The organism is Methylobacterium sp. J-078, assembly GCF_022829285.1.
Taxonomy (GTDB): domain Bacteria; phylum Pseudomonadota; class Alphaproteobacteria; order Rhizobiales; family Beijerinckiaceae; genus Methylobacterium.
On sequence record NZ_JAKSYI010000096.1, the window covers coordinates 110413 to 154290 of the forward strand.

Here is a 43878-nt window from a genome sequence, read left to right on the forward strand (position 1 = left end):
GTGACGAACCGGCACGGCAACAGCCTGTCGGAGCGGTCCATCGGCAACAACACCTCCGTGCAGGAGATCTTCGGCGGCGGGCAGACGACTCGCCTGACCCTGCTCAGCTACGAGCAGATGCTGTTCGACGACCGGCTGATCGTCGAGTTCGGCCGGCTGGTGGCCAACATCGCCTTCCTCAACTCGCCGATCTACTGCAACTTCCAATCCAACTCCGCCTGCGGCAACCCGACCTTCGTGTTCAAGACCTCGAACTTCACGTTCTGGCCGGTCTCGAGCTGGGGCGCGCACGCCAAGGCCTGGCTCACCGACCGGGTGTTCTTCCACGCGGGCGTCTACGAGGTGAACCCGCGCCACCAGCAACCCGGCGACAACGGCCTCGACTTCTCGACGCGGGGCGCCACCGGCGCGATCCTGCCGTTCGAACTCGGCTACTCCACCACCTTCGCCAACGATCCCCTGCCCCGGAATTACGGCATCGGCGGCTGGTACGACGCCTCCGACTATGCCGATCCGGTCCGCGACGTCACCGGGCAGCGCTCGGTGCTCACCGGCCTCGACCCCGCCACCCGGTTCGGGCGCTCCGGGATCTATGCCCGCTTCGACCAGATGGTTTGGCGGCCCGACCCCGCCGGCATCCAGGGCCTGACCCTGTTCGGCGTCGCCATGGCGGGCACCTCGGGGCGCTTGGTGGAGGATTACTTCCTGGAGATCGGCGCGCTCCAGACCGGCACCTTCGCGGGCCGGCCCTTCGACACGCTGGGCTTCGTCATCAACACCCAGAAGTTTTCGCCGCTCGCGCTCTCCAACATCGTGCTGGCGCAGAACAGCCTCGGCGTCGATCGCACGATTCCGCGCCAGCAGATCATGATGGAGCTGAACTACGGCATCCAGGTCGCGCCCTCGGTGCGGCTGACGCCGAACCTCCAGTACATCATCAACCCGGACCAGACCCGCTTCCCGTTCTACCGCAAGAACATTCCCGACGCCTTCGTGATCGGTGCCAAGCTCTCGGTGGACCTGTTCACCCTGGCGGGGCTCGCCCGGGGACCGGGGCAGTAGCGTCGGGCCCGCCGATCAGGTCGGCGAGGCCATCCGGGCAGGCGCCGTCGCGGGGAACGATGTGGGTCGCCACGGCGCCGTGGCGGGCGATGGCCCCGGCGACGAAATCGGGCGGCGTCGGGGCGTCGGGGCTCTCGCAGACGATCGCGGCGCGGAGCGGTACGCCGTGCGCCCGCAGGGTCTCGATCGCCGTCAGCGCGTGGCTGATGGCGCCGAGATAGGAGCCCGAGACGAGGAGGGCCGGGAGGTCGAGGGCCTTGAGCCAGTCGAGGCCGGTGGCCTCCGGGGTGACCGGGCTCATCAGGCCGCCGACGCCCTCGATCAGCAGGGTGCCACCGGGCGGCGTCGCCCGAATCGCGTCGCGGCACCAGCCGACGAGATCGGCCAAGGCCAGCGCCCGCCCCTCGCGGGCGGCGGCGAGATCGGGGCTGAGCGGCGCCGCGAAGCGCCAGGGCGAGCAGGCCGCGACCGTCGCGGGCGTGACGGCCAGGCCCTGGGCGGCCAGGAGCCGGGCCGTGTCGCTCGCCGCGAAGTCGGAATCGTCGAGGGCGGGCACGCCGCTCGCGAGCGGCTTGAGGGTGCGCACGGGACGACCCGCCGCCCGCAGCCGCCGCGTCAGCGCGGCGGTGACGTAGGTCTTGCCGATCTCGGTGCCGGCGCCGGCGATGAAGACGGCGCGGGGGTGGCTCACTTCTCGACGAACGCCTTCTCGATGACGTAGTGGCCGGCCTCGCCGTGGTTGCCCTCCTCGTAGCCGCCATCGGTGAGGAGCATGCGCGTGTCGCGGATCATGTCGGGCGAGCCGCAGAGCATGAAGCGGTCGTTCTCGATGGACATCGGCGGCAGACCGATATCCTCGAACAGCTTGCCGGAGGTCATCAGGTCGGTGATGCGGCCGCGGTTGCGGAAGGGCTCGCGCGTGACGGTGGGATAGTAGATCAGGCCGGCGCTGATGACCTCGCCGAGGAACTCGTGGTTCGGCAGGTCCTGCGTGATGGTCTCACCATAGGCGAGTTCCTGCACCTGCCGGCAGCCGTGGACGAGCACGACCTTCTCGAAGCGCTCGTAGGTCTCCGGGTCCTTGATGATCGACATGAAGGGGGCGAGCCCCGTGCCGGTGCCGAGGAGGTAGAGGTGCTTGCCCGGCATCAGGTTGTCGAGCACCAGGGTACCGGTGGGCTTCTTGCCGACGATGATCGGGTCGCCGACCTTGAGGTGCTGCAGCTTCGACGTGAGCGGGCCGTTCGGCACCTTGATCGAGAAGAACTCCAGCTCCTCCTCGTAATTGGCCGAGACGACGCTGTAGGCGCGCAGCAGCGGGCGGCCCTCGACTTCCAGGCCCATCATCACGAATTCGCCGTTGCGGAAGCGGAAGGCGGGGTCACGCGTGGTGCGGAAGGAGAACAACGTGTCCGTCCAGTGGTGGACGCTCAGCACACGCTCCTCGTTGAACTTGCTCATCGACGGTCCGTCTCGACTCTCGCTCGAATCTCGAAGCTTTGCCCGGGGTCTTCTCGCACCTGCGGTAGGCCCGTCAAGGCACATGACAACGCACCCGTCCTGCATCGCGCTCAAGCCTCGCACACGGGGCGCCGCCGTGTCGTGACGGGCACTCCGGTCTGTTCGTGCGAAGAGCCTCCCTCCACGGAGATCCGACGCCGGACGAGGACCCGATCGCCCGCGCGCGGGATCAGAGGGGCTTCAGCCCCGCCTCGATCTCGGCTCGACGGCCTTCCAGGAACGGCGGCAAGGCGAGGCGCTCGCCGAGGGTTTCCATCGGTTCGTCGGTGGCAAAGCCCGGCCCGTCCGTGGCGATCTCGAACAGGATGCCGTTGGGCTCGCGGAAGTAGAGGCTGCGGAAATAGTAGCGGTCCACCGGCCCGCTGGAGGGCACACGGCGCTGTTTCAGGCGGTCCGCCCAGGCGTCGTAATCGGCATCCGGAATCCGGAAGGCGACGTGGTGCACGGCGCCCGCGCCCTGGCGGGCCGGCGCCAGCTTCGGCTCGGCCACGAGATGGATTTCGGCCGCAGGACCGCCCGCCCCCATGCGGTAGACCCGGACCTCGCCCTCGGGCAGTTCGTAATCCCGGTCATGGCTCATGCCGAGCACCTCGGTGAGGACGGCCTCCGTGCGCGCGATCTGTGCCACGCTGAGTCGGATCGGGCCGAGGCCACGGATCTGGTGCTCGGCCGGCACGGGGCTCTGCGCCCAGGGATGGGCTTCGCCCGCCCCGCCATCGTCCACCAGCATCAGGCGCTGGCCCTCGCCGTCCTCGAAATCGAGGGTGAGACGGCCGTCCCGCTCCACCGGCACGGCGTGGGTGACCCCCTGCCGGGCCAGGTGCTCGCGCCACCAGTCGATCGCCGCCGGCCCGGCGACACGCAGGGCCGTGCGGCTGATGCTGTTGGTCCCGCGCCGCTCCTGCGGTGCGGGCCAGTCGAAGAAGGTGATGTCGGTGCCGGGCGAGGCGAGGCCGTCGGCGTAGAACAGGTGGTAGGCCGAGACGTCGTCCTGGTTCACCGTCTTCTTCACCAGCCGCAGGCCGAGGACGCGCGTGTAGAAGGCTAGGTTGTCGGCGGCCTGTGCGGTGATGGCGGTGAGGTGGTGGATTCCGGTGAGCTGCATCGTGCGTTCCTGGCTGGCCGCGCGCGGGTCCCCTCACATGGGTGGGAGGGGCCATGAAAGCAAAACGGCCCCCGTGCGGGGGCCGTTCGGTGGGTCGGGGTGGCACCCGCCGTCAGAGCGCGGCGGTGAGGAGTCCGAGGCCCGCCACGGCGAGACCGGCGCCGGCGACGCGCAGGGCGGGCAGGCTGCGCGCGAGGCGCCCGGCGGAGAGGCCGAGCCCGAGACCCACCGCGTGCAGGAGCGCTGTGGCGCCGACGAAGCCGGCCCCGTAGGCGAGGCCGGAGACCGTCTCCGGCATCTCGGCGCCGTGGGCGTGACCGTGGAAGACCGCGAAGGCGCCGACCAGGAGCATGGCGGCGGCCACCGGCAGGGCGGGGCGTAGGGCCAGGGCCGCGCCGAGCACCACCACTGAGAGGGCGATGCCGATCTCCACGAAGGGCAGATCGATGCCGGCGACACCGAGACCGCCGCCGAGGACCATCATGCCGACGAAAGCCAGCGGCACGAGGAGGCGGGCGCGGCCGCCGATGCGGGCCGCGATGAGGCCCACCGCCACCATCGCCAGCACATGATCGAGCCCGCTCAGGGGATGCAGGAAGCCTTCCGTGAAGCCCGACGCGGCCTCGTGGCCCGGATGCGCGAGGGCGGGCGTCGCGACGAGAACCGACGTCGCCGCGAGGGCGACGCGGGCCGGCAGGGAGGCGAGGCGTGGTGTCATCGACGGATCCCGGATCTGGAATGGGGGGCGACGGCCCCGCTCGCTGTAACTAGCAACCGCCATGCCCGTGTACAGCCCCCGGGGCCGCGGGGGACGCGGCTCCCGGAGATGCGGCGTCGGTGCCACCGGGCGCTCAGGCCCTGTTTCCCGTGAAATCTCTCCCGTGAAATCCCTTGCGCGCGATCCCCGGGGCAACGCTCAATCCTTCGTGCGTTCGAAGGTGACGATGCTGCGGGTCTCCCCCTGGTCGGCCCAGTTCGGCATCACCCGCCAGGGGGTGAGGACCCGCAGGCGGTCGCCCTCGATGGCGAAGGTGCGGGTCTGCTCGGTGCCGACCCATTTCGGGTCCCAGGCGGCGTCGAGCTTGGCGGTCCACTGATCGCCCTTCAGGGTGACCTTGCCGGTGTAGGAGACGAGGGTCTTCATCAGGGCCGCGCGCTCGGCGTCGGTCTCGGCGGGCTTGCGCCCCTCCCCCGTGAGCAGGAAGAACACGCGCTCGTCCGGCGTGAAATAGGCAAAACCCGTGGGGTGGTCGCCCATCACCGGCTGCTTCCTGCCGTCGGCGCGGACCTCGACCTCGTAGGAAACCAGCTTCCAGAGGCCCTTCAGGGCCGCCGGGGTCTCGGCCCGGGCCGGGCCGGCGAGCAGGCCGGCCGCGGCGAGGCCGGCAAGGATCATCGTCGTGCGTGTCCGCATGGATCGCGTCTCTCCCTGAAGGTGCGGACCCTGGGGATGCTTGGTGCACCGCCACCCGTCCGTCTCGGGACGGGTCCGCCCGCCGATGAAGCTCGGCCCTCCCGGCATAGAGCGTTTCGGGGGCCGGGGGAGCCGGACCGGCGTCCGGAAGCGGGCATTCGAACGACAGAGAGGCGGTTCCGTCTCACCGGAACCGCCTCTCCCGCGCCGACGCGACCGTGGTTTCGCCGCGCGGATCAGCGCGCGCGGATCAATGGACCAGGATCTTGGACAGGAAGTTCTGCGCGCGCTCGGAGCGGGCGTTGGCGAAGAAGTCCTCCTTGGTGGCGTCCTCGACGATCTCGCCCTTGTCCATGAAGATCACCCGGTTGGCGACCTTGCGGGCAAAGCCCATCTCGTGGGTCACGCACATCATGGTCATGCCCTCGCGGGCGAGCTGCACCATGACGTCGAGCACCTCGCCGACCATCTCGGGGTCGAGGGCCGAGGTCGGCTCGTCGAACAGCATCACGACGGGGTTCATGGCCAGCGCCCGGGCGATGGCCACGCGCTGCTGCTGTCCGCCGGAGAGCTGGCCCGGGAACTTCTTGGCGTGCGCCGAGAGGCCGACCCGGTCGAGGAGCGACAGGCCGGTCTTGAGGGCGCTGCCCTCGTCGCGCTTGAGCACCTTCCTCTGAGCCAGGGTCAGGTTCTCCGTGATGGAGAGGTGCGGGAACAGCTCGAAGTGCTGGAACACCATGCCGACCCGGGCGCGCAGCTTCGGCAGGTTGGTCTTCTTGTCGTGCACGGGCGTGCCGTCGACGACGATCTCGCCCTTCTGGAAGGGCTCGAGGGCGTTGACGGTCTTGATCAGGGTGGACTTGCCCGACCCCGACGGCCCGCACACCACCACCACCTCGCCCTTGTTCACGGTGGTGGTGCAGTCGGTGAGGACCTGGAAGTCGCCGTACCATTTGCTGACGGACTTCATCGTGATCATCGGACCCGTGGTCGCAAGGGCCGGCGCGGTGTTGAGAGACGTGCTCATGGGCGAATCCTGTGGCTCGGGGGGCGTCAGCGAATGATGGCGATCTTCTTCTGGAGGCGGCGCACCGCCATCGAGGCCACGAAGCAGACCGCGAAGTAGACCACGGCCGCGAACAGGTACATTTCGACAAGGCGACCGTCGCGCTGGGCGATCTTCGAGGCAGCGCCGAGGAAGTCGGTGATCGAGAGCACGTAGACCAGCGAGGTGTCCTGGAACAGCACGATGGTCTGGGTCAGCAGGATCGGCGTCATGTTGCGGAAGACCTGGGGCAGGATCACGCTGCGCATGGATGCGAAGTAGGTCAGACCCAGCGCCGAGGCCGCCGCCGCCTGGCCCTTGGGGATCGACTGGATGCCCGCGCGCATGATCTCGGAAAAGTAGGCCGCCTCGAACAGCGTGAAGGTCACCAGCGACGAGGTGAAGGCGCCCACCGTCATCGGCCGGTCGGCCCCGGTCACCCACTGCCCGAGATAGGGCACCAGGAAGTAGAACCAGAAGATCACCAGCACGAGGGGCAGCGAGCGCATCAGGTTGACGTAGCCCTTGGCCACCAGCGGGATCACCGGCAGGCTGGAGAGCCGCATCATCGCGATGAGCGTGCCGAGCACGATGCCGCCGATGGCCGCGAGCGCGGTCAGCGTCAGGGTGAAGCGCATGCCGTCCAGGAACAGGTACGGCAGCGCGGAGGTGATGACGGAGAAATCGAAATTCGAGAGCATCGTGGGCGATCCTTGATGGAGGAGGCGCGAGGGCTTCAGACCCTCAGCGGTGGCCCGGGACGGCGACGCGGCGCTCGATCCAGCCGGAGGTGAAGATCACCACGATGTTGATGAGGACGTAGAGGATGGTGGCGGCGGTGAAGGCCTCGAACACCTGGAACGAGAATTCCTGCATGGCGCGCGCGCGCGCGGTGAGTTCCAGCAGGCCGATGGTCAGCGCCACGGAGGTGTTCTTGAGGTTGTTCAGGAATTCCGAAGTCAGGGGCGGCAGGATCATCCGGTAGGCGTTGGGCAGGAGCACGTGGCGGTAGGTCTGGCCGACGGTCAGGCCCATGGCGGTGCCGGCCATCTTCTGCCCGCGCGGCAGGGCCTGGATGCCGGCGCGCACCTGCTCGGCGACGCGGGAGGCGGTGAAGAAGCCGAGACACACCACCGCCGTGTAGAACGGGGCGTTCGGCAGCTGCTTGATCCAGCCGCCCCAGGATTCCGGCAGCACCTCAGGCAGGACGAAGTACCAGAGGAACATCTGCACCAGGAGCGGGATGTTGCGGAACAGCTCGACATAGGCCGTGCCGACCGCGTTGGCGGTCTTCGAGGGCAGGGTGCGCATGACGCCGATCATCGAGCCGAGGAAGAAGGCGATCACCCAGGCGCACAGAGCCGTCACCACCGTCCACGTCAGGCCCGAGAGCAGCATGTCGGCGTAGGTGCCGGTGCCTTCGGGGGAGGGTTCGAAGAAGATGCCCCAGTTCCAGTTGTAGTTCATCGCGTCGTCGTCCCTTGTGAGCGGGCATCCGGGCGAGCGCCCGTGAATGTGGCGGTGCTGTGTCGGACAGTGCCGAGACCTTGGCCGCAAGGTCCAGGGCCCGGGGCGTCGCGTCCGGGTCGCACACTGACATTTCCAGAGATTTGCTGCTTTTTCGGGCAGATTCCGGCTTGCGGCGCGCAAAGGCCGTCGGCCCGCCCGGGATGGGCGGGCCGACGGCCTCCGGTCGATTCGAATGGGAACCTGGGCGGGACATCGGTGCCCGCCCCCAAGCATCATCCGGACCAAGCTTGAGGGCTCGGGCCGGAGCGCGGCTCAGGCGCGGGCCGGTGTGGCCGTGGGGACACCCTGCGGGGCCGGGCGGCCGAGGGTGAGGATCAGCCCGGCGGCGGCGAGGCAGAGCGCCCCGGCGGCGAAGAAGGCCGGCAGGTAGCTCGCCAGCTCCGTGCGCGAGAGGCCGGCCCCGTAGGCGATCGTCGCCGCGCCGAGCTGATGCCCGGCGAAGATCCAGCCGAAGACGAGGTTGGCCCGCTCGCGCCCGAACCGCGCCGCCGTCAGCCGCACGGTGGGCGGCACCGTGGCGATCCAGTCGAGGCCGTAGAACACCGCGAACAGCGACAGGCCCACGAAGGAGAAGTCCGAGAACGGCAGGAACATCAGCGAGAGGCCGCGCAGGCCGTAGTACCAGAACAGGAGCCAGCGGTTGTCGTAACGGTCGGAGAGCCAGCCCGACGCCACCGTGCCGACGAAGTCGAACACGCCCATGGCGGCGAGCACGCTGGCTCCCTGCACCGGCCCGATGCCGTAATCGGCGCAGAGGGGGATGAAATGGGTCTGGATCAAGCCGTTGGTGCTGGCCCCGCAGATGAAGAACGTGGCGAACAGCACCCAGAACACGCGGGTACCGGCGGCGTCGCGCAGGGCGGACAGGGCCCCGTTCGCGCTGGGTCCCGGCATCGCCGGGGCGGCGACGGGATGGGTCTCGCCGTAGGGCGCGAGCCCGAGATCCTCCGGCCGGTCGCGCATCAGGGCGACGACGCCGAGGCCCGCCGTGAGGAGCAGCGCGCAGATCACCAGGAGGGCGGCGCGCCAGCCCAGGGACTCGGTGAGGGCGGCGAGCAAGGGCAGGACGACGAGCTGCCCCGTGGCGGAACTCGCGGTGAGGAGCCCGACCACGAGGCCGCGCCGGTGCGAGAACCAGCGCGTCGCCACCGTGGCGCCGAGCACCAGGGCGGTGAGCCCCGTGCCGATGCCCACCACCACGCCCCAGAGCAGGACGAGCTGCCAGACTTGGCTCATGCCTAAGGAGGCCAGCAGGCCGCCGGCGATCAGCGCCAGGGCCAGGAGCACGATCCGGCGCGGGCCGTAGCGGTTCATCAGGGCGGCGGCGAAGGGGCCCATCAGACCGAACAGGACGAGCCGCACTGCGAGCGCCGAACCGATCGTCGCCGTGTCCCAGCCGAATTCCTTCTGGAGCGGTAGGATCAGGACGCCGGGGGCTCCGACGGCGCCCGCCGTCACCAGCATGGTCAGGAAGGTCACGCCGGCGACCGCCCAGCCGTAATGGATGCCGCGGCGTGCGAACCCCTTCGCGACGGCGTCGGACAGGCGCAGAGTTGGGTCGGTGGCCATGACACGTCTCCGAGGCGCTGAAATCTCGGCGCTGACGCTTGCATAAGCGCATATGCACGTTTTAGACAAGGGGCTGTCACGCATGGGCTGCCCGATGGTCGACACCCCACTCCACGTCGTGCTCTGCCACTGCAACGCGATCCGCCAGGGCGCCCGGCAGGTGACGCAGTTCTACGACCGGCACCTCGCGCCGGCGGGCCTGCGCACGTCGCAGTATTCGATGCTGGTGGGCTTGGCGCGTCTTGGGCCGATCTCGATCAACGGGTTCGCCGACGCCATGGCGATGGACCGCACCACCATGGGCCGGGCCCTGAAGCCCCTGGAGCGTGACGGGCTCCTGGCGATCAAGCCGGGTCCGAACGGGCGCACCCGCGCGCTGCACCTCACCGAGGCGGGCCACCGGCGCATCGCGGAGGCCGAGCCCCTCTGGCGCGTCGCGCAGGAGGGCTTCGAGTCCCGCTACGGCGCCGACGCGGCGGCGGACCTCCGCAGCGCCCTGGCGCGGGTGGTCCGGACGGTGTGAGGCGGGCCCCCTCTTCCTTGACGCCTATCCCTTGCGCGGGCGTGCGCCGAAGATCGCGGTGCCGACGCGGACATGGGTCGCGCCCATCTGGATCGCGGCGGGATAGTCCGCGCTCATGCCCATCGAGAGGATCGGGAGATTGTGGCGCTCCGCGATGCGGGCCAGCAGGGCGAAGTGGGGCGAGGGGGGCGCCTCGGCCGGCGGGATGCACATCAGGCCGTGGATCGCGAGGCCGTGGGTCTCGCGGCACTCGGAGAGCAGGGTGTCGACTTGGGCCGGCGAGACGCCGCCCTTCTGCGGCTCATCGCCGGTGTTGACCTGGATCAGGAGCTTCGGTGCCCGGCCCGTGCGCTCGATCTCCTTGGCCAGCGCCGCCGCCAGGGAGAGCCGGTCGAGGCCGTGGATGACGTCGAACAGTTCCACCGCCTCCCGGGCCTTGTTGGATTGCAGCGGGCCGACGAGGTGGAGTTCGACATCCGGATAGCGCTCGCGCAGGGCGGGCCACTTGGCCTTCGATTCCTGCACGTAGTTCTCGCCGAACAGGCGCTGCCCGGCCTCCAGGGCGGGGAGGATACCCTCCGCGGGAATCGTCTTCGACACCGCCACCAGGGCGACCGAGGCCGGATCGCGCTCGGCATCCGCCGCCGCCTGGGCGATCTGGTGGCGCACCGCTTCCAGCCCGGCCACGACGTCGGCGGCACTCGGGGGGGACGGGGCGTCGTCGGAAACTGTGTCGGCCATGCTGCCTCGGAGGGATGCGTTCGGTGAACCGGTCGGCCCGGGGACTATCACTTCGGACGTGGGCCGCAAGGAAATGCGGGCGTGGAGGAACGCCGGTCGCGCGACGAGGCTCCCACGCAGGCGAGGCCCGCTCGCGTCCGTGTTGACCCCTCCCCTCCCCGTGGTAGTCCGGCCCCCAGACTCTCAGGGCAGCTCCGCGCCGCGACGCGGGCCGCTCCTCATCTCACGAACCTCGGCGCCCGGCCCATGACGACCACTCCTGCCCACACACCCGCTCCCGAGCGCTACAACGCCAAGGAGACCGAGCCGCGCTGGCAGCAGGCGTGGGACGCGGCGGGCATCTACGCGACGAAGAACGACGACCCCCGTCCGAAATACTACGTGCTGGAGATGTTCCCCTACCCGTCGGGGCGCATCCACATGGGCCACGTGCGCAACTACGCCATGGGCGACGTGGTGGCGCGCTACAAGCGGGCGCGCGGCTTCAACGTGCTGCACCCGATGGGCTGGGACGCCTTCGGCCTGCCGGCCGAGAACGCCGCCATGGAGCGCAAGGTCAACCCGCGCGACTGGACCTACGCCAACATCGCGACGATGCGCGGCCAGCTGCAGAGCATGGGCCTGTCGCTCGACTGGAGCCGGGAGATCGCGACATGCGATCCCGACTATTACAAGCACCAGCAGCGCATGTTCCTCGACTTCCTGGGCAAGGGGCTGGTGACGCGCCGCACGGCGAAAGTGAACTGGGACCCGGTGGACCACACCGTGCTCGCCAACGAGCAGGTCATCGACGGGCGCGGCTGGCGCTCGGGCGCCCTGGTGGAGCAGCGCGAGCTGACCCAGTGGTTCTTCAAGATCACCGATTTCGCGCAGGACCTCTACGACGCCCTCGACGGTCTGGAGCGCTGGCCGGAAAAAGTCCGGGTGATGCAGAAGAACTGGATCGGCCGCTCGGAGGGGCTGGAGGTCCGCTTCGCCCTGGAGGCGCCCCCGTCCCATCTCGAGTCCGAGATCAAGGTCTACACCACGCGGCCCGACACCCTGTTCGGGGCGAAGTTCCTGGCCATCGCCGCCGACCACCCGATCGCGGCGGCGCTCGCCCCGGCCCACCCGGCCCTCCAGAGTTTCATCGAGGAATGCCGGCGCACCGGCACGGCCCAGGCCGCCATCGACACGGCGGAAAAACTCGGGTTCGACACCGGCCTGAAGGTCCGCCACCCCCTCGATCCGTCCTGGCTGCTGCCGGTCTATGTCGCGAACTTCGTGCTGATGGAGTACGGCACCGGCGCGGTGTTCGGGTGCCCGGCGCACGACCAGCGCGACCTCGACTTCGCCAACAAGTACGGACTCGGCAACACGCCAGTGGTCTGCCCGGAGGACCAGGACGCGGCGAGCTTCGTCGTCACCGACACCGCCTATGACGGCGACGGGCGCATGATCAATTCGCGCTTCCTCGACGACATGACCACCGACGAGGCCTTCCACGCGGTGGCCAATCGCCTGGAGGCGGAGATCCTCGACGGTGAGCCGGTGGCGCAGCGCAAGGTGCAGTTCCGCCTGCGGGACTGGGGCGTCTCGCGCCAGCGCTACTGGGGCTGCCCGATCCCGATCATCCATTGCGAGGCCTGCGGCCCCGTGCCCGTGCCGGTGGCCGACCTGCCGGTGAAGCTGCCCGAGGAGGTCTCCTTCGACGTGCCCGGCAACCCGCTGGAGCGGGATCACGCCTGGCGCAACGTCCCCTGCCCCACTTGCGGGCAGCCGGCGCGGCGCGAGACCGACACCATGGACACCTTCGTGGACTCGTCCTGGTACTATGCCCGCTTCACCGCGCCTTGGCTGCAGGATGCGCCCACCGATCGCCGGGCCGTCGACCAGTGGCTCGCCGTCGACCAGTATATCGGCGGCATCGAGCACGCGATCCTACACCTGCTCTACGCCCGCTTCTTCATGCGAGCGATGAAGGCTACCGACTGGTCCGGCGTTTCGGAGCCCTTCGACGGGTTGTTCACGCAAGGCATGGTCGTCCACGAGACCTACAAGGACCCCGCCGGAGCCTGGGTGCCGCCGGCCGATATTCGAATCTCGGCCGAAGCCGGAACACGCGAGGCGTTTCACGTGAAAACGGCGGAACCGATCACTATCGGTGCCATCGAGAAAATGTCGAAGTCGAAGAAGAACGTCGTCGATCCGGACGACATCATCGCCAGCTACGGCGCCGATACGGCGCGCTGGTTCATGCTCTCCGACTCGCCCCCCGAGCGCGACGTGATCTGGACGGAGGACGGCGTCCAGGGTGCCGCCCGCTTCGTGCAGCGCGTCTGGCGCCTGGTCTCCCTGGCAAGCGCCGTTGAGACGGCCGAGGGTGCGGGCGACGCCGCCCTGCGCAAGGCCGCGCACAAGGCCCTGGCCGCCGTGGAGGAGGATGTGGAACGCCTGCGCTTCAACCGCTGCGTGGCGCACGTCTACACCCTGGCCAACGCCCTCGACGAGGCCCTGCGCAGCGGCGTTTCGCGAAGCGTCGCCGGGGAGGCGGCCGGGATCCTGACCCAGCTGATCGCCCCGATGATGCCGCATCTGGCCGAGGAATGCTGGCGGGCGCTCGGCCGCGACGGTCTCGTCGCGCAGGCGGGCTGGCCGGAGGTGGAGCGCGCGCTCCTCGTGGAGGACAGCGTCACCCTTCCCGTCCAGCTCAACGGCAAGAAGCGGGCGGACGTCACGGTGCCGCGCAGTGCCGACATCGCCGCGGTCCAGGCCCTGGTGCTCGCCGACGAGGCGGTGCAGCGGGCCCTGGAGGGCCGGGCGCCGAAGAAGGTGATCGTGGTCCCGGGTCGGATCGTGAACCTCGTCGTCTAGAGACACGAACCGGCGACCATGATCCTGCCGGATAGGAAACGTAAAGCTTGCGCCGAATAGGCTGTCGTCGAACCCCGGTTCGCCGTACAGACGGGCGGGACGAGGCAGCGGGACGGCGGCGGGCATGATGCGCTTGGCAAACGGGGCAGGGGCGGTTCGGGCAGCGGCGACCGGGACGGTCGGCCGAGCCGTGCGGGTCACCGCCGTCGCCGTCCTGGCGCTCAACCTGTCGGCCTGCTTCCGCCCCCTCTACGGTCCCACCGCCTCGGGCGAGCCGATGTCCGCCCTCCTCGCCTCGGTGCAGGTCGACGACGTTCTCATGGCGCAGGGCCAGGAGCGCCTCGGGCATTATCTGCGCAGCGAACTCATCTTCGACCTCGACGGCTCGGGCCAGCCCTCGACCAAGCGCTACCGCCTGAAGATGCAGGGCAGCGAGACGGTGCAGACGCCGATCGTGTCCTCGCAGACCGGTCGCGCCGAGGCCGGCACCATCGTGGGTACGATCAAGTACGCCCTGGAAGACCTCAGCGGCACGAAGATCATCAGCGAGGGCGTGGCGACCTCGACCGCGACCTACGACCGCTCGATCCAGCGCTTCGCCAGCCTGCGAGCCGCCCGCGACGCCGAGATCCGCCTCGCCAAGGTCCTCGCCGAGCAGATCAAGACCCGCATCGCCTCCGTGCTGGTGACGAAGCCCTGAGCGCGACCGCCCCGTGACCGCCGTCAAGGCCAGCGACGTCGACGGGCTGATCCGGCGCGGGCCCGATCCGCGCATCGCCATCCTGCTCGTCTACGGCCCGGATACGGGCCTCGTCTTCACCCGCGCCAAGGCGCTGGCGGAAGCCTTCGTCAGCGATCCGGGCGATCCCTTCGCCATGGTGAAGATCGACGGGGACGTGCTCGCCCAGGACCCCGGCCGCCTCGTGGACGAGGCCGGTACCGTCGGGCTGTTCGGCGGCACGCGCACGATCTGGGTCCGGTCGGGCAGCCGCAACTACGCCCCCGCCGTCGAGGCGGCACTCAAGGCCGAGATCCAGAACGCCCGCATCGTGGTGGAGGCCGGCGACCTCGCCAAGAGCGCGCCCCTGCGGACGCTCTGCGAGAAGTCGCCGAAGGCCCTCGCCCTGCCCTGCTACCCGGACGACGAGCGGGCGCTGGCCGACCTCATCGACCGCACGCTCCAAGACCAGGGCCTGCGCATCGCCCGCGACGCCCGGGACGTTCTCGCCACGAGCCTCGGCGGAGACCGGGGCGCCAGCCTCTCGGAGATCGAGAAGCTCAGCCTCTACGCGCACGGGCAGGGCCAGGTGAGCCTCGACGATGTCGAGGCGGTGGTCAGCGATGTCGCCGGCAGTGTCCTCAACACGCTGATCGATGCCGCCTTCGCCGGGCGCAGCGGCGAGGTCGAGCGCGACTACCGCCGCTTCCGCCACGAGGGCATGGACCCCTCGGTCATGCTGGGCGCAGCCCTGCGGCATGCCCTGACGCTGCTGGCCACGCGGCTCGCCGGGGAGGGGCAGAGTGCCAGTCTGATGGTAGCCAACTGGCGCGGTCTCCATTTCCGGCGCAAGGCGCTGGTGGAGACGCAGCTCGCCCGCTGGTCGCCCCCGGCCCTGCGGTACGCGATCCAGCTGCTACAGGAGGCCGTCCTGGCCTGTCGCCGCGCGGACCCGGAACTGGCCCATGCCCAGGCCTCGAGCACGCTCCTGCGCATCGCCACCGAGGCCGCCCGGCGGCGCTGAGGTTCAGGACTCCGGCAGGGAGACCTTGAAGCGGTTGCAGAGGCCCCGAAGCTCCTCGGCGGTCTCGTAGCGGATGCGGATCTCGCCGGCGCCCGCAACCTTCGATTTCAGGGCCACGGTCACGCCGAGCGCCCGGGCCATGGCCTGTTCGAGGGTGCGGATCTCGGCGTCCTTCTCGGCCGCACGGCGGGGCCGGCCGGGACGGGGGCCATCGCCCTCGGGCACCTCGGCGGAGGCCAGGGCCTCGACTTCGCGGACGGACAGCCCCTCCTCCACGATCCGGCGAGCGACACTCTCGGCATCGCGCACGCCCAGCAGCGCGCGGGCATGGCCTGCCGTGATCTCGCCGGCCACGACCCGGTCCTGGATCGCGGGGGCGAGCTGGAGCAGGCGCAGGGTGTTGGCGAGATGGCTCCGGCTCTTGCCCAGGATCTCGGCGAGTTCGGTCTGGCTGTACTGGAACTCGCTCATCAGCCGCTCGTAACCGGCGGCCTCCTCGATGGCGTTGAGGTCGGTGCGCTGGACGTTCTCCAGGATGGCGAATTCGAGGGAGGTCCGGTCGTCGATCTCCACGGTGACCACCGGGACTTCGTGAAGCCCGGCGCGCTGGGCCGCGCGCCAGCGGCGCTCGCCCGCCACGATCTCGTAGGTGTCGGGCACGCCCGCGAGCGCCCGCACCACGATCGGCTGGATGATGCCGCGCACCTTGATCGAGGCCGACAACTCCTCGAGGTCCGACTCGTTGAAGCGGCGGCGCGGGTTGCGCGGGTTCGGGCGAAGGAATTCCACCGCAACCTTGCGCTGCGCCTGGGACTTGCTCGCCTCGGCGTTGTCGTCGCCGAAATCGCCGATCAGGGCCGCGAGGCCGCGCCCGAGCCGGGGCCGCACCACATCATCCGCCATCGCCACCTGCTTCAACTCCGAACCTGACTGGACCGCTTCATAGGGCGGGGGCAGGGCGCCCCCGCCGCGTCACGCCGCGACGGGCAGGCGCCCCTCGCGTTGGATGATCTCCGAGGCGAGGCGCAGATAGGCCTGCGAGCCCGCACACTTGAGATCGTAGAGCAGCACCGGCTTGCCGTGCGAGGGTGCCTCGGACACGCGCACGTTGCGCGGGATCATGGTCTCGTAGACCTTCTCGCCCATGAAGCTGCGCACATCCGCCACCACCTGCGCCGACAGGTTGTTGCGCGGATCGAACATCGTCAGGACGATGCCCTGGATGGTCAGGCGCGGATTGAGCGCGCCGCGCACCTGCTCGACCGTGCGCAGCAGCTGGCTCAAACCCTCCAGGGCGAAGAACTCGCATTGCAGCGGTACCAGCACCGCGTCGGAGGCAGCCAGGGCGTTGATGGTGAGGAGGTTGAGGGAGGGCGGGCAGTCGATCAGGATGTAGGTGATGCCCGCCGTGGCGCCCGTCTCGCCGACGCCCTTGAGGACGTTGCGCAGGCGATGGGCGCGGTCCGGCGCGCTCGCCATCTCCAGCTCCAGGCCGAGGAGGTCCATGGTGGAGGGCGCCACCATCAGGCGCGGCACGGCGGTCGGGATGCAGGCCTGCCCGAGAGAGGCCTCGCCGGCCAGCACGTGGTAGGTCGAGACCTTGCGCTGGCGGCGGTCGATGCCGAGGCCCGTCGAGGCGTTGCCCTGCGGATCGAGATCGATCACCAGCACGCTCTCGCCGATGGCGGCGAGCGCCGTGCCGAGGTTGATCGCCGTCGTCGTCTTGCCGACGCCGCCCTTCTGGTTGGCCAGCGCCAGGATGCGCAGCGGCCGATCCGGATTGCCGCCGGTCGTCGGTACGGGAGTCGGATCGCTTGTCATGAATCCACGCGAGATAGGGCCGTGACGCGGACGATCCGCGCTTCCGACTCGGTTCGGCTCGGCACGAGATCGTAAACGAATCTCCACCGTTGCGCGGCCTCGGTCAATTCCGATTGGACATCACGTCCTTTCGGAAACAGTCCGACCGTGCCGGTTGTCAACAGCGGCTCCGCCCAGGCGAGCAACTGGGTGAGGGGGGCGAGCGCCCGCGCGCAGACCACCGCGACGCCGCGATGATCGCCAATGACCGCTTCGATTCGGGCGTTGTGGACCTTCGCGGGGGCTCCGGTCAGGCGGGCGGTCTCGGTGAGGAAGGCGCACTTGCGCGCATTGCTCTCCACGAGATCGACTCGGAAGCCGGGACGCTCGTGGCCGGCGATGGCCAGGACGAGGCCGGGCAGGCCGGCCCCGGCGCCGAGGTCGAGCCAGGTTTCCGCCTCCGGCGCGATCTCCCGAAGCTGGAGCGCATCGGCGATGTGGCGGGTCCAGACTTCCGACAGGGTGGCGGGCCCGACGAGGTTCTTCACGTTCTGCCAGCGGCGGAGCTGCTCGACATAGAGGTCGAGGCGCTGGGCTGTTTCACGTGAAACACCCGCTGCGGCCAAGACCCGATCGCGGTCGCGATCAGAGGCCATGGGCGGCCCCACGATCGGCTCGGCGGGCATGGGCGGCGAGCAGCGTGAGGGCGGCTGGGGTCACGCCCTCGATCCGCGCGGCCTGACCGAGGGTGCCAGGGCGCACGGCCTCGAGTTTCAGACGCATCTCGTTCGACAGTCCCGGAATGCCCGCATAATCCAGGCGGATCGGCAGGGCCACCGCTTCGTCCCGGCGGAAGGCCTCGATGTCCGCCTGCTGGCGGTCGAGATAGACCGCATAGGTGGCGTCGGTGCAGAGCCGCTCGGCCACGCGGGGCGGGACGGCGGCGAGTTCCGGCCAGACTGCGCTCAGCCGCGCCCAATCGATCTCCGGGTAGGACAGGAGCTGGAAGGCGCTGCGGCGGATGCCGTCCTGATTGAGCGCGACGCCGACGGCGCGGGCCTGGTTGGGGGTCAGGCTCAGGGTGTCGAGTTGCGCGCGTGCGGCGTCGAGGGCCGTCTGCGCGGCGGCGAAATGCGCCGCCCGACGCGCGCCGACGCAGCCGAGAGCGGCGCCCTTCGGCGTCAGGCGCTCGTCGGCATTGTCGATGCGGAGCGAAAGTCGGTACTCCGAGCGCGAGGTGAACATGCGGTAGGGCTCGCTCACCCCATGGGTGACGAGGTCGTCGATCATCACACCGAGATAGGATTCGGCTCGGTCGAAGGTGGTCAGCGCAGAGCCGCCGGCGAGGCGGGCGGCGTTGATGCCGGCGACCAACCCCTGCCCCGCCGCCTCCTCGTAGCCTGTGGTGCCGTTGATCTGACCGGCCAGGAACAGGCCTGGCAGACGTTTGGCCTGAAGGGAGGCATCGAGTTCGCGGGGATCGACGTAGTCGTACTCGATGGCGTAGCCCGGGCGCAGGATCCTGGCCCGCTCCAGGCCGGGGATCAGCGCGATGACGTCGCGCTGGACGCTCTCGGGCAGCGCGGTCGAGATGCCGTTGGGATAGACCGTTGGGTCGTCGAGGCCCTCCGGTTCAAGGAAGATCTGGTGTCCCTCCCGGTCGCCGAAGCGGACGACCTTATCCTCGATCGATGGACAGTAGCGCGGGCCCCGGCTGGCGATGCCGCCCGAGTACATCGGCGAGCGATGCAGGTTGGCGCGGATAAGATCGTGCACCGCCTGCGTTGTGCGGGTGATGCCGCACTGGATCTGCGGCGTGGTGATCCGCTCCGTCAGGGTCGAGAACGGGACAGGATCCGCGTCCGCCGACTGCATCTCGAGGCCGGACCAGTCGATGGTGCGGCCGTCGAGGCGGGCAGGCGTGCCGGTCTTGAGGCGACCGAGGGCGAAGCCTGCGCGGTCGAGGGTCTGTGCCAGGCCAACGGACGGGGCCTCGCCGACGCGTCCGGCCGGGATTTGGGTCTCGCCGATATGGATGAGTCCGCGCAGGAAGGTGCCGGTGGTCAGCACGACGGCGCCGCAGGGGAGGGGGCGCCCGTCGGCTAAGATCACGGCGGAGACCCGACCCTGCGCGAGGGCGATGTCGGCGACCTCTCCCTCGATCACGCGCAGGTTCGCGGTCTCGGCGATCGCTGCCTGCATGGCGGCCGCATAGAGCTTGCGGTCAGCCTGGGTCCGAGGACCGCGCACCGCCGGGCCCTTGCGCCGGTTGAGAAGCCGGAATTGGATGCCAGCAGCATCGGCGACGCGCCCCATCAGGCCGTCGAGGGCATCGACCTCGCGCACGAGATGGCCCTTGCCGAGACCGCCGATTGCCGGGTTGCAGGACATCGCGCCGATGGTAGCGGCCCGATGGGTGACCAGGGCCGTCCGCGCGCCGATCCGGGCGGCGGCGGCCGCGGCCTCGACGCCGGCATGGCCTCCGCCGACGACGATGACGTCGTAGGAATCAGGGGTTTGGTGCATGGGTTCGATTAAGCGCCTGCGGCCGGAATGGTCAACGGATCGATGATGCGGATCTCTGTTTTCACGTGAAACCGGAGGTCCGTGCCTCCACGGTCACAGAGCGGAGTCAGGATCGGCTACTTGCCGATGCAGAAGCCGGAGAACAGTCTGTCCAGCATCTCCTCCACGCCGACATGGCCCGCCACCTCCCCGAGGGCGCGAACGGCGAGACGCAAATCTTCGGCCGCGAGTTCGGGCAAGGCGGTGCCTGCCAGCAGCCGGTCGAGGTGCTCGCGGCAGCGGGACAGGCCGAGGCGGTGGCGCTCACGGGTGATCAGGGCATCGCCGTGTCCGACGGCCCGGACCGCCTCGTCCTCGATCGCCGCCAACAGCCGATCGAGGCCAGATCCGGTGAGCGCCGAGATGCCGATCGTGGTGTCCGGCAGGACGGCGCCAGCATCGAGGTCGCGCTTGGTGCGAACCTGGAGCACGGGCACGAACGGCATCAATCCGGACAACACCCCTTCCGCCTCCGGGCCTTCCAACATCACGATGAGGTCGGCCTGCTGCATGCGGGCCCGCGTGCGGCGGATACCCTCCGCCTCGATCGCGTCGCCTGCCTCGCGCAGGCCTGCGGTGTCGACGAGGATCACCGGCAGGCCACCGAGGTCGCAGCGGATCTCGATGACGTCCCGGGTCGTGCCGGGCGTGGATGAGACGATCGCCGCTTCGCGTCGGCTCAGGGCGTTCAGCAGCGTCGACTTGCCGGCATTGGGCGGCCCAGCGAGGACGACGGTGAAGCCGTCCCGCAAGCGCTCGCCGCGGCGGGCATCGGCAAGCACAGCCGCCACCTCGTCGCGGATCGCCCGCGCCTTGTCCGCCAGGGCGGCATCCAGAGCCGCGTCGTCGACGTCGCCCTCGTCCGAGAAGTCGAGGGCCGCTTCCACGCTCGCGAGCAGGTCGATAAGGCGGTGGCGCCAGTCGGCCACGATCCGGCCGAGGGCGCCGTCGAGCTGGCGCAACGCTTGACGCCGCTGCGCTTCGGTCTCGGCGTCGATGAGGTCGGCGATGCCCTCGGCCTCGGTGAGATCCAGGCGGCCGTTGAGGAAGGCGCGGCGGGTGAAGGCACCGGGTTCGGCCGGGCGGCAGGCGGGAATGTCGGCCAATGCCCGCAGGACCGCGCTGCGGACCGCGATGCCGCCATGGAGGTGGAGTTCCACCATGTCCTCGCCGGTGAAACTGGCAGGCCCCGGCATCCAGGCGACGAGGGCCTCGTCGAGCGGCGTGCCATCGGGGGCGCGCAGAGTGCGAAGGGAGAGGCGCCGGGGGGCGGGGAGGGGGCCAGCGAGCGTGTGGATCACGTCCGCCGAGGCCGGTCCGCTGACCCGAATGACGCTGACAGCCGAGCGGCCCGGGCCGGTGGCGGGCGCGAAGAGGGTGGTCTGTTCGGGCATGGTGGCGACGCCCTGGACGCCGACGCCGGTCGCGTCAAGCGATCGTTAACCAGCTAACGGATTTGTTTCAGCTGGAAATCGTTGAATGTCAGCAGGGGGTTGGCCGGACGCGGCGTACCACGCACCCGCGTCCGGCCAGATGGGCTCAGGTGTTCATCGAGTCGAAGAAGTCGTTGTTGCTCTTGGTCTGGCGCAGCTTGTCCATGAGGAACTCGATCGCGTCCGTGACGCCCATCGGGTTGAGGATGCGGCGCAGGACGTAGGTCTTCTTGAGGGCGTCCGGTGGCACCAGGAGCTCTTCCTTGCGGGTGCCCGAGCGGGTGATGTCGATGGCCGGGAAGATGCGCTTGTCGGAGACCTTGCGGTCGAGAATGATCTCGGAGTTGCCGGTGCCCTTGAACTCCTCGAAGATCACCTCGTCCATGCGCGAGCCGGTGTCGATGAGCGCGGTCGCGATGATGGAGAGCGAGCCGCCCTCCTCGATGTTGCGGGCCGCGCCGAAGAAGCGCTTCGGGCGCTGCAGGGCGTTGGCGTCGACGCCGCCCGTCAGCACCTTGCCGGAGGAGGGGACGACCGTGTTGTAGGCGCGGCCGAGGCGGGTGATCGAATCGAGCAGGATGACCACGTCGCGGCCATGCTCCACGAGGCGCTTCGCCTTCTCGATCACCATCTCGGCGACCTGTACGTGGCGGGTGGCCGGTTCGTCGAAGGTCGAGGCGATGACCTCGCCCTTCACCGAGCGGATCATGTCGGTCACTTCCTCGGGCCGCTCGTCGATGAGCAGCACGATGAGGTAGCATTCCGGGTGGTTGATGGTGATCGACTGCGCGATGTTCTGCATCAGCACGGTCTTGCCGGTGCGCGGCGGCGCCACGATCAGGGCGCGCTGGCCCTTGCCGATGGGGGCGACGATATCGATGATCCGCGGCGAGAAATCCTTCTTCGGCGGATTGTCCAGTTCGAGCTTGAAGCGCTGGGTTGGGAACAGCGGCGTCAGGTTGTCGAAATGGACCTTGTGCTTGATCTTCTCCGGGTTCTCGAAGTTGATCGTGTTGACCTTCAGCAGCGCGAAGTAGCGCTCGCCGTCCTTGGGGCCGCGGATCGGGCCCTCGACGGTGTCGCCCGTGCGCAGGCCGAAGCGGCGGATCTGGGTCGGCGAGATGTAGATGTCGTCGGGACCCGGCAGGTAGTTCGAATCGGAGGAGCGCAGGAAGCCGAAGCCGTCCTGCAGCACCTCGACGGTGCCGGCACCGATGATCTCGACCTCCTTGGCAGCGAGCTGCTTCAGGATGGCGAACATCAGCTCCTGCTTGCGCATGGTCGAGGCGTTCTCGACCTCGACCTCTTCGGCGAAGGCGATCAGGTCGGTCGGCGTCTTGGACTTGAGGTCCTGGAGCTTGACCTCGCGCACGGCGTCAAGGTCTGCGGCGACGATTCCGCCGTCGGCCGAATGGTCCACGGGGAGGGCTTCGTACGGTGACGTCATGGGAGATTCGGAACCGGCGGGAAGGGTAGGGAATCGGGGCAGATTCAAATCGATGGTATCGGGGAGTTTGATCGCCGGGCGCCTTTTCGGCGCCTGTCAGTCGGAGCGTTCGTGCGAAGAACGGCTCCGCGCATCGTCTTTGCGGAGCCTCAGGGCTCGCGGATGCAGCACGGCGTAACGAGGAGAGACTTTACCCGTAGCGGGTTTGCCCGGTCTTCGCAAGGTCCGTCCGCGCGTCAAGCCGGATCAGCGGCGGCGTAGACGCACATAGAGGGCGCCGGCCCCGCCGTGGTGGCGCGCCGCCTCCTCGAAGCCGAGCACCACGCCCCGCAATTCCGGCGACCGGAGCCAGTGCGGCACGCTCCGGCGCAGCACGCCCCGCTCCGAGAAGGCCTCGTCGTAGCCCGGGCCGCCCTTGCCGGTGACCACGAGGACGTGGGTGTGTCCGCTGGCGCGCGCCCGCATCAGGAAGCCGATCAGCGCCCCGTGCGCTTCCGCCTGATACATCCCGTGCAGGTCGATCCGGGCATCGACCTGCAGCGCGCCGCGGCGCAGGGCGAGCCGGACGCGGCGCTCCAGGCCTGGGGCCTGGGGCGGGGCGGGGGCGACGACGGGGGCCGCCGGGGCCGGCGGCGGGGTCGGCTTCAGGGCGGCGCGCTTGGCGAGCGTACGCGCCATGGGTTTCGGGGGGGCTGGCTTCAGGGGCACGGGTTTCGGGGGCGCGGGCTTGAGCGCGGACGGCTTGGGGCCGGAGACCTGGCTCGCCGGAACCGGCGCCGGGGCTTTCGCCGGCGCGGCCTCCGGGCGCGGCACCGCGCGGCCGCGCAAGGGGGTGATCAGCCGGGCGATCTCGCCCCACAGGTAGGCGTCCTCCCCCGAGAGGCCGCGCGGGCGCCGGGGGATCCTCATGGGGCGGCGGGTCCGGCGCCGCGCGGCAGCAGCACCACGAAGCCGACCGCGTCGCGCAGGTTGCCGGCGCGCACGCCCGCCTCCGCGCCGGTGCCGAGATAGAGGTCGCCCCGGGCCGGGCCGACGATGGCCGAGCCCGTATCGGCCGCCACGACGAGGCGCCCCGGCGCGGCGTCACCCGCGATCCGGCCCTCGAGCCAGAAGGGGAGGCCGTAGCGCCAGAGCGTGGCGTCGACGGCGACGTTGCGGCCCGGGCTCAAGGGCACCCCGGCCGCGCCGGGGGGGCCGAGGGCGGGATCCGCGATCTCGGCGAGCCGGAAGAAGATGTAGGAGGCGTTGGCCCGCATCAGCCGCCGCGCGTGGCCCGGATTGGCCCGCAGCCAGCCGGTCCAGCGTGCCAGGGTGAGGCCCTCCAGCGGCAGGTGGCCCTCTGCGACGATGAGCTTGCCGATGGAGGTGTAGGGGCGCCCGTTTCGCCCGTCATAGAGCACCCGCACGGAGCGCCCGTCGGCGAGGCGGACGCGGCCCGAGCCCTGGACCTGGAGCACGAACAGGTCGACGGCGTCGCGCAGGTAGAGGAGCGGGTGGGCGCGCTCGCCCAGGGCGCCGTCCTCGATGGCCGCCCGGTCCGGATAGGCCTCGAAGGCGTCGCCGATCCGGCGCGCGGCGCGCAGGGCGGGGTCGAGGCCCGGCCGCGTCTCGCCGGGTTCCAGGCCGACGAGGTCGTCGGGCCGGGCCAGCACGGCGGCGGTATAGCCGGGGCCGGGTGTCGCGGAGCCGTCGAGTTCCGGCTCGAAATAGCCGGTCAGGAAGCCGCTGCGGCGCTCCGGCGTCCCGTCCGCCGCGGGGCGGACGACCCGGTAGGCCTCGAAGGTTTCCGTGAAGAAGCGGCCCGCCTCGGCCTCGGGCATCGCCGCCGCCCGGGCGCAGGCCGCCGCTAGGGCTTCCGCCGAGCCGGCCACGCCGGTGGGCTGGGGGGCTGCCGGCGTCGCCGCGCAGGTCCGCCGGAAGGCCGCCAGGGCCTCGCTTGCGTCGGGGCCCGGAAATCCGGCCAGGCGCGCGGTCTCCACGGGCTCCAGTACCGCGTCGCCCACGCGCAACGGCTCGGCCGCGGGGGCGGCCGAGCCGGGGCAGGGGAGGTAGAGGAGGGCGAGGGCGGCCGCGACGGCCGCAGGCCGGAATGTCACGCGGTCGGCCGGGCGGCTCAGGCGCCGGCTTCCGTCGCCACGAGCTGCCAGTTCGGGTCGCGGGTTCCCAGCGTCCGGGCGAAGGTCCAGACGTCGGGCACCTCCACCACGGTCTCGGCGCTGCCGTCCGTTACCTGGCCCTGCGCGTTGCGGGTGGCGGTGATGAGGTGGGAGAGGAAGCGCACGGTGACCTGGGCCACGCGGTTCTTCACGTCGACCGCCACGATCTCGGCCTTGTCGAGGGAGACGAAGGTGGTCTCCACGGTCTCGCGGCGTCCCTCGCGGGCGTCGATCTCGCGCTCGAAGCCCTCGCAGACTTCGCGGGAGAGCAGGCTGCGCAGGGTCTTGCGGTCCCCCTTGGCGAACGCGATCACGATGGCCTCGTAGGCGCTCTTGGCCCCCTCCACGAAGGCGCGCGGATCGAAGTTCGGTTCCACCTGGACGACGCTCTCGAGGCCCTGGGCGATGGCCGAGCCGGGCTCGGCGATGCCGCGCCAGTCGCGGGCATCCGCCTTCGGCGCCGCCTGGCCCCGGTCGGCCTGGGCCTGCGCGCGGTCGGCGCCGGGCAGGCGCACCACGTTGTCGCCGTCCCCGCGCGCGGCCGGCGGCTCGGTGCGGCTGCGGTCCACCGGCTTGAAGGGCGAGCGCTCCGTTCCGGTCTTCTGGCCCAGCACCGAGCGCAGCCGCCAGATGACGAAGACCGCCAGCGCGAGGAAGATCAGGGTGGTCAAGTCGAAGGAGTCCTGCATCACTGATCCGATCGTGGCCGTCGCACGAATACGTTGTTCCAAGGGGCTCCGAAACCCGGTCCGGTCCCCGGCAGGAGCACGCGGCTGGAGGTTCCGGCCGAGACACGCGGCCGAGAAGCTCGACCATGTGGCGCTTTAGCCGAGTGTCGCGCAAGGATCGAGCCGCGTCTTCGCGGTCCGGAGGGCGGCGGGCCGACGCGGGGCAGGCCCGGTGCGGGAGGGCACGGTCTCGGGATGGCTCGAACCTCCGGGGTCGCGCACAGGGATATGGGGCGGCCGGTCCGCCGGTTCCAGGCGGGCGTCCCGGGTGCGGACCGGCCGCGCCCGTTCCGGTGCCGCGAGGGGCCGCGCCCCGGCCCGTCGCCTTGTTCCGCCCGGACGGGCGTGATAGCGCGCTCCCGCGCCGGCCGGGTGGTCGCATCGTCGCGGGTCGCGCTCACGCGCGATTCGCCGGGATGCGGAGATCGGCGGAGGCCTCGATCCGGCACGGCACCGCCCATCCGCAGACCCAGGAAGAGGATACAACGCCATGGCCGACAATCCCGCACCGAACGGCAACGGTGGCGCCACGGCGCAGCCCGACGACGGCACCCCCACGATCAACGCCCTCGCGCAATACACCAAGGATCTCTCCTTCGAGAATCCGAACGCGCCGCGCTCGCTGCAGCCGCAGGAGAGCGGTCCGCAGATCAACATCCAGGTGAACGTCAACGCCAAGCAAATCGCCGAGGTCGATTTCGAGGTCGAGCTGACCCTGGAGGGCGATGCCAAGATCGCCGGCGAGGTGCTGTTCGCCTTCGAGCTGACCTATGCGGGCATCTTCCGCATGCGCAACATCCCGGAGGACCAGCTTCACCCCGCCGTGATGATCGAGTGCCCGCGTCTGCTCTTCCCCTTCGCGCGCCAAATCGTCGCCGAGGCCGTGCGCAACGGCGGCTTCCCGCCCCTCTACATCGACCCGATCGACTTCGTGGGCCTCTACCGCCAGAAGGCGATGGAAGCCCAGGCGCAGCAGGGCGCAGCCGGTCCGCTCGCCTCCTGAAGACCTACGCCGCCCCGTATCCGCCGGTCCTCGGGGCCGGCGGATACGGGGCATCGCGTCGAACGCCGCGCGCGGGCTGCCGCCCGGAATCGCGCCGCCGCTGACACGCATCGGCCTCGGCGCCAGAACGCCCGGCCGGGCCGGACCTCGCACCGTTCCGGCCCGTGACGCGGTGCGGTCCGGGACGATCGGGATCGAATTCGGGACTTGGCCGTTACGCGCTTCCAGTCGCGGCCGGCCCGCTTGCGGGTCGGCTCGCGCCGCAGCGCCGTCGGATCGGCGGATCGCTCCAGCCCCCGGATCGTATGCTCGCCACGCATCATCTCGCCCTGATCAACGTCTTCACGGGCGACATCCAGGGCGGTCTCGGACCGTTCCTGGGCACCTGGCTGGCGCAATCCGCTGCCTGGAGCCCGTCGCGGGTGGGCTTCGTCACCACCCTGGTGGGCATCGGCTCGCTGCTCATGAGCGGCCCCTTCGGCGCCCTGGTCGACCGCCTCGGCCGGCCCCGGCTGCTGATCGCCCTGGCCTGCGGGGCGATCCTGTGCGGCACCCTGCTGCTGCTGCCGGCCCGGGGCGTGATCCCGGTCTTCGCCGCGCAGATGTTGGCGGCGGCGGGCGGCACGCTGCTGCTGCCGGCGGTGACCGCGCTCACCCTCGGCATCGTGGGCAAGGATCGCTTCCCGAAGCAGCAGGGCCGCAACCAGGCCTTCAACCATCTCGGCATCCTGCTCGCGGCCGGCGGCATCGGCCTCGGCACCGGCTGGTTCGGCCCGGCCATCGCCTTCTGGGTGCTGGGCGGCATGGCGGTGCTGGCGATCGTCGCCACGCTCACCACGCCGGGCCATTGCTACAATGCGCGCCGGGCGGTGGGCTGGCAGGAGGATTCCGACAACAAGCCCGAGCGGGCCGGCCTGCGCAGCATCGTGTCCGACCGCCGGCTCCTCGTGCTCGCCGTGGCTCTTGCCCTGTTCAACCTCGGCAACGGCGGCATGCTCTCTCTGCTCGGGCAGAAGCTGGTGGCCACCGCCGTCGATGCCACGAGTTGGACCGCCCGCTACGTCATGGTGGCGCAACTCGTGATGATCCCGGTGGCGCTTTTCGCGGGCTCGCTCGCCGACCGGCGCGGCCGGCGCCAGCTCCTCGTGGCAGCCTGCGCGGTGCTCCCCGTGCGCGCCGCGCTCTCGGCCTTCATCGACGATCCCGTCTGGCTGATCTCGGCCGAGATCCTCGACGGCGTGGCGTCGGGCATCATCGGCGTCGCGGTGCCCGTGGTGGTGGCCGACCTCACCTGGGGCTCCGGCCGGACCCAGACCGCGCTCGGCTCCCTCAACGCCATCCAGGGCATCGGCGGCGCCCTCTCGGCCTGGTACGGCGGCCTCGCGCAATCGGTGCTCGGCTGGACCGGCGCGTTCCTGGCGCTGGGCGCCCCGGCCCTCGTCGCCCTCGCGCTCGTGCTCTGGCTCGACACCACCAGCGAGGGCCGCGGGACGCGCAGGCGCGATGCCGCGGCCGAAACGTCCTCCGGGGAAGCGGCCGCGCCCACGCAGGGGACGCGGAAGGCCCGGCGCGCGCCCGAGCGCAAGCCGGAGACGGCCTGAGGGCGGATTGCCGCGGGGGGAACAGGCCGTTCCCGCCCCGGTTGGCGAGGGTGCCTCAGCCACCGGAGCGCCTGACGATGGACGATCGACCCGACGGAAGGACCCTGCGGGTCACGGAACCCCGCGCTGTGCCGTGGCTCAGCATCGTGTTCGGCTACGGGCCGATGCTGCCCTTCGCCGCCGGTGCGCTGGCCGCCTGGGGCTGGCGCGGCACCGCCCTCGGACAGGCCGCCGCCGCGCTGACGATCCTATGGGGCTGCGCCATCCTGCTGTTCCTGTCCGGGGTGCGCCGGGGCGTCAGCTTCCGCACCGAGGGCGGGGCCACCGTCGCGCAGATCGCCACCATGATCGGGCTGTTCAGCCTCGGCTTCGCCGCCCTGGTGCTGGCGACCCTCGGCGCGGCCGTGCCGGCCCTGCTCCTGCTCCTCGTCGGCTTCACCGCCATCGCGGTCCTCGATCCGATCGCGGCCCGGCGGGGTGAGGCGCCGCTGTTCTTCGCCCGCCTGCGTCCGGTGCAGATCCCCATCGCCCTCGTGAGCCTCGCGGCCCTTCTCGTCCTGGCGCTCTGACGCCGGGTGTTCGGGCGCCAGACACCCGGCGCGCTTGCCGCTACCGGCCACCCGCGATAGAGCCCCCGGAACCCCGAACAGCCCCGACGGACGCGAAGATCACCATGGCCAAGGCCGATTCAAACAAGGCCGACACCCTGAAGCCGCGCCTGCCGCGCGGTTTCGTCGACCGTCGGGAGGACGAGATCGCTGCCCAGCACCGCATGCTGGAGACGATCCGCCGAAGCTTCGAGCTCTACGGCTTCGAGGCCCTGGAGACGCCCTTCGTCGAGTACACCGAGGCGCTGGGCAAGTTCCTGCCCGACCTCGACCGCCCGAACGAGGGCGTGTTCTCGTTCCAGGACGACGACGAATCTTGGCTCTCGCTGCGCTACGACCTCACCGCGCCCCTGGCCCGGCACGTGGCCGAGCACTTCGACGCGATTCCCAAGCCCTACCGGAGCTTTCGCGCAGGCTACGTCTTCCGCAACGAGAAGCCGGGTCCGGGCCGCTTTCGCCAGTTCATGCAGTTCGATGCCGACATCGTCGGGGCCGGCTCGGTGGCGGCCGATGCCGAGATCTGCATGCTGATGGCCGATACCCTGGAGAAGCTCGGGCTCACCGGCCAGTACGTGGTGAAGGTCAACAACCGGAAGGTGCTCGACGGCCTGATGGAATCGATCGGCCTCAGTGGCCCCGACAAGGCCGGCCAGCGCCTGACCGTTCTGCGCGCCATCGACAAGCTCGACCGTCTCGGCGATGCGGGCGTGCGCGAATTGCTGGGCGACGGCCGCAAGGACGAGAGCGGCGACTTCACCAAGGGGGCGGGTCTGGCGGACGAGGCGATCGGGCGCGTCCTGGCCTTCACCGGCTGGACCGGGACCGGATCGGCGCCCGCCGACAACGCCACCACGCTGTCGAATTTCGAGGCGTCGCTCGCGGGCAGCGCCATCGGCCTGGAGGGCGTGCGCGAACTCGCCGACATGGCCGCCCTGTTCGCCGCTGCCGGCTACGAGGATCGCATCCGCATCGACCCGTCCGTGGTGCGCGGGCTCGAATACTACACCGGTCCGGTCTACGAGGCGGAGCTGACCTTCCCGGTCACCAACGAGGACGGCCAGACCGTGCGCTTCGGCTCGGTTTCCGGCGGCGGGCGCTACGACGGCCTCGTCGGGCGCTTTCGCAGCGAGCCGGTGCCGGCCACCGGCTTCTCCATCGGCGTCTCGCGCCTGTTCTCGGCGCTGCAACTCGTGAAGAGTCCGCTCCTGGAGGGCACGAAGAAGCCCGGCCCGGTGGTGATCCTCGTCCTCGACCGCGACAACATCGCCGACTACCAGCGGCTGGTCTCGAGTCTGCGCGAAGCCGGCATCCGGGCCGAGCTCTATCTCGGCGGCTCGGGCATGAAGGCGCAGATGAAATACGCCGACCGGCGCGGCAGCCCCTGCGCGATCATCCAGGGCTCGAACGAGCGCGAGGCCGGCGAGGTCCAGATCAAGGACCTGATCGAGGGCGCCAAGGCGGCGGCCGCCATCACCAGCAACGCCGAGTGGAAGGCCGCGCGCCCGGCCCAGTTCTCGGTGCCGGTCGCCGAGATGGTCGAGCGGGTCTGGGACGTACTGGAAACGCATTTCCCGGGGAGCAGGCCCGAGGCTTCGGCCGAGCGGAACTGACCGCCCGGCCGACGCGAAAGATCAGGCGACCGAGATGTCGACCTGGATGTTGCCACGGGTGGCGTGGGAGTACGGGCACACCACGTCGGCGCGCTTCACGAGATCCTCGGCGACGGCGCGCTCGAGGCCCGGCAGGGTTGCCTTGAGGGCGACCACGAGGCCGAAGCCGGTGCCGTCGTCGCGCGGGCCGATGCCGACGCTCGACTCGATCTTGGACTCCTCCGACACCTGGATCTTGTCCTTGCCGGCCACGAACTTGATCGCGCCGAGGAAGCAGGCGGCGTAGCCGGCCGCGAAGAGCTGCTCCGGATTGGTGCCGGCGCCACCGCCGCCGCCGAGCTCCTTCGGGGTCGAGAGCTTGACGTCCACCTTGGAATCGTCGGTCGCGGCGGAACCCTCGCGGCCGCCGGTGGCATGGGCGTGTGCGGTGTAGAGTGCCTTCATGTCGGTCTCTCCTCGTCGTGGAACGGGGTGGTCGGATCGAACGCTACGCTTCAGCTGCGGCTAAAGCGATCTCGATTGCGCGCAATCTAGTTTTCATCTCGCACGGAACTTGATTGTGCGCAATATGAGTTTTGCATAAGGTCGTGACAGGCCCCCGGTTCCGTCCGGTCGCCATCAGGAAGGACACCGCACCATGTCGGGACGGACCACCCGCCCCCGCACCGAGCCGGTCGCGGACCCGGGCGCCGACGCCCTGAGCCTCGACAGCCAGCTCTGCTTTGCCGTCTACGCCACGGCCCATGCCTTCGGGCGCGCCTACCGGGCGCTGCTGGCGGGGCACGACCTGACCTACCCGCAATATCTGGTGTTGCTGGTGCTGTGGGAAGAGGAGGGCCTGACGGTCAAGGAGATCGGCCAGCGCCTGTTCCTCGATTCCGGGACCCTGACGCCTCTGCTGAAGCGTCTGGAGGCGGCCGGCCATGTCCGCCGCGCCCGCGACCGCACCGACGAGCGGCAGGTCAGCATCTTCCTCACCGAGAAGAGCCGGGCTTTGAAGGGGCGGATGCAATGCGTGCCGGACGAGGTGGGCGGCCTGACCGGCCTTGATCTCGACGGGCGCCGGGCCCTCCTCGACATCCTGATGAACCTGCGCGGCGCATTGCATGCGGGCCTCGGCGAGGCCGACGACCGCCCGGTCGCCGGCGGCCCCGAAACCACCGCACGGCGCGGGTCCTGACAGGGGCGAGCCCTGATCGAGGCGAGGCATGGAAAAAGCCGCTCCCGCCAGGGCGGGAGCGGCTTCCGGACCGCGCTTTCGCGAGCATGCCCGGCCGGCCCTGAAGGGGCGGGCCGGAGCGATCCTAAAACCCGTGCTTCGGGATCAAGACGTCTCGAGGATCAGGACTTGGTCTTGAGGTAGGCGATGATGTCGTCGACCTTCTTCGGGTCCTTGACGCCGGGGAAGACCATCTTCGTGCCCGGGATCTTCTTCTTCGGGTCGGTCAGCCACTCGTGGAGGTTGGCCTCGTCCCAGGTGATGCCGGAGCTCTTCATGGCCGCCGAGAAGGCATAGCCGTCCGCGCCCTCGCCGGCCTTCGCGCCGACGACGCCCTTCAGGGTCGGGCCGACGCCGTTCTTCTCGAAGTTGTGGCAGGCCTTGCACGGGGCGAACGCCTTCTCGCCGGCGGCGGCGTCGCCCTCGGCATGAGCCGACAGAGGCAGCAGCAGGGCCAGGGCGGCGCCGAACATGATATGACGCATCGTGTGTTTCCTCCTTGAAGCGGCTTCAGCCGCTTGGGCTTATGGCAGAGCTTACCCGTTTAGAACAGATTGAGACAGGAACGCGCAAGGCGGACTGCGATGCGCTGCGGCCAAAGGAAGCTTCTCCAACGGCGTTCGGTTCCGCCCCGACCGACGAGGCCACGAACCGGATGCGCCGCGCCGGTGTTTGTCCTACGCTCCCTCGCAAAGCGCCGTTCCTCCGTCTCGCGCTGTCGCCTCCTCATAGGCGATCCCGGCTGAGCGGATGATGAAGATGGCGCGCCCCCGGAGGACATGCCCATGTCGATCGCCTTTCCCGTGCCCGATGCCGGTGTCGTCGCCCGCCGCGAGGCGATCATCGCCGGCCTCGCCCCCCTGGTCGCCCCCGAGGCCCTGGTGACCACCGAGGACGAGCGCCGCGCCTTCGAGACGGACGGGCTCACCGCCTACCGCAAGATGCCGCTGGCCGTGGTGCTGCCCTCGACGACGGCGGAGGTCTCGGCCGTGATGGCGTTCTGCCACGCCAACGGCGTGCGGGTGGTGCCGCGCGGCGCCGGCACATCGCTCGCCGGCGGCGCCATCGCGCAGGAGGACGCGGTGATTCTCGGGGTGGCCAAGATGAACCGCATCCTCGCCGTCGATTACGAGAACCGCACCGCGCGGGTCGAGGCCGGCATCACCAACCTCGCCATCTCGGGCGCGGTCAGCCACGAGGGCTTCTTCTACGCGCCCGACCCGTCGAGCCAGCTCGCCTGCACCATCGCGGGCAACATCGCGATGAATTCCGGCGGCGCGCACTGTCTCAAATACGGGGTGACCACCAACAACCTGCTCGGCGTCACCCTGGTGATGAACGACGGCACCGTGGTGGAGATCGGCGGCGAGCACCTCGACGCGGCCGGCTACGACCTCCTCGGCCTCGTCTGCGGCTCGGAGGGGCAGCTCGGCATCGTCACCGAGGCCACCGTGCGCATCCTGCGGGCGGCGGAGGGCGCACGCCCGGCGCTCGTCGGCTTCGGCTCGGTGGAGGATGCGGGCGCCTGCACGGCCGCCATCATCGGCGCCGGCATCATCCCGGTGGCGATCGAGTACATGGACCGCGAGGCGATCCTCATCACCGAGGATTTCGCGCAAGCCGGCTACCCGCGCGACGCCGAGGCCATGCTGATCATCGAGGTCGAAGGGTCGGATGCCGAATGCACGGCGATGCTCGCCCGCATCGAGGCCATCGCCAGCGACTTCAACCCGACCAGCATCCGGGTCTCGAAATCGGAAGCCGAGAGCGCCGCGATCTGGAAGGGCCGCAAGTCCGCCTTCGGCGCCACCGGCCGAATCTCGGACTACATCTGCATGGACGGCACCATCCCCACCGGCCAGCTGCCCGGGGTGCTGGAGCGCATCGGCGCGATCTGCGCCGAGAAGGGCCTGCGCGTCGCCAACGTGTTCCATGCCGGTGACGGCAACCTGCACCCGCTGATCCTGTTCGACATCAACAAGCCCGGCGAGATGGAGAAGGCGGAGGCCGCCGGGGACGAGATCCTCAAGCTCTGCGTCGAGGTCGGTGGCTGCCTCACGGGCGAGCACGGCGTCGGCATCGAGAAGCGCGAACTCATGCGCTTCCAGTACGCCCAGGCCGATCTGGAGCAGCAGATGCGGGTGAAGAACGTGTTCGACCCCGGCTGGCTGATGAACCCCGCCAAGGTGTTCCCCCTGGAGGGACGGGTCGGGCTCTGATCAAGTCCGGTCGAGCCTGCCCGCTCAGTGCGGGCTCGACAGCTTCATCAGGACGAGGCCGGACACGATCAGGGCCGCCGCGGTGAGCCGCATCGCGCTCGCCTGCTCCCCCAGCACCGCGATGCCGACGAGGAAGGCGCCGACGGCGCCGATGCCCGTCCAGATGGTGTAGGCGGTGCCGAGCGGCAGGGTGCGCATGGCGAGCGCCAGAAGTCCGACGCTGCCCGCCATCGCCACCGCCATGATCGTGGACGGCCAGGGCCGGGTGAAGCCGTCCGACAGCTTCATCGCATAGGCCCACACGATTTCGAGCACGCCCGCGGCGACAAGATAGATCCAGGCCATGGCAGCCCTCCTGAAAGGGCCGGGCCGTCCCGGACTTCTGCCCCGCGCGTGCGGGGGGAGGACGTGGCCTCGCGAGCGGGGAGGTAGGTTGCGGGGGTGGGCCGGTCAACCGTCCCGCGCGCCGAGCAGGGCGGGCACTTCCTCGGACGGAGCCGACTGCCTGGACGAAGCCGACCCCCTCGATTAAGCCTTTCGGCGAGAGCCCGACGCTCGAGGATCCGGTCGATCCTGTCCCGCCCGGACCCGTGACGCGTCGCCTGTCCATCCGCGGGACAAGGCCGAGAACATCAGGATCCCATGAAGGCAGTCATCCTCGCGGGCGGTCTCGGCACGCGCCTCTCCGAGGAGACGGTAACGCGCCCCAAGCCCATGCTGGAGATCGGCGGGCGGCCGATCCTCTGGCACATCATGCAGATCTTCGCCGCCCACGGGGTGCGCGAGTTCGTGATCTGCCTCGGCTACAAGGGCTACGTCATCAAGGAGTTCTTCCTGAACTACCGGCTGCACCTGTCCGACGTGACCGTCGACATCGGGCGCGGCCACGTCGATTTCCACCGCAGCACCGCCGAGGACTGGCGCGTCTCGCTGATCGAGACCGGCGAGACCACGATGACGGGCGGGCGCCTGAAGCGGGTGCGCGAGTACCTCGGCGACGAGGACTTCTTCATGACCTACGGCGACGGTGTGGCCGATGTCGACCTCACGGCGCTGGCCGCCTTCCACCGGGCGCACGGCAAGCTCGCGACGCTCACGGCGGTGACGCCGCCGGGCCGCTTCGGGGCGCTGGAACTCGAGGACGGCACGGTCCGGCGCTTCCGCGAGAAGCCCGCCGGGGACGGGGCGACCATCAACGGCGGGTTCTTCGTGCTCTCGCCGCGGGTGCTGGACCGGATCGCGGGCGACGCCACGGTCTGGGAGGCCGAGCCCCTGGAGGGGCTGGCCGCCGACGGACAGCTCGCGGCCTACGTCCATGCGGGCTTCTGGCAGGCCATGGACACGTTGCGCGACAAGAACCACCTCGAAGCCCTGTGGGCGGGGGACGCGCCGCCCTGGAAATGCTGGTAGTCTGACGCGCCAGCGAAAGATCGTTTCCGGAGATCGTTTCACAGCGTGCAGCCCTCGCCCTTCCCCCTGCCGCGTACGCGCGACCCGAATCCCGATCCCGCCTTCTGGGCCGGGCGGCGGGTGCTCGTCACCGGCCATACCGGCTTCAAGGGCGGCTGGCTCTGCCTGTGGCTGGAGCGCCTGGGCGCGCGGGTGAGCGGGCTGGCGCTGGCCCCCAACACCGCGCCGAGCCTGTTCGCGACCGCCGGCATCGGCGAGCGCCTCGACTCGCACCTCGCCGACATCCGCGACGCGGCGGCCGTGCGCACGTGTCTGACCGCCACGGCGCCCGAGATCGTCATCCACATGGCGGCCCAGGCCCTGGTGCGCGCGTCCTACGGCGATCCGCTGGGGACCTATGCCACCAACGTGATGGGCACCGCCCACGTGCTGGAGGCGGTGCGGGCGACGCCCTCCGTCCGGGCCGTCGTGGTGGTGACGAGCGACAAGGCCTACGCGAACCGCGAATGGCCCTGGGGCTACCGCGAGACCGAAGCGCTCGGCGGCCATGACCCCTACAGCAGTTCCAAGGGCTGTGCCGAACTGGTGGCGGCGGCCTACCGGACCTCGTTCCTCGACCAGCGGGGGTGCCAGGTGGCCACTGCCCGGGCGGGCAACGTCATCGGCGGCGGCGACTGGTCGGAGGACCGGCTCGTGCCCGACATCGTCCGCGCCTTCGTGCGGGGCGAATCGGTGGAGATCCGCGCCCCCCACGCCACCCGGCCCTGGCAGCACGTGCTCGAACCCCTGAGCGGCTACCTCCGCCTCGCCGAATGCCTGTCGGGGGAGGGGGGCGCGCGCTACGCCGAGGCCTGGAACTTCGGCCCGGCCGACGAGGATTGCCGGCCGGTGGCCCACCTCGTCGACGAACTCGCCCAGGCCTGGGGGGCGGACGCCCTGTGGCACCTCTCGCAGGCGATCCACCCGCACGAGGCGACCTTCCTCAAGGTCGACTCGGCCAAGGCTCGCACCCATCTCGGCTGGGACCGGCGCCTGCGCCTCGACGCGGCCCTGGCCTGGACCGCGGCCTGGCACCGGGCGCAGGCCGGCGGGGCCTGCGCCCGCGACCTGACCCTGGCGCAGATCGGCGCCTACGAGGCCCTCGGAGCGTGACCGGCGTGAGCGCACATCGTCCCTGCCGCGTCTGCGGTGCGCATCTCGGCCGGAGCCTGGTCGATCTCGGGCTGTCGCCGCTCGCCAACGCCTACGTGCCGGCGGAGCGCGCCAGCCGGGGCGAGACCTTCCACCCGCTCCACGCCTTCGTCTGCGATGCCTGCTACCTCGTGCAGCTCGAAGCCTTCGAGACGCCCGAGGCGATCTTCTCGGACTATGCCTATTTCTCGGGCTTCTCCGCGGGCTGGCTCGCCCATGCGGAGGCCTATGTCGCGGCCATGCAGGCGCGCTTCGGCCTTGGGCCCGAGAGCAAGGTCGTGGAGGTGGCGAGCAACGACGGCTACCTGCTGCAATACGTCGTCGCGCGGGGCATCCCGGCCCTCGGGGTGGAGCCCGCCGCCAACGTCGCTGTGGCGGCCCGCGCGCGGGGCGTGCCGACCGAGGTCGCGTTCTTCGGGGCCGAGACCGCCAGGCGCCTTCACGCCGCGGGCCACGCCGCCGACCTGATGGCGGCCAACAACGTGCTCGCCCACGTTCCCGACCTCCACGATTTCGTGGAAGGCTTTGCCATCCTCTTGAAGTCCGAGGGTGTCGCGACCTTCGAGTTCCCGCATCTCCTGCGCATGATCGAGCAGCGCCAGTTCGATACGATCTACCACGAGCACTTCTCATACCTCTCCCTCGGGGTGGTGATCGGTGTCCTGCGCCAACACGGCCTGCGGGTGTTCGACGTCGAGGAATGGCCGACCCATGGCGGCTCGCTGCGCGTCTTCGCCTGCCGCGAGGGCGCCGCCCACGCCCCGACCGAGGCCCTCGAGCGCCTGGTGCTGACCGAGTGGGCGGCCCGCCTGTTCGAGCCCACCGGCTATGCGGGCTTCGGGCGGGCGGTGGCGGACATCAAGTGCGCGGCGCTGCGCTTCCTCATCGCGGAGCGGGAGGCGGGCCGGACGGTCTGCGCCTACGGGGCGGCCGCCAAGGGCAACACCTTCCTCAACTATTGCGGCATCGGCCCCGAACTGGTGCGGGCGGTGGCCGACCGCTCGCCCCACAAGCAGGGCATGCTGCTTCCCGGCAGCCGCATCCCGGTGGTGGCGCCGGAGGCCCTGCTCGCGCTGCGGCCGGACTGCGTTCTGATCCTGCCCTGGAACCTGCGCGACGAGATCGCGGGCGAGATGGCGGCGATCCGCGCCTGGGGCGGGCGCTTCGTCACGGCGATCCCGCACCTGGCCGAGTTCTGAGCCGATGCGCTTCGAGGCCCTGCCGCTCGCCGGCGCGTACCGCATCGTCCCCGAACCCCATGCCGACGCGCGCGGCTTCTTCGCCCGCACCGTCTGCGTCGAGGACTTCGCCGCGCGCGGACTGATCGGCGCCTTCGCCCAGTCCAGCATCTCCCACAACGCCCGGCGCGGCACCGTGCGGGGCCTGCACTTCGCGGCCGAGCCTCATGCGGAGACCAAGCTCGTGCGCTGCACGGCCGGCGCGATCCACGACGTGATCGTCGACCTGCGGCCGGATTCCGCCACCTACCTCCAGGCCTACGGGACCGAACTCAACGCCGCCAACCGCCACGCCCTCTACATCCCGGCCGGCTTCGCCCACGGCTTCCAGGCCCTCAGCGACGGCGCGGAAGTGCTCTACATGATCGACCGTCCCTATGTGGCCGGCAGCGCCCGGGGCCTGCGCTGGAACGACCCGAGCCTCGCCGTCGCCTGGCCGGAGCCCGTCACGGTGATCGCCGCGCGCGACCTCGCCTATCCCGACTGGGTGCGGTGAGCGGTCGCGTCCTCGTCACGGGTGCGGCCGGCTTCGTCGGCCGCCACGCCGTACCGGCCCTGCGGGCACGCGGCTTCGAGGTCCATGGCGTCGGGCGGGGCGCGTCGCCCGAGGCGGACTGGCACGCGGCCGACCTGCTGGTGCCCGAGGCGCGCCACGCTCTCGTCGCGAAAATCCGCCCGAGCCACCTCCTCCACCTCGCCTGGTATGCGGAGCCGGGCCGCTACTGGACCTCGGCGCGCAACCTCGACTGGGTCGCGGCCAGCCTCGACCTCGCCCAGGCCTTCGCGGCGGCGGGCGGGCGGCGCTTCGTCGGCGCCGGCACCTGTGCCGAGTACGAATGGGACGCGGCTCGCTTCGACGAGGCGACGACGCCCTGCCGGCCCGCGACGCTCTACGGCGCCGCCAAGGACGGGACCCGGCGCATCCTGGAGGCCTACGCCGCCACGAACGGACTCGGCTTCGCCTGGGGCCGCCTCTTCTATCTCTACGGACCCGGCGAGCGGCGCGGGCGCCTCGTCCCGGACGCGATCCGGGCCCTATCGACCCGCACACCATTTCCGACGACGGCAGGGCACCAACGCCGCGACTTCCTGCACGTCGCCGATGCCGCCGAGGCTCTAGCCGCCCTCGTGGCGAGCGACGTGACCGGTCCCGTGAATATCGGCTCGGGCGAGGCGATCCCGGTGCGCACCCTCCTCGAGCAACTCGCCGCCCGGATCGGGGGCGCCGAGCACCTGGATTTCGGAGCCCGGCCGCTGAACCCGGCGGAGCCGGCCGTGATCGAGTCCGGGACACATATTCTCATGGGCGCGGTCGGATTTCGGCCGCGCTTCGATCTGGTGCGCGGCCTCGACGATGCGGTCGCGTGGTGGCGTGCCCAGGGGGACACGCCGGGCTGAGGCCGTCAGGCATTCAGCAGGGCAGCAGGCCCTTCAGCTGCGAAAGGATGTCCTCCCCGGTGCAGGGCCGCGCGATGAACCGGGCGCCCGCCGGCATCCGCTCGGGATCGGGGGCGGCGCGGCCCGAGACGATGACGATGGGCAGTTTGGGCCGGGCTTCCGAGACCGCCGTGGCGAGTTCGAAGCCGTTGGTCTTGCCGGACAATTCGACGTCGGTGATGAGCCCACAGATGTCGGGGCGGGCCTGGATGATGCCCAGCGCACGCTCGGCGGAGGCGCATTGCACGGTCTCGTAGCCGCCATTCTCGAGGACGTCGCCGAGATCCATGATCGTCAGGGCCTCGTCCTCGACCAGGAGGATCACCGGCCGATCGTCGTTCACGTTCGTCGCCTCATCCACCACGATGCACCCTCCAACCTGTTTGCCGGCAGGCACAGCCCCGGAAGACCTGACCGACGCGTCCGGAGCGCTCGGGCTCGCGTGACGCGGTCACGGGCGCAAGGCTGATGCCACGTATCCCAACGAGCGAGGGGAGCGCAGGTTGCAAGGCGCGCCGCGCGAGTCGGCGCCCTCAGGGCGCGGTCTCGGCTACCACCGCGCGCATCGCGTCGAGGAGGTGCGCGAGGTCGTCCGCCCCGATGGTGAGGGCCGGCGTCAGGTAGACGATGTCGCCGAAGGGCCGCACCCAGGTGCCCCGCGCGAGGAAGCGGCGCTTCAGGTCGGCGAGGTCGGGCGGCGCACGGAACTGCACCGCTCCGATCGCCCCCAGGACCCGGATGTCGGCCACGTGCGGCAGGTCCCGCAAGGGTTCGAGGCCGTCGGCGAGGGCCGCCGCGATGGTGGCGGCCTGACCGAGACGCGGCTCGCCCTCGAACAGGTCGAGGCTGGCATTGGCCGCCGCGCAAGCGAGCGGGTTCGCCATGAAGGTCGGCCCGTGCATGAGGGCGGCGGCGGGATCGTCGGACAGGAAGCTCTCGAAGACGGCCCCCGTGGCGATGGTGGCGGCCAGCGCCATCGTGCCCCCGGTGAGCGCCTTCGACAGGCACAGGATGTCCGGCACGATGCCGGCCTGCTCGCAGGCGAACAGGGTGCCGGTGCGCCCGAACCCCGTGAAGATCTCGTCGGCGATCAGTGGCAGCCCGTGGCGTTGCGCGAGCCGCGCGATGGTGGCCAGCACCTCGGGCGGGTGCATGCGCATGCCGCCCGCCCCCTGCACCAGGGGCTCCACGATCACCGCCGCCAACGTCTCGCGCTCGGCGCCCATGCGGGCATCGAGTGTGGCGACCTGCGCCGCCGTCCCGGGCAGATCGCAAAAAACCTGGGCCGGCAGGTAGGCGCCGAAGCGCCGGTGCATGCCCTCGTCGGGGTCGCAGACCGACATCGCCCCCAAGGTGTCGCCGTGATAGCCCTCGCGGAACGCCAGGATGCGGGTGCGGCCGGAAACCCCCCGGTTGATCCACATCTGTACCGCCATCTTCAGGGCGACCTCCACGGCGACCGAGCCGGAATCCGTGAAGAAGACGTGGTCGAGGTCGCCCGGCAGCAGGGCCGCGAGGCGCGCGGCCAGGCGCTCCGCCGGGGCGTGGGTGAGCCCCCCGAACATCACGTGCGGCATCGCCTCCAGCTGCGCGGCCACGGCGGCGCGGATGTGGGGATGGTTGTAGCCGTGGGCCGCCGTCCACCAGGAGGCGATGCCGTCGATCAGTTCGCGCCCGTCGGCGAGCACGATGCGCGACCCGTGGGTGCGCACGGCCTCCAGCGGCGGGGCCGCCGACTTCATCTGCGTGTAGGGCCGCCAGAGGTGATGTCTTCGGGAGCGGTCGGTGGAGTTGGTCATGGCCGGGCAGGGATGTGAGCGCGACGCCGCCGGGTCAAGGCCGCGTCGCGCGCGGCGGATCGGCGGATCCGCCGGTGCCGACCATCCCGCTGGCGGCCTGTATTTTAGAACATGTCGAGAGTGATGCCTTTTGCTATGTCTTTGCTGTGATTGGAGCGCTTCTAATCTTTGCATCGCAGGTTGTGAATGTGGGTGCGGCGCACTAAGGCGAAGCTTCCGTTACCCCCGAGACCCGACATGTCGTGCGCCGCCCCAACACCCCGCCATCCATCCCGGCGCCGCCGGCTGGCCGGGGGCGCGCTCTGGCTTCTTTCCGCCGGCGCGGCCTCGGCGCAGGACGCGCCCTCCGCCGTCACCCTCGAGGAGCTCAGCGTCGCGGGCCTCGGCAACGGGCTCGCCACCATCGGCTACCAGCCCCGGCGCTCCACCTTCGGGGCGGGCGCCGACACGGCGATCCTCGACACGCCGGCCAACATCGCCGTGGTGCCGGCGCAGGTGCTGCGCGACCAGCGGGTGATCTCGCTGGACGAGGCTCTGCGCAACGTCAGCGGCATCGCCCAGACCAACAGCGTCGGCGGCACGCAGGAGGCGGTGGTGCGCCGCGGCTTCGGCACGTTTCGCGATGATTCAATCCTGCGGGACGGGCGCCGCACCGTGCTGCAGCAGAACTTCAGCTACGCCATCGAGCGCGTCGAGGTGCTGAAAGGTCCGGCCTCGCTCCTCTACGGCATCACCGATCCGGGCGGGCTGATCAACCTCGTCTCGAAGCGGCCCGAATTCACCCCCCACGGCTCGCTCAACCTGACGAGCACGAGCTTCGGCGGCGGCCTCGTGCAGGGTGACCTCACCGGCCCCGTGGAGGGCACCAACCTCGCCTACCGGATGGTGGCCGACATCCAGAGCTACGATTACTGGCGCAACTTCGGCCATCTCAGTCGGCAGGTCGTGGCGCCCTCGCTCACCTGGAAGGGCGACGACACCACCGTGACGGTGGGCTACGAATTCGGGCATTACCGCGTGCCCTACGATCGCGGCACGATCTTCGATCCCACCACCGGGCGTCCCTTGCGGGTGCCGCGCGAGCGCCGCTTCGACGAGCGCTCGAGCCAGCACGAGGCCACCAGCCATCTCGCCACCCTCGACGTCGACCACCGCTTCGACGACGACTGGCGGCTGCATTTCGGCTACACCTACTCCCATCTCGGCTACGACGAGGACCAGATCCGGCCGGTCAGCTTCAACGCGGCCACCGGCCTCCTCACCCGCCGGGCCGACGGCACCCGCAACGCCGACTTCAACGCCCACGTCGCCCGCCTCGACCTGACCGGCCGCTTCGACACCTTCGGCCTGCGCAACGATCTTCTGGCCGGCGTGACCTACGAGAACATCGATTACGGCCGGCCCGACATCATCCGGGGGCCGAACCGGGCGGGCTTCAACCCGTTCCGGCCCGTCTACGGCACCCTTGCCACGGTGCCGGTGATCTCAGCCCCCGACAGCAACCTGCGCGAGCGGCTCTCCAACACCAGCCTCTACCTGCAGGACTCGCTGCACCTCAGCGACCAGTGGATCCTGGTGGCCGGGCTCAGCACCCAGATCTTCGACCAGTTCGGCGCCAAGGGGACGCCGGCGGTGGCCTATACCGACATCGACGGAGTGCGGGTCCTGCCGCGCGTCGGTCTGGTCTACAAGCTAGCCCCCAACCTGTCGCTCTACGGCAGCTATTCGCAATCCTTCAAACCCAACACGTCGCTGGCCAACATCGTGGGTGCCCTGCCGCCGGAGGAGGGCGAGGCCTTCGAGGTCGGCGTGAAGGCGGACGTCGCCGCCGGGCTGACCGTAACAGGCGCGATGTTCGACATCGAGAAGGCGAACGTGCTGGTGACGCAGGTCGTCAACGGCCTCACCGTGGCGAGCACCGCCGGCAAGGTGCGCTCGCGCGGGTTCGAGATCGACGTCGCCGGCCAGATCCTGCCCGATTGGGCGGTGATCGCGAGCTACGGCTTCACCCAGGCCGAGGTCGTCCAGGACCCGGTGCTGACGGGCAAGCAACTCCTGAACACCCCGCGCGTCACCGCCTCGGCCTTCCTCACGCACCAGTTCGGCGCGATCGCGGAGGCGGCGGAGTTCGGCGCGACGCGGCTCGGTGCGGGGTTCCTGGAGGCGGGCTTCGGCGCGCGCTACGTCGGCGCCCGGCCCGGGGACGCCGCCAACAGCTTCAAGCTGCCCGACTACGTCGTGTGCGACGCGTTCCTGGCCTACAACACCCAGGTGAACGGCTTGGCCACCACGCTCCAGCTCAACCTCAAGAACCTGTTCGACCGCACCTATTATCCCTCCTCGGGGGGCAGCAACCTGCTGGTGGCGGTCGGCGAGCCGTTCCAGGCCCTCGTGACCGCGCGGGTGGCGTGGTGAGGACCTTGCGCGCGGTCCTGTTCCAGCTGCACTGGCTGCTGGGGCTCGGCGCCGGGCTGGTCCTGGCCGTGGCGGGCGTCACCGGCGCGCTCCTGAGCTACGAGGATGCGATCGGCGAGGCCTTCGACGCCGACCTGATCCGGGTCGCGCCCCATTCGGAAGACCGGCTCGCGCCGGATGCGCTGCTGGCCCGCTTCCATGCCCAGCGGCCCGACACCGTGGCGAGCCTCACGCTCGCGGCCGAGCCCGGCACCGCCGCGCTGGTGCGCCTCGGTCGCGATCCCGCCACCAACCAGCGCCCGCCCTCCCTCTACCTCGACCCCCATGACGGCACCGTGCGAGGCGCGGCGCGGACGGAAGAGGTCTTCGCCACGATCCGGCGCCTGCACCGCTGGCTGCTCCTGCCCGGCGACGGCAAGGGCTGGGGCCGGACCCTGACGGGGGCGAGCGCGATCGCGCTCCTCGTGCTTCTCTGCACGGGCCTTTATCTGCGCTGGCCGAAAGTGATGTCCCTGCGCATCTGGCTGAAGCCGCACCTGCGGCAATGGGGACGGCCGACCTACTGGTCGCTGCATGCGGTGGCCGGAACCTGGGTCCTGCCGGTCTACGGCGTCATCGCCCTGAGCGGCCTGTGGTGGTCCTACGACGGCTACCGCGAAGCCGTCACCGCCCTCCTCACGCAGGGCGAGGGCATCACCCGGATGGCGGAGGCCAAGCCCCCGGCTTCGGAGGCCAAGCCCCCGGCTTCGGAGGCGGGGGTGTCGGGCGGCAGGTAGACGAGCCGCACGCCATGGGGCAGGCGCAGTCCTGGTTCGGTGTGCCAGCCCGCTCCGTCGAGCGGCAGGATGATCGTGCGCTGCGGGCCTGCGCCGGCCTCGCGGGTGAACAGGGCAT

At 70.4% G+C, this 43878-nt stretch carries 42 protein-coding genes (1 of these 42 only partly in view); 18 read left to right on the forward strand and 24 right to left on the reverse strand.

Annotation, left to right across the window (positions count from 1 at the left end):
- Positions 1-1062: the 3' portion of a carbohydrate porin gene (locus tag MKK58_RS15340; protein ID WP_243912861.1), read on the forward strand. 429 nt of this gene lie to the left of the window's left edge; 1062 of the gene's 1491 nt are visible here — the last part of the coding sequence; its start codon lies off the left edge, out of view; the stop codon is at positions 1060-1062.
- Here the strand turns inward: MKK58_RS15340 and bioD are convergent.
- The 9 genes from bioD to MKK58_RS15385 all read right to left on the reverse strand — a co-directional run bounded on the left by bioD (position 1025) and on the right by MKK58_RS15385 (position 9246).
- Positions 1025-1753, reverse strand: coding sequence for a dethiobiotin synthase (gene bioD / locus MKK58_RS15345; RefSeq protein ID WP_243912862.1), 729 nt, complete (start codon positions 1751-1753; stop codon positions 1025-1027). The genes MKK58_RS15340 and bioD overlap by 38 nt on opposite strands.
- Positions 1750-2523, reverse strand: coding sequence for a ferredoxin--NADP reductase (locus MKK58_RS15350; RefSeq protein ID WP_238278203.1), 774 nt, complete (start codon positions 2521-2523; stop codon positions 1750-1752). The genes bioD and MKK58_RS15350 overlap by 4 nt, the downstream gene beginning before the upstream one ends.
- Positions 2524-2752: 229 nt before the next feature.
- Positions 2753-3688 carry a ring-cleaving dioxygenase gene (locus MKK58_RS15355; protein WP_243912863.1) on the reverse strand — a complete coding sequence of 312 codons (936 nt, stop codon included), beginning with the start codon at positions 3686-3688 and terminating at the stop codon, positions 2753-2755.
- A 112-nt stretch (positions 3689-3800) separates the two neighbouring features.
- A complete protein-coding gene (locus MKK58_RS15360; RefSeq protein WP_243912864.1) occupies positions 3801-4406 on the reverse strand; it encodes a HupE/UreJ family protein in 606 nt (201 codons plus the stop codon).
- Between the two features lie 198 nt (positions 4407-4604).
- On the reverse strand, positions 4605-5102 hold the full coding sequence (locus MKK58_RS15365) for a lipocalin-like domain-containing protein (protein WP_243912865.1): 498 nt from the start codon (positions 5100-5102) through the stop codon (positions 4605-4607).
- A 250-nt stretch (positions 5103-5352) separates the two neighbouring features.
- On the reverse strand, positions 5353-6081 hold the full coding sequence (locus MKK58_RS15370) for an amino acid ABC transporter ATP-binding protein (protein ID WP_243912905.1): 729 nt from the start codon (positions 6079-6081) through the stop codon (positions 5353-5355).
- Between the two features lie 74 nt (positions 6082-6155).
- Positions 6156-6848, reverse strand: a complete 693-nt coding sequence (locus MKK58_RS15375; RefSeq protein WP_243912866.1) for an amino acid ABC transporter permease — start codon at positions 6846-6848, stop codon at positions 6156-6158.
- Positions 6849-6891: 43 nt separating this feature from the next.
- Positions 6892-7614, reverse strand: coding sequence for an amino acid ABC transporter permease (locus MKK58_RS15380; protein WP_243912867.1), 723 nt, complete (start codon positions 7612-7614; stop codon positions 6892-6894).
- A 315-nt stretch (positions 7615-7929) separates the two neighbouring features.
- A complete protein-coding gene (locus MKK58_RS15385; RefSeq protein ID WP_243912868.1) occupies positions 7930-9246 on the reverse strand; it encodes an MFS transporter in 1317 nt (438 codons plus the stop codon).
- 94 nt (positions 9247-9340) lie between these two features.
- On the opposite strand from MKK58_RS15385, the gene MKK58_RS15390 reads away from it, so the two are divergent.
- Complete coding sequence (locus MKK58_RS15390; RefSeq protein WP_243912869.1) at positions 9341-9769, forward strand: MarR family winged helix-turn-helix transcriptional regulator; 429 nt, start codon at positions 9341-9343, stop codon at positions 9767-9769.
- A 24-nt stretch (positions 9770-9793) separates the two neighbouring features.
- On the opposite strand, the gene MKK58_RS15395 is transcribed toward MKK58_RS15390, so the two are convergent.
- The gene (locus tag MKK58_RS15395; RefSeq protein WP_243912870.1) at positions 9794-10510 is read right to left on the reverse strand and encodes a YggS family pyridoxal phosphate-dependent enzyme; all 717 of its coding nucleotides are present in this window, start codon (positions 10508-10510) and stop codon (positions 9794-9796) included.
- 246 nt (positions 10511-10756) lie between these two features.
- Between MKK58_RS15395 and leuS the strand changes: the two genes are divergently transcribed.
- From leuS to holA, 3 genes are all read left to right on the forward strand, one after another.
- Positions 10757-13363 (forward strand): leucine--tRNA ligase, encoded by a 2607-nt coding sequence (gene leuS, locus MKK58_RS15400; RefSeq protein ID WP_243912871.1) that lies wholly within the window; start codon positions 10757-10759, stop codon positions 13361-13363.
- Between the two features lie 124 nt (positions 13364-13487).
- Positions 13488-14063 (forward strand): LPS assembly lipoprotein LptE, encoded by a 576-nt coding sequence (lptE, locus tag MKK58_RS15405; protein ID WP_243912872.1) that lies wholly within the window; start codon positions 13488-13490, stop codon positions 14061-14063.
- Between the two features lie 13 nt (positions 14064-14076).
- On the forward strand, positions 14077-15105 hold the full coding sequence (holA, locus tag MKK58_RS15410; RefSeq protein ID WP_243912873.1) for a DNA polymerase III subunit delta: 1029 nt from the start codon (positions 14077-14079) through the stop codon (positions 15103-15105).
- Between the two features lie 3 nt (positions 15106-15108).
- Here holA and MKK58_RS15415 read toward each other — a convergent pair whose 3' ends face one another.
- The 9 genes from MKK58_RS15415 to MKK58_RS15455 all read right to left on the reverse strand — a co-directional run bounded on the left by MKK58_RS15415 (position 15109) and on the right by MKK58_RS15455 (position 25195).
- Entirely contained in the window at positions 15109-16008 is a 900-nt protein-coding gene (locus MKK58_RS15415) for a ParB/RepB/Spo0J family partition protein (protein ID WP_243912906.1), read from the reverse strand.
- A gap of 69 nt (positions 16009-16077) precedes the next feature.
- Entirely contained in the window at positions 16078-16926 is an 849-nt protein-coding gene (locus MKK58_RS15420) for a ParA family protein (RefSeq protein ID WP_238278910.1), read from the reverse strand.
- Positions 16923-17561, reverse strand: a complete 639-nt coding sequence (gene rsmG, locus MKK58_RS15425; protein ID WP_243912874.1) for a 16S rRNA (guanine(527)-N(7))-methyltransferase RsmG — start codon at positions 17559-17561, stop codon at positions 16923-16925. The genes MKK58_RS15420 and rsmG overlap by 4 nt, the downstream gene beginning before the upstream one ends.
- Complete coding sequence (gene mnmG / locus MKK58_RS15430) at positions 17551-19431, reverse strand: tRNA uridine-5-carboxymethylaminomethyl(34) synthesis enzyme MnmG (protein ID WP_243912875.1); 1881 nt, start codon at positions 19429-19431, stop codon at positions 17551-17553. Before mnmG ends, rsmG begins: the two co-directional genes overlap by 11 nt.
- 116 nt (positions 19432-19547) lie before the next feature.
- Positions 19548-20864, reverse strand: a complete 1317-nt coding sequence (gene mnmE, locus MKK58_RS15435) for a tRNA uridine-5-carboxymethylaminomethyl(34) synthesis GTPase MnmE (RefSeq protein WP_243912876.1) — start codon at positions 20862-20864, stop codon at positions 19548-19550.
- Positions 20865-21009: 145 nt separating this feature from the next.
- Positions 21010-22350 (reverse strand): transcription termination factor Rho, encoded by a 1341-nt coding sequence (gene rho, locus MKK58_RS15440; RefSeq protein ID WP_238278917.1) that lies wholly within the window; start codon positions 22348-22350, stop codon positions 21010-21012.
- A 246-nt stretch (positions 22351-22596) separates the two neighbouring features.
- Complete coding sequence (locus MKK58_RS15445) at positions 22597-23259, reverse strand: Smr/MutS family protein (protein ID WP_243912877.1); 663 nt, start codon at positions 23257-23259, stop codon at positions 22597-22599.
- Positions 23256-24446 carry a murein transglycosylase A gene (locus MKK58_RS15450; RefSeq protein ID WP_409565253.1) on the reverse strand — a complete coding sequence of 397 codons (1191 nt, stop codon included), beginning with the start codon at positions 24444-24446 and terminating at the stop codon, positions 23256-23258. Before MKK58_RS15450 ends, MKK58_RS15445 begins: the two co-directional genes overlap by 4 nt.
- Positions 24447-24463: 17 nt before the next feature.
- Positions 24464-25195, reverse strand: a complete 732-nt coding sequence (locus MKK58_RS15455; protein WP_243912878.1) for a Tim44/TimA family putative adaptor protein — start codon at positions 25193-25195, stop codon at positions 24464-24466.
- A gap of 529 nt (positions 25196-25724) precedes the next feature.
- On the opposite strand from MKK58_RS15455, the gene secB reads away from it, so the two are divergent.
- The 4 genes from secB to hisS all read left to right on the forward strand — a co-directional run bounded on the left by secB (position 25725) and on the right by hisS (position 30056).
- Entirely contained in the window at positions 25725-26237 is a 513-nt protein-coding gene (gene secB / locus MKK58_RS15460; RefSeq protein ID WP_243912879.1) for a protein-export chaperone SecB, read from the forward strand.
- Between the two features lie 305 nt (positions 26238-26542).
- Positions 26543-27838 (forward strand): MFS transporter, encoded by a 1296-nt coding sequence (locus MKK58_RS15465; RefSeq protein ID WP_243912880.1) that lies wholly within the window; start codon positions 26543-26545, stop codon positions 27836-27838.
- Between the two features lie 77 nt (positions 27839-27915).
- Positions 27916-28407, forward strand: coding sequence for a DUF3429 domain-containing protein (locus MKK58_RS15470; protein ID WP_243912881.1), 492 nt, complete (start codon positions 27916-27918; stop codon positions 28405-28407).
- 104 nt (positions 28408-28511) lie between these two features.
- Complete coding sequence (gene hisS, locus MKK58_RS15475; protein WP_243912882.1) at positions 28512-30056, forward strand: histidine--tRNA ligase; 1545 nt, start codon at positions 28512-28514, stop codon at positions 30054-30056.
- A gap of 21 nt (positions 30057-30077) precedes the next feature.
- Here the strand turns inward: hisS and MKK58_RS15480 are convergent, their stop codons facing one another.
- Positions 30078-30500 (reverse strand): organic hydroperoxide resistance protein, encoded by a 423-nt coding sequence (locus tag MKK58_RS15480; RefSeq protein WP_243912883.1) that lies wholly within the window; start codon positions 30498-30500, stop codon positions 30078-30080.
- A 193-nt stretch (positions 30501-30693) separates the two neighbouring features.
- On the opposite strand from MKK58_RS15480, the gene MKK58_RS15485 reads away from it, so the two are divergent.
- On the forward strand, positions 30694-31236 hold the full coding sequence (locus tag MKK58_RS15485; protein WP_243912884.1) for a MarR family winged helix-turn-helix transcriptional regulator: 543 nt from the start codon (positions 30694-30696) through the stop codon (positions 31234-31236).
- 161 nt (positions 31237-31397) lie between these two features.
- Here the strand turns inward: MKK58_RS15485 and MKK58_RS15490 are convergent, their stop codons facing one another.
- Complete coding sequence (locus tag MKK58_RS15490; RefSeq protein WP_243912885.1) at positions 31398-31760, reverse strand: c-type cytochrome; 363 nt, start codon at positions 31758-31760, stop codon at positions 31398-31400.
- 300 nt (positions 31761-32060) lie between these two features.
- On the opposite strand from MKK58_RS15490, the gene MKK58_RS15495 reads away from it, so the two are divergent.
- Positions 32061-33494, forward strand: coding sequence for an FAD-linked oxidase C-terminal domain-containing protein (locus tag MKK58_RS15495; RefSeq protein WP_243912886.1), 1434 nt, complete (start codon positions 32061-32063; stop codon positions 33492-33494).
- Positions 33495-33518: 24 nt separating this feature from the next.
- Here the strand turns inward: MKK58_RS15495 and MKK58_RS15500 are convergent, their stop codons facing one another.
- Positions 33519-33839, reverse strand: coding sequence for a DMT family transporter (locus tag MKK58_RS15500; RefSeq protein ID WP_243912887.1), 321 nt, complete (start codon positions 33837-33839; stop codon positions 33519-33521).
- Positions 33840-34136: 297 nt separating this feature from the next.
- Between MKK58_RS15500 and rfbF the strand changes: the two genes are divergently transcribed.
- Genes rfbF through MKK58_RS15525 form a run of 5 tightly spaced genes read left to right on the forward strand, consistent with a single transcriptional unit; the run spans position 34137 to position 38731 of the window.
- Positions 34137-34904 carry a glucose-1-phosphate cytidylyltransferase gene (gene rfbF / locus MKK58_RS15505; RefSeq protein WP_243912888.1) on the forward strand — a complete coding sequence of 256 codons (768 nt, stop codon included), beginning with the start codon at positions 34137-34139 and terminating at the stop codon, positions 34902-34904.
- 45 nt (positions 34905-34949) lie between these two features.
- Entirely contained in the window at positions 34950-36056 is a 1107-nt protein-coding gene (gene rfbG / locus MKK58_RS15510) for a CDP-glucose 4,6-dehydratase (RefSeq protein ID WP_243912889.1), read from the forward strand.
- 5 nt (positions 36057-36061) lie between these two features.
- On the forward strand, positions 36062-37294 hold the full coding sequence (locus MKK58_RS15515; protein WP_243912890.1) for a class I SAM-dependent methyltransferase: 1233 nt from the start codon (positions 36062-36064) through the stop codon (positions 37292-37294).
- 4 nt (positions 37295-37298) lie between these two features.
- On the forward strand, positions 37299-37829 hold the full coding sequence (locus MKK58_RS15520) for a dTDP-4-dehydrorhamnose 3,5-epimerase family protein (RefSeq protein ID WP_243912891.1): 531 nt from the start codon (positions 37299-37301) through the stop codon (positions 37827-37829).
- Complete coding sequence (locus MKK58_RS15525) at positions 37826-38731, forward strand: NAD(P)-dependent oxidoreductase (RefSeq protein WP_313899289.1); 906 nt, start codon at positions 37826-37828, stop codon at positions 38729-38731. The genes MKK58_RS15520 and MKK58_RS15525 overlap by 4 nt, the downstream gene beginning before the upstream one ends.
- A 13-nt stretch (positions 38732-38744) precedes the next feature.
- On the opposite strand, the gene MKK58_RS15530 is transcribed toward MKK58_RS15525, so the two are convergent.
- A complete protein-coding gene (locus MKK58_RS15530) occupies positions 38745-39113 on the reverse strand; it encodes a response regulator (protein WP_283205869.1) in 369 nt (122 codons plus the stop codon).
- A gap of 190 nt (positions 39114-39303) precedes the next feature.
- Positions 39304-40569, reverse strand: coding sequence for an adenosylmethionine--8-amino-7-oxononanoate transaminase (locus tag MKK58_RS15535; RefSeq protein WP_243912892.1), 1266 nt, complete (start codon positions 40567-40569; stop codon positions 39304-39306).
- 237 nt (positions 40570-40806) lie between these two features.
- Between MKK58_RS15535 and MKK58_RS15540 the strand changes: the two genes are divergently transcribed.
- Both MKK58_RS15540 and MKK58_RS15545 read left to right on the forward strand, forming a co-directional pair.
- Entirely contained in the window at positions 40807-42984 is a 2178-nt protein-coding gene (locus MKK58_RS15540) for a TonB-dependent siderophore receptor (protein ID WP_243912893.1), read from the forward strand.
- Positions 42981-43760, forward strand: a complete 780-nt coding sequence (locus tag MKK58_RS15545; protein ID WP_243912894.1) for a PepSY-associated TM helix domain-containing protein — start codon at positions 42981-42983, stop codon at positions 43758-43760. Before MKK58_RS15540 ends, MKK58_RS15545 begins: the two co-directional genes overlap by 4 nt.
- The last annotated feature ends 118 nt before the right edge of the window (positions 43761-43878 follow it).

Coding starts and splice junctions, on each gene's coding strand:
- MKK58_RS15350 (WP_238278203.1), bottom strand. CDS start 2,523: ATGAGCAAGTTCAACGAGGAGCGTGTGCTGAGCGTCCACCACTGGACG.
- MKK58_RS15355 (WP_243912863.1), bottom strand. CDS start 3,688: ATGCAGCTCACCGGAATCCACCACCTCACCGCCATCACCGCACAGGCC.
- MKK58_RS15360 (WP_243912864.1), bottom strand. CDS start 4,406: ATGACACCACGCCTCGCCTCCCTGCCGGCCCGCGTCGCCCTCGCGGCG.
- MKK58_RS15365 (WP_243912865.1), bottom strand. CDS start 5,102: ATGCGGACACGCACGACGATGATCCTTGCCGGCCTCGCCGCGGCCGGC.
- MKK58_RS15370 (WP_243912905.1), bottom strand. CDS start 6,081: ATGATCACGATGAAGTCCGTCAGCAAATGGTACGGCGACTTCCAGGTC.
- MKK58_RS15375 (WP_243912866.1), bottom strand. CDS start 6,848: ATGCTCTCGAATTTCGATTTCTCCGTCATCACCTCCGCGCTGCCGTAC.
- MKK58_RS15380 (WP_243912867.1), bottom strand. CDS start 7,614: ATGAACTACAACTGGAACTGGGGCATCTTCTTCGAACCCTCCCCCGAA.
- MKK58_RS15385 (WP_243912868.1), bottom strand. CDS start 9,246: ATGGCCACCGACCCAACTCTGCGCCTGTCCGACGCCGTCGCGAAGGGG.
- MKK58_RS15390 (WP_243912869.1), top strand. CDS start 9,341: ATGGTCGACACCCCACTCCACGTCGTGCTCTGCCACTGCAACGCGATC.
- MKK58_RS15395 (WP_243912870.1), bottom strand. CDS start 10,510: ATGGCCGACACAGTTTCCGACGACGCCCCGTCCCCCCCGAGTGCCGCC.
- leuS (WP_243912871.1), top strand. CDS start 10,757: ATGACGACCACTCCTGCCCACACACCCGCTCCCGAGCGCTACAACGCC.
- lptE (WP_243912872.1), top strand. CDS start 13,488: ATGATGCGCTTGGCAAACGGGGCAGGGGCGGTTCGGGCAGCGGCGACC.
- MKK58_RS15415 (WP_243912906.1), bottom strand. CDS start 16,008: ATGGCGGATGATGTGGTGCGGCCCCGGCTCGGGCGCGGCCTCGCGGCC.
- MKK58_RS15420 (WP_238278910.1), bottom strand. CDS start 16,926: ATGACAAGCGATCCGACTCCCGTACCGACGACCGGCGGCAATCCGGAT.
- rsmG (WP_243912874.1), bottom strand. CDS start 17,561: ATGGCCTCTGATCGCGACCGCGATCGGGTCTTGGCCGCAGCGGGTGTT.
- mnmG (WP_243912875.1), bottom strand. CDS start 19,431: ATGCACCAAACCCCTGATTCCTACGACGTCATCGTCGTCGGCGGAGGC.
- mnmE (WP_243912876.1), bottom strand. CDS start 20,864: ATGCCCGAACAGACCACCCTCTTCGCGCCCGCCACCGGCCCGGGCCGC.
- rho (WP_238278917.1), bottom strand. CDS start 22,350: ATGACGTCACCGTACGAAGCCCTCCCCGTGGACCATTCGGCCGACGGC.
- MKK58_RS15445 (WP_243912877.1), bottom strand. CDS start 23,259: ATGAGGATCCCCCGGCGCCCGCGCGGCCTCTCGGGGGAGGACGCCTAC.
- MKK58_RS15455 (WP_243912878.1), bottom strand. CDS start 25,195: ATGCAGGACTCCTTCGACTTGACCACCCTGATCTTCCTCGCGCTGGCG.
- secB (WP_243912879.1), top strand. CDS start 25,725: ATGGCCGACAATCCCGCACCGAACGGCAACGGTGGCGCCACGGCGCAG.
- MKK58_RS15465 (WP_243912880.1), top strand. CDS start 26,543: ATGCTCGCCACGCATCATCTCGCCCTGATCAACGTCTTCACGGGCGAC.
- MKK58_RS15470 (WP_243912881.1), top strand. CDS start 27,916: ATGGACGATCGACCCGACGGAAGGACCCTGCGGGTCACGGAACCCCGC.
- hisS (WP_243912882.1), top strand. CDS start 28,512: ATGGCCAAGGCCGATTCAAACAAGGCCGACACCCTGAAGCCGCGCCTG.
- MKK58_RS15480 (WP_243912883.1), bottom strand. CDS start 30,500: ATGAAGGCACTCTACACCGCACACGCCCATGCCACCGGCGGCCGCGAG.
- MKK58_RS15485 (WP_243912884.1), top strand. CDS start 30,694: ATGTCGGGACGGACCACCCGCCCCCGCACCGAGCCGGTCGCGGACCCG.
- MKK58_RS15490 (WP_243912885.1), bottom strand. CDS start 31,760: ATGCGTCATATCATGTTCGGCGCCGCCCTGGCCCTGCTGCTGCCTCTG.
- MKK58_RS15495 (WP_243912886.1), top strand. CDS start 32,061: ATGTCGATCGCCTTTCCCGTGCCCGATGCCGGTGTCGTCGCCCGCCGC.
- MKK58_RS15500 (WP_243912887.1), bottom strand. CDS start 33,839: ATGGCCTGGATCTATCTTGTCGCCGCGGGCGTGCTCGAAATCGTGTGG.
- rfbF (WP_243912888.1), top strand. CDS start 34,137: ATGAAGGCAGTCATCCTCGCGGGCGGTCTCGGCACGCGCCTCTCCGAG.
- MKK58_RS15520 (WP_243912891.1), top strand. CDS start 37,299: ATGCGCTTCGAGGCCCTGCCGCTCGCCGGCGCGTACCGCATCGTCCCC.
- MKK58_RS15535 (WP_243912892.1), bottom strand. CDS start 40,569: ATGACCAACTCCACCGACCGCTCCCGAAGACATCACCTCTGGCGGCCC.
- MKK58_RS15540 (WP_243912893.1), top strand. CDS start 40,807: ATGTCGTGCGCCGCCCCAACACCCCGCCATCCATCCCGGCGCCGCCGG.